Raw genomic sequence first — 55,975 nt, 5'->3', positions numbered from 1 at the left:
GGCGCTGGCCGTGTTGCCGCCGGTGCTGGTCGCCTGGTGGCTGGTGGCCGTCCTGCCGTTTTTCGCGGCCTGTGCCGTGCACGTCGCGCTGCTGTGGTTCGCGCTCGGCGCGCGCAGCCTGCACGACCATATCGAGCCGATCGCCAAAGCGCTCGGAAAGCGCGACCTCGCGCAGGCGCGCTTGCTGACCGCGCGGATCGTCTCGCGCGAAACCACGCATGCGGACGAAGCAGCGCTGTCGCGCGCCGCAGTCGAATCGGCATTGGAAAACGGCAACGACGCGATTTTCGGCGCGCTCTTCTGGTTCGCGATCGCGGGTGGTCCCGGCGCACTCGGCTTTCGCCTCGCCAATACGCTCGATGCCATGTGGGGCTACCGCACACCGCGTTATTTGCGCTTCGGCTGGGCGGCCGCGCGCCTCGACGACGTGCTCAACTGGATTCCCGCGCGCCTCACCGCCGCGAGTTACGCGCTGCTCGGCGACACGCGCACGGCCTGGCGCTGCTGGCGCGAGCAGGCGCCGCGCTGGGACAGCCCGAACGCCGGCCCGGTCATGGCCGCGGGGGCGGGCAGCCTGAATGTGCTGATCGGCGGCCCGGCGGTTTATAACGGCGCGCTCGAACACCGGCCCACGCTCGGCTTCGGCCATCCCGCCAAGACCGCTCACATCACAGCCGCGCTGATGCTGGTCGAGCGCACCATGATTCTGTGGCTCGCGGTGCTGATCGTGCTGGCCTTGCTGAGCGTGCCGCTGCATGTCTGAACGAATCGCCGACTCACGCCTTCCTCGCGATGCGCAGCGCGAGCAAGCCTCCCTGTCAGCCGATACTCTGGCGACGCCTCGCGCGCCGATCACGCACGGCGGCAATCTGCACGAAGCGGCCGAGCGCTATGGAATTCCGTACGATGAGTGGCTGGACCTGTCGACGGGGATCAATCCGCACGGCTATCCGGTGCCGCCCGTGCCCGCCGCGGCATGGCGCCGCCTGCCCGACGAAGGCGACGGCCTGGCCGACTGCGCCGCGCGCTATTACGGCGCGCCCGACGCCGCGCATGTGTTGCCCGTCGCCGGAAGCCAGGCGGCGATCCGCGCACTGCCGGCCTTGTTGCCGCGAGGCCAGACGGGCGTCGCGCCGCTCACTTACAGCGAATACGCACCGGCTTTCGAGCGCGCGGGTCATGGCGTCGTGCCGCTCGACATTTCCTGCGACAGCTTGCCTGCAGCGCTCACGCACGCAGTTGTCGTGAACCCGAACAATCCGACCGCTCACCATCTGAGCGCTGAAAAGCTGCTCGCCTGGCACGCGCAACTGAGTGCGCGCGGCGGCACGCTGCTCGTCGACGAAGCTTTTGCCGACACGATGCCCTCCGCCTCGCTCGCAGCGCACGCCAATCGCGAAGGTCTGATCGTGCTGCGCTCGCCGGGCAAGTTCTTTGGTCTCGCCGGTGTGCGCGCCGGTTTCGTGCTGGCATCGCCGGCCATGATCGAACGGCTGCGCCGCGCGCTCGGCGCCTGGACTGTCAGTGGCCCGGCGCGTCATGCCGTGAAGGCCGCGTTCGCGGATCGCGGCTGGCAACAGCAGATGCGCTCGCGACTCGCCGCGGACAGCACACGTCTCGTCGATCTGCTGCAAGCGCATGACATCCGCACTCGGGCCACGCCGCTCTTTGCATGGACCGACGACCCACGCGCCGCGGCCTTGCATGAAGCTCTCGCCACACGCGGCGTGTGGACACGGCTTTTCGCGTCGTCGGCTAGTGTGCGCTTCGGCTTGCCTGGCAGCGAAGAGGAATGGACGCGCCTGCAAGACAGCTTGCGCGAGGCGATGGCGGTGGTGACGGTGGCGGCGAAGGCGACCGCGACGGCAACAGTCGGCGCCCAGGCGCCGCGATCAAGCTGATCTGGTTGCCAACGCAACACTCCTGCGCCTCGCCGCACCGTTCATGCGTTCAACGCACATTTCGACATTCGAATCGATGACACCCTTCGCGCGCCTCGCCCGTTTGATCCTCGCCACCGCCTTGGTTGCCGCCGCGTTGCCCGCGCGTGCCAGCATCAGCGTGACCGACGACACGGGCGCCATCGTCACCTTGCCCGTTGCGGCTCAACGCGTGATCAGTCTCGCGCCGCACGTCACCGAGCTGCTGTACGCGGCAGGCGGCGCGTCGAAGATGGTGGGCGCCGTGTCATACAGCGACTATCCGCCTGAGGCAAAACAACTGCCGCGCGTCGGCGACAACAAGTCGCTCGACCTCGAACGCATCGTTGCGCTCAAGCCCGATCTGATCGTGGTGTGGCGGCACGGCAATGCGCAACGTCAGCTCGACCGACTGCGCGAACTGCACATACCGTTGTTCTTCAGCGAGCCGCATCGTCTGGACGATGTGGCCGTCTCCGTGACGAAGCTGGGCCAGTTGCTGGGCACGTCGTCCACGGCGGATTCAGCGGCGGCCGCGTATCGTCGCGAGATTGCGCAACTGCGCGCCCAGTACGCGAAACGGCCGGCCGTCAACGTGTTCTATCAGGTGTGGGATCAACCGTTGATGACGCTCAACGGCGAGCATATGGTCAGCGACGTCATCGAGTTATGCGGCGGCCGGAACGTGTTCGCAGCGCTGCAACCGCTCGTGCCCACGGTTTCGACGGAAGCCGTGCTCGCCGTGAATCCGGAGGCGATCGTCACCGCTGCGCCCGGCGCGACCAGACCGGACACACCGTTGCCGCAACTCGGCGCATGGCGCGCATGGCCGCGGCTACTGGCGGTGGAGAACAACAACCTGTTCGCGATCGACGGCGATCTGATCAATCGGCCCGCGCCACGCATCGTAGAGGGCGCGAGGCAGATGTGCGCGGACCTGGAGCTTGCGCGCTCGCGCAGGAAGTAGAGCGGGACGTGAAGGCGCAGCGGCGAGAAAAGATGCGCCGCGACGCTCCAGTCACCTGGTCTGACGGCTGTGATGCTGAGAAATGCTGCGCGCCACTCGGGCGATGCGGACAGACGCGCAGTGGCAGTCAGTCACGCCCGGCAAAGTCGGCAACGGTGACAGCACGCAGCGCGACCTCGCGCCCGCTAACTCCCGCGCGCCTCACAACGCTCACCCTCAAGCGTTCCATTTCACAAGCGACCACGGCTGCCCCTCATCGCCGCGACGCAACCAGACCATGCCGCCCGTTTCAAGCGACCATCGCAAGCAGCATTCGAGCGGCACGCCGAGCGCGAGTGAAGCGATCGCGCGCATCACGCCCGCGTGCGTCACCACATAGGCAGGTGAAAGCTCACGAGTCTGCGTATAGGCATCGAACCACGCCCGCACGCGCATGACGAACTGCGCGACACTCTCGCCGCCATGCGCTCGCGCGTGTTCGAAGTTGGCCGCCCAGTCGTCGAGCAGTTCGCGATCTATCGCGTCCCAGCGACGCTCTTCCCAGTCGCCGAAATTCATTTCCTTCAGACGGTCGTCGTGGCTCAGCACGCAGCCGAAATCGTTCGCCATTTCGACGGCGAGTGCCGAGCAGCGCGTCAACGGACTCGACATCACGACGCGCGGCGCGGGCACCTGCAAGCCCGCAAGCCGTAGCGCGAGCGCGGCGGACGACACGTCCGCGGCCTCGGCGAGCGCCACATCGCTGTGGCCGTAGCACACGCCCGCGTCGAGCGCGACCGCGGGATGGCGAATCAGGACGATATCCATGCGAGCCCTGCCAGATAGATGCTCAGTTCGAAAATCTGCTGGGCGAAGCCGAGGCAGTCGCCGGTGTAGCCGCCTATGCGTCTGACGAAATAACGGCCCATAGCAAAACGCAGCATCGCAAGCATCACCAGCGTCACAGCGGCAAAGCGCCAGTCGGCCGAGGCGAACCCGCGCAAGCCGTCCGGCCATAACAGCCACGGCAAGCCGAAGAGCGCCGCCCACGCCAGCGCCGGTCCGCTCAGACGTTGCGCAACCGGCTTCGCCTTGCCTTCGGCACGCACGTAGTCGAGCGAGGCGAGGTAGCTGATTGCACAGGCGCGGCTTGCAGCATGCGCGGCGATCATCAGTCCGGCAGCACGCAGCGGCGGCAACGCAGCAAGCGTCTGCCACTTGAGCGCGAGCGCGATGACGAGTGCAATCGCGCCAAACGCGCCGATGCGCGAGTCATGCATGATGCGCAACACATCGTCGCGCGTATAGGCGCCACCGAACGCATCGACGCAATCGGCGAGACCGTCTTCGTGAAACGCGCCGGTAATCAGCAGCGACGCGGCCATCGACAGCAACACCGCAACGCCCGCCGGAAACACGCGCAACGCTGCCAGATAGACAAGCGCACTGACGGCGCCGATCAGCACGCCGACAAGCGGAAAATAACGCGCCGCCGCGTTCAGATAGTGCGGTTCGTAACCGACCCAGCGCGGCACGGGCACACGCGTGAAGTACCCGAGCGCGGTGAAAAAGTAGCGCAATTCCGCCAGCGGATTCATAGGTGCGTGCTCGCGTGCGTGTGGTGGGAGGAACCGCTGCGCCGTTCAGGCTTCGCGATTCGCGACGCCGGCCGATTCAAAGCTCGCCATCTCGTTGATGAACGCGCAGGCCGCGCGCAGCAGCGGCACGGCGAGCGCGGCGCCGGTGCCCTCGCCTAGCCGCATGTCGAGCGACAACAGCGGCCGCGCGCCGACATGCTCGAGCATGCGCTGGTGCCCAGCTTCGTTCGACGCATGAGCGAACACGCAGTAGTCGCGCACGTTCGGTGCAATTGCATTGGCCGCGAGCAGCGCGGACCCGGCAATGAAGCCGTCGACGACAATCGTCATGCGCGCTTGCGCTGCCGCAAGGTAAGCGCCCGCCATCATCGCGATTTCGAAACCGCCGAAGGTTGCAAGGACATCGAGCGGTTCACGCGACGCCTCGTGATGCGCGAGCGCTGCTGCGAGCACGTTGCGCTTTTTCGCGAGCCCGGCGTTGTCCAGACCGGTGCCGCGGCCCACGCACTCGTCGATAGGCAGGCCGCACAGGCGGCTCATCAGGCACGCCGCCGCCGATGTATTCGCAATGCCCATTTCGCCGAAGCCGATCACGTTGCTGCCGAGCGCCGCATGATGCCTCACGCGCGCGGCGCCGGCCTGCATCGCCGCGAGCGCCTGTTCGCCCGTCATCGCCGGTTCATGTGCGAAGTTGCGCGTGCCCGCGGCGACCGGAATGTCGATTAGCCCGTCGGTGCGCGACAGGGGTGTTGCAATGCCCGCGTTCACCACCTCTAGTTCGATGCCGGCGACGCGGCTCAGCGCATTCACCGCCGCGCCGCCCGCGAGGAAATTCGCCACCATCTGCGCGGTCACTGCTTGCGGATACGGGCTCACGCCTTCGGCGGCAATGCCGTGATCGCCGGCAAACACGATCAGCGTGGGGCGTTGCACAACGGGATGCGTGCTGCGCTGGATCAACCCCATTTGACACGCGAGCGCTTCGAGCAGGCCGAGACTGCCAGGCGGCTTCGTCTTCGTATCGATGATGTGCTGAAGCTCCGCGCGCAAGCTTTGATCGAGCGGTTCAACTTCGGGCAATGCGGACGGACCTGGCAGAGAAGTCATGAGTTGGTCGAGATAGATGATGTTATGGTCTGGCTAGCGGCGTGCCGCCGCGTCATGAACCGGAGGCGATTCATGACGCGAACGCGGCGCGGGAATCAGCGCCTCGTGGTCGCCGTCGCGAATCAGAATCAGCGGGTAGCCGAACACGCGGCTCGTCAGTGCGGGCGTCAGGACGTCGCGCACGGGGCCCGCATATGCGGCGCCGTTGCCATCGAGCAGCAGCGCGTGAGTTGCGAAGCGGCGCGCGAGGTTCAGGTCGTGACAAGAAAACAGCACGCTACGCCCTGGCTCCCGCGTCCATTCGCCAAGCGCTTCCAGGCACTCGATCTGATGGTGCAGGTCCAGATGCGAAAGCGGTTCGTCGAGCAGGAGAAGCGGCGCTTGCTGGCATAACACCGCGGCGAGCGCGACGCGCTGACGCTCGCCGCCGGAGAGCGAGAGCACGTCGCGCGCGGCGAGGCCGGTCAGGCCCAGCAGGTCGAGCGCGGCGCGCGCAGCAGCGCGGTCGGCCTCGCGCTCCCAGCCCCAACCGGTCAGAAGCGGGAAGCGGTTGAGCATGACGATGTCGAGCACACTTGCGCTGAACGTGTCGGGCGCGCTTTGCGGCATCAGCGCACGACGCTGTGCGAGTTGCTGAGCGTGCCAGTCGGCAAGACGTATGCCGTCGAGTTCGACGTGGCCCGCGAACGCTTGCCGCAAACCTGCGAGCGTCGATAGAAGCGTCGTCTTGCCGGCGCCGTTCGGACCCGCGACACACCAGATCTCACCCGCGTAGAAAGTATGTGTGAATGCGTCGAGCAAGGTACGCGAGCCCGCTCGCAACGTCACGCGTTGGGCGCTGAGGGCGGGCTCGGCCTGGTTGGCTGTGTGCATCATCGGGGAGCGCGCAGCAGCATCCACAGGAACACCGGCACGCCGATAATCGCCGTGATTACGCCGACCGGCAATTGCGCCGGCGCGATGACAAGGCGCGCGATCAGGTCGGCGCCCATCACCGCGACGCCGCCACCGAGCGCCGCGGCGGGCAGCAGCATGCGTTGATCGTTGCCGAATGCAAGCCGCAACACATGCGGCACCACCAGCCCGATAAAGCCGATGGTGCCTGCGGTCGTCACGGCGGCCGCTGCGGCGAGCGAAGCCGCCAGATAGACGCGCAGCCGCAGCGGCACCACCGCCACGCCCAGCGCTTGTGCGACTGCATCGCCTCGTAGCAGCACATTCAGGCGCGGCGCAGCGGGCACGATCGCAAGCAGCACGACGACGAGCGCGGCCAGCGCCGTCCACGGCATCGCATTGCCGTTGAGGTCGCCGGTGAGCCAGAACAGCATGCCGCGCAAACGGTTGTCGGGCGCCACATTCAGCAGCAACGTGATCAGCGCGCCCCAACCGGCGGCGATCACCGCGCCCGTCAGCAGCAGACGCGGCGACGTGTCCTGCGTTTCGCCACGCCACAGCTCGCGGCGCGCGAGGCCGAGCACGAGAAGAATCGACACGAACGCGCCCGCGAACGCCGAGACGTCGACGAGCCACCACGCACAGCCGGCGATCATTGCGACCAGCGCGAAGCTCGCGGCCCCGCCAGATACGCCGAGCACATAGGGCTCGGCGAGCGGATTGCGCAACAGCACTTGCAGCAGCGCGCCGGCCACCGCGAGCAACGCGCCGCACGCAAAACCGGCCAATGCACGCGGCAAACGCAGCGTGCGGACAATTTCTGCTGCGAGATCCGCAGACGTGCCTTGCGAAGACGACGCATGCAACGGCGAAAGCGCCTCGATCACGCTCGACGGCGCGACCGACACGCTGCCCAACGCGAGCGACGCCATCAACACGATCAGCGCGGCGAGCGCGAGCACGAGCCAGATCGCGGCGGCGCGCTTCGCGCTCATCGCGTGGAGCGTGGCGGGCAGCGAAGCCGGGTAACGGTTCATCGGGGCGCTCCCGGCATGGCGCGCCTATTACTGCTGCTGCCAGCCGACCGTGAGATACGCACCGCGCCGCGGCGAGTTATACGAGTAGGCCGTTTCATAGTCCTTGTTCAACAGATTCTGGATTTGCGCCGCCACGTACCACGCTTTCGTGACGTTGTACCGCGCAGACAGATTCACGATGCCGTAGCCGCCCAGCTTGCCGCTGCTGTCTTCACGCGGACCGCTCACGATCCACTCGCCGCCCACGCGCCACCCTGCGATGCTGCGATTCACCGCGAGCGACGCGAAACGGCGCGCGCGCCGCACGAGGTCCACGTCGTTGTCGAGATCGACCGGATTTTGCAGCGTCACCGCTGCGCGCACGTCGGTTCTGCCGACATGTCCGCTCCACGATCCTTCGATGCCCTGCACTTTCGCATGCCCCACGTTCTCGGCCAGATAGATGCCCGGTGTGACCTGCCGATAATTGATCAGGTTCGAATAGCGCGTCTGGAAAGCGCTCAGCCGCATCACGCCGAGCGCGTTCGACGCGTATTGCAGTGCAGCTTCGAGCGAGTGGCTGCGCTCGGGCTGGATCGACGGATTGCCGCTTAACGGATAGTACAGATCGTCGAAGCTCGGCGCGCGAAACGAATCGGCATAGCTTGCGCTTACCTTCCAGTGCGACGTGATGTCGAACCCATAGCCGAGATAGTAACTGTTCGCTCCGCCGAAACCCGAGTACTGATCGCGCCGCACGTTCGCCTGAATCTGGCTGCGTCCCAGGCGCGCCGTATAGCCCGCGAAAGCCGAATCCACGCGACGGGTGGGCGCGGCAAACGTATCGGAGTCGAGGCTCTGGTCCAGATGCTCGTAGCCCACGCGCAGTTTCTGCTGCGCGGCGAGCGCGAAATCGTTCTGCCACGTGTACTGCCGGTTGTCGGTATCGAAGCGGCCGCTGTACAGGCCGTTGGTGTTCGACACGCTGCGATCGTCGCCTTCGGAGACGATCAGGTGCGTGGTCCACCAGTCGGTCAGCTTGCCGTTCGCAAACGCGGACACCTGGCGCACCTTCGTGTACAGATTGTTCAGATCGGTCGGCGTGCCGTACGCGTTGTCGTAGCTGATGTTGCCGTTCGACTGGAAGTAGCTCACGCCCGCGTCCCACTTGTCGCTGAACTTGTGGCGCAGCGAAGCCGAAACGCTCTCGTTCAGATAGCCGTTTGCATTGGGGTTGGCATTGGGCGCCTCGCGCGGATTGAGCGCGGAAAAACCGTCGTCTTTCGAGCGCGCGAGCGAAATACTGAAGGTCGTGCGGCCGTCCTTGTCCAATGCGCCGTTGGCGCCGAGCTGTTGTGTCTGCGTGTGATAACTCCCGTAGCCCACCGAGAAATTGAAGCGCGGCGGATGATCGCCGCCGTCTTTGGTGAACACCTGGACTACGCCGCCTATCGCGCCAGAGCCGTATAACGCGGACACATTGCCGTTCACGACTTCGACGTGATCGATCTGGTCGAGCGGAATCTGGGCGATCTGCGCGGCGCCGAGACTCACTGAATCGACGCGCACGCCGTCGATCAACACCAGCGATTGCGTGGTCGACGCGCCGCGCAAATAGAGGCTTGCCGTCGAGCCTGGGCCGCCTGTACGCGTGATTTGAGCGCCGGGGGCGAGTTGCAGCAGGCCTGGCAGATCGGTCGCGGCGGTGTCGGCAATATCCTGCTGATCGAAGAGCGCCGTTTGCGGAATGGCATCGGCGAGCGGTTGCGCTCCGCGCTCGGCAGTGACCACTACGGGCGATAACACGTTGAACGAGGAATCAGCGCTTGCAGGCGCCGTGGCCTGAGCATGCGCGAGAGGCGGCAGCCCTGCAAAAGCGAGCAGCGCCGCGCGGGCGATGGGGGACAGCATGAAATGAGAGTTCCCGTGGATGGCGTGCGCGGCCCGCTTCCCCGCAGGCCGTCGCGTAACGGGGCACGTGCGTTTTCGACATCTCGCAGATTGCGCCCCTCCCTCTGGCCGGTATCCGGGCTAACGACTTTCGATCCCGCCTTCCCACGCGTGACGCGCAGTGGCACACTCGCGAGTTGAACCGGAACTCGCGATGGAGATCGAACTGCAAAGCGCGAACTGCTGGCCGGAACTGCTAGCCAGTTGTCACCCGGTTGTCACCCGGTTGTCACACCCCCGGTTGTCACCCGTATGGCAGTACTGAACTGCAATACGGGCGCAACAGGAGCGCAATACGAGCGCGCCAATGCGGTCGCTTACCGTTGCGGGGGCAGCGCAGGTTAGCGCGTTCAGATGAGCCGCGCGCCCTGCTTCCCGTTTAACTGCGCGCACAGTGACATGCGCGCGCGCACCAGAGTGCGGCCAGTGTATGAGCGGCGTCGGGGTCAGTCAAGAATCAGGGCTGTGCGACGATTCATTCGGACAGGGTCGAACTTCTGTCCGACGCGATCTCCGGCATGCGAGTAGTTTTTCTTCTTCAGTTGAAAAAAGCCTGCAAAAAGCGGTGTTGTTACGTCTCGAAACGAGACAATTGTCGGAACGTGCGACATTCCGCGCTAAAATGCGAGGTCTTTAGAGGACGCAGCACATGCTCACCGAACTCGAAACACTTTCACAGAATATCGGCAAGCTGATCGCGATCAGCCAGCGCCACAATGAAGCGCGTATCGCGCTCGAAGAGCAACTCGCGCAGTCGCGCGCCGAAGCAGAAGCCACGCGCACGGAACTTGCGCTGCTGCGCGAGGAACGCGACGCACTGCAGGCGGAGCGCGACGCGCTGTCGGCCAAGATCGACGACGCCCAGGTGCGCTTGAACGCGATCCTCGAGAAATTGCCGCGTGCGCGCGCGCACAACGAGCCGGACAATCAGCTCGATCTGCTCGAGCCCGTTCAGCACGAAGTGCAAGCGGAGAGCGACGCCACACGCCACGGAGAAAATGCATGACCACCAAGCAGATCGAAGTATCGATTCTCGGCGTGCCCTATCGCCTCGCCTGCTCGCCGGAAACGGAAGGCGCGCTGCTCGAAGCAGTGGCGCGGGTCGACGCCGAAATGTCGAAGATCCGCAATAACAGCAACGTGCGCGGCACGGATCGCATTGCTGTCATGGCCGCGCTGTCGCTGGCATCCGAACTGCTTAAGCTGCAACAGAGCGTGCGTCACGGAGAAGCATTTCCTGCTGAGGAAATCCGGCGTACAATGCATCAAATGAACGAGCAACTGGGTACTGTCATCGAGCAGTACAGCGTGCAGTAAGCTGGCAGTTGCCAGCCGTACTTCGAGCTGGCAATTCAAATAGTACGGGCTGCTCGCAACATTGGCTCTAGACTCAAACGGTAACTGCGCGTAGTGTGAGCGGGTACGCAAGCAAAGTTCGTGAAGATGCACGAACAACGCGTAGCAAACGTTTGATTCAATCGTTTCGGCTTTATTGTTTTGGCTTCATCGGTTTAGCTTCCCTGCCTGGTTCGCCAAGGTCATATATTCCTTGAACCAATGCCATGTGCACGGTTGCGGAAATTTGTAGCACGGGCGTGCGCGTCACTCTGTCTGATGTACCCGAAGTGCTGCTAACTGCGACCAATTCTGAACCCCCGGTTCAGGATGCCGGCCTAGCGGCTAAGGCGGGGACCTTATGTGGAACGGCATCGGACTTACGTCCGGTGCCGTTTTTGTTTGTGCCTCGCGTTCTGCATCTCTTTCCCTGCTTCTTCAAACCCTTAAAGTTCAATTCGATTCATGCGCTACTGGCTAATGAAGTCCGAACCGGACGAAGCAAGCATCGACCATCTCGCCAATGCCCCGCACCGCACGCTGCCGTGGACCGGCGTGCGCAACTATCAGGCGCGCAACTTCATGCGGGACGCCATGCAAGTGGGCGACGGCGTGCTGTTCTATCACTCGAGCTGCCCGGAGCCAGGCATCGCGGGGCTCGCTGAAGTGGCGTCTACTGCGTATCCGGACCCCACGCAGTTCGACAGCAAGAGCCCGTATTACGATCCCAAGTCGTCGCAGGAAACGCCGCGCTGGCTGCTGGTCGACGTCGTGTTCAAGAAGAAGATTCCGCTGATTCCGCTCGCGGCCTTGCGCGAGCACGAAGAGTTGAAAGACATGCGGGTGCTTGCAAGAGGCAACCGTCTGTCGATCACGCCGGTGACTGACGCGGAGTGGCGCTTCATCACGACGCGGCTTGCCTGAACCGGCCCGCGTTGGCTGGAGGCTGGCCTGCGCCGCGGCGAGCGATGCGGCGCACATCACGCGCGCAACACGCCAGCCGGGGTGCGTGCAAGTGTCGCGCGTCAAGCACTCTATCGAAGAGTCAGTCAACTTCAAGCAAGGTCAAATTAGGGAACCAAGCTCAGGTGACGAGCGCCTAACGGACTCGCAACGGCACATGCAAGCACCATGCCGCTGCACTGCGCGCCCTCGCTGCGCGCCATTCTGTTCAAGCAAGGAGTCCAACAATGACGAAACACACCGCACGTGCACTCGCTTTCGCGCTCGTTTGCGCGGCGCCTGCTGCGCTCGCCCTTTCTCCGGCCGTCGCCCGCGCGCAGACTGTCGCACCCTATCAACCGGCCGGCGTGCTCTCGCTGAATGCACAGGCAAGCTCGGAGGTGCCGCAAGACGTCGTCGACATCACACTGTTTTACGAGCAGGAAGCAAGCGACCCGTCGTCGCTCACTTCCACACTGAACCAGCGCGCCGATTCGGCGCTGCAAAAAGCCAAGGGCGTCAGCGGCGTGACCGCGCGCACCGGTTCGTTCTCGATTTATCCGTCCACCGATCGCGACGGCCGCATCTCCGCATGGCGCGGCCGTACGGAGGTCGTGCTCGAATCGCACGACTTCGCCGCGGCGTCGAAGCTCGCGGGGCAACTGGCATCTGTCATGCAGGTCGGCAACGTGCAGTTCTCGCTGTCGCCAGCAGCGCAGCGCGCGGCCGAGCAGAAGCTCACCGCCGAGGCAATCAGATCGTTCCGCGAGCAGGCGGCTTCGTCTGCCCAGGCGTTCGGCTACAGCGGCTATTCGATCCGCGAGGTCAACGTCGGGCACAACGGCGTAATGCCGCGCCCCGTCATGATGATGAGCGCGCGCGCCATGGGTGCCGAAGCCAAAATGGCCTCGCCGGTGCCGATAGAAGGCGGCACGTCCACGGTGACAGTCAATGTCTCGGGCTCCGTCCAGATGAAGTGACGCTGCGCGGCCCCGCTCGCTGCCGAAAACGAGCGGGCACGCGCAAACAGAAACGCCACGGCATGCCGTGGCGTTTTGCTATCCATCTACATTGATTGCCTGTCGCGCGGCAAATCGCACACTCACGGCAACGCGTGTGCCGTTTCGCTGCGGCCACGCCGATACGACCACACGAGCATCGCAACGCCCACGAGGATCATCGGCAGCGAAAGCCATTGGCCCATCGAGAAGCCCATTGCGAGCAGCCCGAGGAAGTCGTCGGGCTCGCGGGCGAATTCAACCGTGAAGCGCGCAAGGCCGTAGCCGATCAGGAACACGGCGGAAATCGCACCGAGCGGCTTGGGCTTGCGCGAGAAGAAGAACAGCACGAAGAAGAGCGCGACGCCTTCGAGCGCGATCTCGTACAGCTCCGAAGGATGGCGCGGAAGCATGTGATATTGCGCAAACACCTCAGTCAGATGCCATTGCGCGGCCAGTTGCGGATGCGCGGCGAGCCACGCGGCGTCGTCGGGCGCGGCGCCGGGAAAGAGCATGGCCCACGGCGCCGAAGGATCGGTCACGCGCCCCCACAGCTCGCCGTTGATGAAGTTGCCAAGCCGCCCCGCCGCAAGGCCGGTCGGCACCATCGGCGCGACGAAGTCGGTGACCTGCAGCCACGAGCGTTTGCGCTGATAGGCGAACAGCACCATCGCGAAGGTCACGCCGAGAAAGCCGCCGTGGAACGACATGCCGCCCTCCCACACCTTGAAAATGTCGAGCGGATGCGCGAAGTAAAAGCTCGCCTTGTAGAACAGCACATAGCCGAGCCGGCCGCCGAGAATCGTGCCGAGCACGCCGTAAAACAGCATGTCGTCGATATCTTTCGGCGTCCAGCCTTGGGCGGCGACATACGGCAAACGCAGCCGCAGCCTGCCGACCACGATTGCCGCGATGAACGCGACCAGGTACATCAGTCCGTACCAACGCACGGCAAGCGGCCCCAGGTGAATGGCAACGGGGTCGAAGTTCGGGTGAATGAGCATCGTGTTGTTATGGGCGGTTCGTTCAGAAGCTGGTTGGTATGGAAGGCGCGCGGCGTGTGCCGCCTGCGTTGGACGGCTGCGCGCGCCATGCGTTCGCCGCCGTTTCGCTAACCGGGGGACGCGGCCTGCTGCACCTCGCCGGCGGCGGCATGTGCGCGCACGATGTCGATGAAGCCCGCAAGTACCGGACTCACCTCGGCGCTGCGCCAGACCAGGCCTGTCTCGATAGCGGGCACGGACTCGGACAACGGCCGGTACACGACGCCGGTGCGGCGCAGGTTACGCAGCGATTGCGGCACCAGTGCGACACCCATGCCGGCCGATACCAGGCTCACGATGGTCTGCATCTGTATCGCTTCCTGGCCGACCCGCGGCGCGAGGCCCGCGACGCCGTAGCAATCCATAATGATGTCATAAAAGCCGGGGGCCAAACGTCGCGGGAAGATGACGAGCGGCGCCTCGGCCACCTCGCGCAGGCTGACCGGCGTGTCGAGCCATTCGGCGCCCGGGTCGCCGGCGCTGCCCGAGGCAGCCGCCAGGCGCGCCGCCGTCTGCGTCGACATCGCGATGACGAGCGGCTCGCGCTCGATCGCCAGCCACGAAAGCTGGGTGGCATGCCGCGACGGCAGCGGCGCGATCAGGAGGCCCGCGTCGATGCGCCCGGCCACGAGTTCGTCCAGTTGCACGTCGCTCGTGGCCTCGGTCAGTTCGAGCCGCACGCGCGGATGGCGCGCGCCGAAGTCGCGCAAGAGGCGCGGCAGCAGGCCGTAGTCGGCCGTCGACACGAACGCGAGCGACAGCACCCCCGCCTCCCCGCGCGCAAGGCTTTGCGCGAGCGGCCGCAGCCCTTCCGCACCGGCCAGCAGCCGTTGCACTTCAGGCAACAGGTCGGCGCCCACCCGCGTGAGCTCCACCGAGCGCTTGGTACGCGCGAACAGCTCGACGCCGAGCGTCTCTTCGAGCGCACGAATTGCCTGCGACAGCGGCGGCTGCGTCATCGAAAGGCGCGCGGCCGCGCGGCCGAAGTGCTTTTCTTCGGCGACGGTCACGAAATAGCGCAACTGACGCAGGTCGGGAACAGAAGGCAGCATGATTAATACATTTTACGACCTAATAGGCCGCCAATAATATATTGGACACTCGTATCGCAAAATAGCATTCTTGCCCGACGCGTCCGAACTACACTGGACCGGCCAGCAAAACAGACAGACTGGAGCTCCCCATGCCATACAACCGTCGTTCACAGAACATCACGCAGGGCGTGGCCCGTTCGCCGAACCGCTCGATGTACTACGCGCTCGGCTATCAGAAGGAAGACTTCGACAAGCCGATGATCGGTGTCGCCAACGGCCACTCCACCATCACGCCGTGCAACGCCGGCCTGCAACGGCTGGCCGACGCGGCCGTCGCCGCGGTCAAGGGTGCAGACGCGAATCCGCAGATCTTCGGCACGCCGACCATCTCGGACGGCATGTCGATGGGCACCGAAGGCATGAAGTACTCGCTGGTCTCGCGCGAAGTGATTGCCGACTGCATCGAGACCTGCGTGCAGGGTCAGTGGATGGACGGCGTGGTCGTGATCGGCGGCTGCGACAAGAACATGCCGGGCGGCATGATCGGCCTCGCGCGCATGAACGTGCCGGGCATCTACGTGTACGGCGGCACGATCCGCCCCGGCAACTGGAAGGGCACTGACCTCACCATCGTGTCCTCGTTCGAGGCGGTCGGCGAATTCACGGCAGGCCGCATGTCGCAGGAGGATTTCGAAGGCGTCGAACGTAACGCATGTCCGTCGACCGGTTCGTGCGGCGGCATGTACACGGCCAACACGATGAGCTCGTCGTTCGAGGCGCTGGGCATGTCGCTGCTGTATTCGTCGACGATGGCCAATCCGGATCAGGAAAAGGTCGACTCCGCCGCCGAGTCGGCGCGCGTGCTCGTCGAAGCGGTCAAGAAAGACCTGAAGCCTCGCGACATCATCACGAAGAAGTCGATTGAAAACGCCGTGGCGCTGATCATGGCGACCGGCGGCTCGACCAACGCGGTGCTGCACTATCTGGCCATCGCGCATGCCGCTGAGGTGGAGTGGACCATCGAGGACTTCGAGCGCATGCGCAAGAAGGTGCCGGTGATCTGCAATCTGAAGCCCTCGGGCCAGTACGTCGCGACCGACCTGCACAAGGCGGGCGGCATTCCGCAGGTCATGAAGATTCTGCTCGACGCGGGTCTTTTGCACGGCGACTGCATCACCATCACCGGCAAGACGCTTGCCGAGGAACTGAAGGATGTGCCGGGCAAGCCGCGCGCCGATCAGCAGGTGATCTTTCCGATCGAGCAGGCGCTCTACAAGGAAGGCCACCTCGCGATCCTGAAGGGCAATCTCGCGGAAGACGGCGCCGTCGCGAAGATCACCGGGCTCAAGAACCCGGTCATTACCGGCCCCGCGCGCGTGTTCGACGACGAGCAGAGCGCGCTCGAAGCGATTCTCGCGAACAGGATCGTTGCCGGCGACGTCGTCGTGCTGCGCTACCTCGGACCGAAGGGGGGACCTGGCATGCCGGAAATGCTCGCGCCGACTTCCGCGATCATCGGCAAGGGACTCGGCGAAAGCGTCGGCCTCATCACCGACGGGCGCTTTTCGGGCGGCACGTGGGGCATGGTGGTCGGCCATGTCGCGCCGGAAGCGTTCGTGGGCGGCACGATCGCGCTGGTGCAGGAAGGCGACTCGATCACCATCGACGCTCATAAGCTGCTGCTGCAACTGAATGTCGACGACGCCGAACTGCAACGCCGCCGCGCCGCGTGGCAACAGCCGAAGCCGCGTTACACGCGCGGCGTGCTGGCGAAATACTCGGCGCTCGCGTTGCCAGCCAACAAGGGCGCGGTCACCGGGTGAGGACGCGCGCCGTCTGGTGAACGAACCGCCGGCACGGCCGGCCGGCATGGGCGACTGGCACGTGCGACCAGCACGGGCGCTGGCGCACGGCTGGCTCGCCGCGTGGCATCAAGCCGGGCGCGGGCTGCTGGGCGACAAGCTCTACGTAAAAGCGAAAGGGACGCACGAAAAACCGTGCGTCCCTTTCCTTTTATAATGCCTGCACCACAAGTCGGGCAACTGCACCGGCGGAGACCAGAATGAAACCAATGTCGTATGCGGTGCCTGCAGCGGCTGCCATGTTCGCCGCCATATCCAGCGTCGCCAGCTCGAATGCGCACGCCGAAGCGGCGACCGGGCTCGCGCTTGCGCAGCAGCAGAACTGCATGAGTTGCCACTCGGTGGCGCGGCCTTTCATGGGGCCGGCGCTGCACGACGTCGCCGCGAAATACTCGGGCCGCGACGATGCCGCCACCTACCTGAAGCACAAGATTCTGGATGGCAGCAGCGGCGTGTGGGGCCAGGTGCCGATGCCCGCGAACACGCAACTCACGCCCGATCAGGCGGCCACTCTGGCAAGCTGGGTGTTGACGTTGAAGTAGCGCGGGTGAGCCGGCGTGCGCTCCTCGCGGTCATCGCGCTGATCGTGCGTAAGGTTCGGTCGTTTGTAAACGGTGCTTGCAACGGCGCGAGTCTCAACTCGCCATTTGACGATTTCCGGTTTCTCCACTTCCCCACTTCCTCACTTCGATACGCGACGTTCTCCGTCGTCATGCGCCAGGCGTCCGGCGGGCAATCTCGGCTGCAACGGCTTCGCGTACCCAGCTGGTCATTTCTTTTTCCAACGTCAACGCGACTTCGCGCGTGATCTGCTCGACGAGCCGTGTCGTGTGCTCCTGCACGGCGCTGCGGCAGCGTGCTTCGACGACGGCGCGTCCGTCCCCCGCGAGGAAAGCCGCAAAGCGTTCGCGCAGACGCCCGGCGATGAGATCGGCATCGACGCCTGAAGCCGCCTGCTCACCTGCCTCCTGTGCGATGTCCGGCGGCACCGTGGCGCCAGCTTCCAGCGGCGGCGGCGGCTCGGTACGATCGAACACGCCTGCCGATGCAGCGAGTACCTCGTCATGCGCGTGCTCGGCTTCGGCTGCGCGATGGGCGTCGTCGGCATGGACTGCCGGCCGAGCGGGCGCGGCTGCAGGCTGCGGTGCAAGCACGGGTTCCGGAGCGAGCGTTTCTTCGGGCGAGAGAACCGGCTGGGGCGCGAGTTCGGGCTCTGCCTGGTCGCTGAACTCGCGAAGCTGTTCGGATTCGCGCAGCGGCATGTCGGCTGGGGCGGCGGCAGGTATAGCCACTCCTGTTGCAGCACCAGCAGCACCAGCAGCGGGCGCAGCGGCCGCCGTTGCAGGCTGGGCCGTACCGGCCGCAGGCGCGCCGGCCGCAGTTGCAGGCTGTGCACTGCCAGGCGCAGCGACACCAGCCGATGACGGTTGCGCCGCAGCTCCGGTTGAAGGCTGCGCAGCGGCAGGCGCAACACGTGCGGCCGCTGGTTGCGCTACAGCCGGAGCCGCCCCGTCAGTCTGCGGCTCGCGACGTTGGCCCGCATGGCCCGGCACGAGCACTTCTTGCAGAATGGGGATCGAGTTATCGTTGGGATCGGACACGTGCGCCCTCCGTGTTTGAGTCGAAGCGAAAGCAGGCCGCGCGTGCGCCGAAGCGTCTGAACCTGACGCGATGCAACGCACCACGCGACGCGGGCCGTAGGCCTAAGCGCCCTGCTTGTAGTTGTTCAAAGCATAGCCGCGATCGCGATAGAAGCGATAGCGCTCGCGCCCGGCAATGAGTTCGTCGTGTGCGTTACCCACCACTTCGAGCAATCTTTCGAAGCGCGCGAATTGCGCGGGCACGCTCGCGCCCAGATTGAGCAGCACCTGGTGATGCGGGACGTCGTCGAGATTCGTGGCCAGCACAATGGGCGTTTGCGCGGCGAGCGGCGTGCCGGCCATGCAGTGCGGCACGAAGTCGAGCGCCGAGAAGGTCCACAACTGTTCGTCGAACGCGCGCAGACGCTCGGGCTCCGCCACGACGATGGTGGGCTGCCCCGCCTGATAGGCCTTGCGCGCGAGGCGGCACGCATACAGCAGCGAGTCGCCGACGTTCGAATGGAAGTCGATTCGAGTCATCGGCGGCTTCACCTCGCGCTGGGTGCCGGCGCTGCGGCACGTGCGACGTTACTGCAATGCGTCATTGTGGGAGGCGACCGTCCACGGCCCGACCGTCCGCGGCCCGATCGATCAGGAACTGCGCGAGCAGGGGCACCGGACGACCCGTCGCCCCCTTCGCGGCGCCGCTCTTCCAGGCCGTGCCGGCGATGTCCAGATGCGCCCACGGATACGCGTCGGTAAAGCGCGACAGGAAGCACGCTGCCGTGACGCTGCCCGCCGGACGCCCGCCGATGTTGGCCAGATCCGCGAAGTTGGACTTCAACTGTTCCTGATACTCGTCGTCAAGCGGCAGGCGCCAGGCCGGGTCCGACGCCTCGCGCGAGGCGTCGAGCAACTCGCCCGCGAGCGCGTCGTCTTTCGAGAACAGACCGCTGTTGTGATGGCCGAGCGCAATGATGCACGCGCCCGTGAGCGTGGCAATGTCGATCACCGCGGCCGGCTTGAAGCGCTCGGCATAAGTGAGCGCGTCGCACAGAATCAGGCGGCCTTCGGCGTCCGTGTTCAGCACTTCGATCGTCAAGCCCTTCATGCTCGTGACGATGTCGCCCGGCTTGGTAGCCGTGCCCGAGGGCATGTTCTCCACGGCCGGAATGATGCCGACCACGTTGATCTTCAGGCCCATTTCGGCGACGGCGCGCAGCGTGCCCAGCACCGAGCCGGCACCGCACATGTCGTACTTCATTTCGTCCATGCCTTCGCCCGGCTTGAGCGAAATGCCGCCCGTGTCGAACGTCACGCCCTTGCCGACCAGCACGACGGGCGCGGCTTTCGCTGCGCCGCCCTGATATTGCAGCACGATGAACTGCGCCGGCTCCACCGAACCCGCCGTAACCGACAGGAAAGAGCCCATCTTGAGCGCTTCGCACTGCTTCTCGCCAAGCACCTCGACCTTCAGCTTCCAGTCTTTCGCGAGCTTCTTTGCGGTGTTCGCGAGATAGGTGGGCGTGCATACGTTGCTCGGCAGATTGCCGAGGTCGCGCGTGAGGTCCATGCCGTTGGCAAGCGCGGCGCCCTGCTTTGCAGCGAGCTTGGCGGCTTTCTCGTCGCCGGTGTTCACGCTGAACACGATGCGCTTCAAGGCGCGTGCCGAGTTGTCGGGCTTGCTCTTCATCTGCGTGAACTTGTAGGTCAGTTCGCGCAACGCGAGAATTGCGGCGCGCACGCCCCAGTCGGCCAAACGCTCGAGCACGGGCAGTTGCGCCAGTGTGAAGGTGACCTGCACGACCTTGGTGGCGAGCAGCGCGCGCCATGCAGCGCGCACCGCTTCGCCGTAGGCTTTCTGGCTGAAAGCGTCCTGTTTGCCGAGCCCGACGAGCAGCACGCGCGATGCGCCGATACCCGAGACTTCATGCAGGAACAGCGTGGTGCCTGCTTTGCCGTCCATGTCGCCCGCCTTGATGATGCGGGTCAGGAGGCCCTTGGTGGCCGCGTCGATTTCAAGTGCCGCGCCCGAGAGCGTTTGCGACTCGAACACGCCGATTACGATGCAATCCGATTTCCCGGTGAGGAAACCGTTTGACGAGCCTTTGGTCCAATCACAGGCTTTTATGCTAAAGTCCATCGCGCTTGTCCTCGGATAAAATCTGGGCTTAGGATGAAAGCCGCAATTATCCGCTATTTTTCCCGCGGCGGCTGCACCGGAGGCGTGACGGAAAGCAACCCGCGCGTCGCTGAGAGCGCCCCCTCTCGTCATCAATAATGATCTTCGAACGCTCCCTCCAGCGCGAACTCGCGTATACGGCTGGTGCCGTGTTCATGGTTCTGCTCACGCTCGTGCTGACCACGATGATGATCCGCATCGTCGGCTTCGCGGCGCAAGGCGAGATCGACCCGCGCGACGTGCTGGTCCTGATCGGCCTGACCGTGATCGGCTATCTCGCCATCATGCTCGTCGCCACGCTGTTCGTCTCGATCCTGTTCGTGCTGACGCGCTGGTACAAAGACTCCGAGATGGTCGTGTGGCTGTCCTCGGGGGTGAGCCTCACGCAATTCATCAAGCCCATCGGCATGTTCGCCACGCCGATCATTATTCTCATCATGTTCTTCGTGTTCGTCGGCTGGCCGTGGTCGAACCAGCAAAGCAAGCTGATTCGCGCGCGTTTCCAGCAGCGCGACGAAGTTTCGCTGCTCGCGCCCGGCCAGTTCCGCGAATCGGCGGCGAGCCACCGCGTGTTCTTCATCGAGAAGATGTCACCCGACCAGGGCCATGTCGAAAACGTGTTCGTGACGAGCACGGAAAACGGCAAGGTCAACGTGGTGGTGTCGAAAAACGGCCATACCGAAACGCACAAGAACGGCGACCGTTTCGTCGTGCTCGAAAACGGCCGGCGTTATGAAGGCGAACCGGGGCATCCGGATTTCCGCATCATGGAATTCGAGCGTTACGGCGTCAAAATCGAGAGCCAGCCAGTGGTCAACACGCCTACCACTACCGGCACCCCTACGCTCACGCTGCTGCGCAATCCCACCAAGGAAAATCTCGCCGAATTCGCGTGGCGCGCGGGGCTGCCGCTCATCGCCATCAATCTGATGCTGCTCGCCATTCCGCTGGCGCATCAAAACCCGCGGCGCAGCCGCACCATCAATCTCGTGATGGCCGTGCTGATCTATCTGACGTATTCGAACCTGTTGAATGTCGTGCAGTCGTGGATCGAGCAAGGCAAGATGTCGTTCGGCGTGGGGCTGGTCAGCCTGCATGTGATCGTGGCCGGCATTGTCGCGTTCATCTTCTGGCTGCGCGTGCGCAACCGGCCGCTCTTCACGCGGGCCATGTTCAGCCGTTCGCAGGGGGCCTGAGCGATGCGCATCTACGAAAGGTACTTCGCGCGTCAGATCTATCTCACGTTCATCTTCATTCTGTTCGCGTTTTCGGGCCTGTTCTTTTTCTTCGACCTGATCAACGAACTGAATTCGGTCGGCCACGGCAACTACAAATTCCAGTACGCGGTGCTGCGCGTCGCGCTGCAAACGCCGTCGCGCTTCTACGAGATCATTCCGGTCGCCGCGCTGATCAGCGCGATCTACGTGTTTGCGCAGATGGCCGCGAATTCCGAATACACGATTTTTCGCGTGTCGGGGCTCGCCACCAATCAGGCGCTGCGCTCGCTGCTGAAAATCGGCATTCCACTGGTGTTTCTCACGTATCTGATCGGCGAAGTGATCGGCCCGTACACCGACCAACTGTCCGAACGTGTGCGGCTCGAGGCGATGGGTTCGTCGGTGTCGAGCAACTTCAAGTCGGGCGTGTGGGTAAAAGACACGCTCACCGCGCGCGCGGACGGCGAGCAGGTCACGCGCTTTGTCAACGTCGGCGAACTGAAGCCGGACGCCACGATCAGCAACGTGCGGATTTACGAGTTCGATTCGAAGTTCCGGCTTTCGAACGTGCGCATCGCGCAGAGCGGCGTCTATCAGCCGCCCGGTCATTGGCGATTGACGGGCGTGACGGATACGCAGCTGATCGACGTGCCGCCACCCGCGGGTACGCCGGCCGATGCGCTGAACCCGGTGTATCGCGCGAAGCAGGTTGCGCTGCCTGAGTATTCGCTGCGCTCGGAGTTGACGCCGCAGATTCTGTCAGTGCTGCTGGTGTCGCCCGATCGCATGTCGATGTTCAACCTGTTCCGCTACATTCAGCATTTGACCGAGAACCATCAGGACACGCAGCGCTATGAGATCGCGCTGTGGCGCAAGCTGCTGTATCCGTTTGCGGTGTTCGTGATGCTGGTGCTCTCGTTGCCGTTTGCGTATCTGCACACGCGGGCCGGCGTGGTCGGCATGAAGGTGTTCGGCGGGATCATGCTCGGCATGAGCTTCCAGTTGTTCAATACGCTCTTCTCGCATATCGGCACCTTGAACACGTGGCCCGCACCGTTGACGGCGGCAACACCAGGACTCGTTTATCTGGTGCTCGGTCTGGTCGGGCTGAAGTGGGTAGATCGGCATTAGGAGCCTTCGCGATGGCTACGCATGGGTTGGTCCTGTTCGGGCACGGCGCGCGAGATGTGCGCTGGCGCGAGCCCTTCGAGCGGCTCGGGGCGAAGCTGCGCGCCGCGCGCGCGTCAGCCGGCGGCGACGGGCGCGTCCGCCTCGCTTTTCTCGAGTTGATGGAGCCGGATTTGCCCACCGCGGTCGGCGAACTGGTTGCCGATGGCTGCGATGAGATTACCGTCGTGCCGGTGTTTTTTGGGCAAGGCGGGCATATCAGGAAGGACTTGCCGGAGCTGATTCAACGGTGCCAGGAGGCGCAGCCTGCGGTGGAAATCCGCTGCGCTGGTGCTGTGGGTGAGGATGACGCTGTGCTCGAGGCTGTCGCGGCTTATTGCTTGCGGCAGGGCTGAGGGCGGGGGTTCTTGATTTTTTGGTTTTAAGCGCGGGGCGAGTCGTCTTTGCGAGTCCCGCTGCTGCATTTTTTCTCTTCGCCTGAGCCGCGTCTTTGTCTTGCGGCCAGCGCGCCGTAGCTCTCTCACCAGTTCGCCGCCAACTACTTCGAATTGCGCCTCGGCGCGCTCGGTCTTCAAAGTCGGTCCGTAACGGCATGCGTTTTCCGCAATTCGCATGCACTCCGCATCGATCGCGCATCTTCAGATTGTCCTCACACCTATTTAAGCCCTCTCCTCTTCTCCGCCAGCGGAAATCCGATTTCGCCGTCTCGCCTCATCGACTAGTCTGAGCGACGAGCTTGCCGCTCCGCGCGGACTGCTTTTTGGAACGAGATGGTTGGTTCCCATGCGTCGCAGGACTGAGCGCTGCAGTCGGCCAAGCTCACGCCTTTAAGACCAACGAATGCATGGAAGGGCCGAACAGAAGAACGCGTTCTATTCCGACAGCAACAGCGAAGCAGCTGCCGGACAATCGCCACCGGCTCGTACCTTCGACCAACAATCTACGCTATGGGACAGCGACGGACAGCCGCTCGCGAACGTGCCTTTTCGCGTGTGCCTTGGTTCGAACATCATAGCAAGTGGCATGACCGAGTCCAGGGTTCGCACCCAGCGAATTGCGACGGCAGATGCGAGGCGGCTAATACTCGAAATTGTTGACGCTATCTGACGCGTATTCGTGCAGTCCGTTTTGGCGATCTCAACACGCCTCGATGACATAGACTCGGCATGACCAAACGAATGCAATCTATTGCAACTCATGCAGCACTGATACTTTGCACCCTATGGTCGGTAGCCAATGCGCACGCCTGCACAATCTCTGAAGATATGGAAGACAGTTTACCTCTCAATTCCGTAGAGATTCCCAATACCGACCGGCTGAAAATTGCGGACCTGGTTCTTGCCGCACGTCAATGGCCCGACGTTGAAATCAGAGGGATCGTGTATGCCGGTGGATACGTGCAAGAGGATGAGCCAGCAGCACTAGCAACTCAACGGGCGTCAGCACTGCGAGCCTATTTGATTCAGCTTGGAACCAAAGAGAAGAACATCTGGGTGGATAAGAGGATTACTAAAAACGCTGATACAGACGACAATGGCAATAAGGCATTAAATCAAATCGGCGTGACGCTGGTTCCTATCTGTCAGGGTGGATGCGAGCGGCTTTGCAACGATCCACGACCCCCGCTCCCCTAAGCCGCCACCAAAACCCCACCACCCACACGCCGCGCCGCATCCTGCACGCGCTCGCGCGCGGCAAACGCCTCGCCAATCATCAACAGACTAGGCTGAGAAACATCCACCCATCGCTGAGCCTCCCCAGCGGCGAGCTCATCAAGCGTCAACGTCAGCATGCGCTCGCGCTCGGTGCTGCAAGCCTCGACAATCGCCACAGACGTCGACGCCGGCTTGCCCGCGGCGATCAACTGCTGCGCAATCTCGACACCGCTGTCACGGCCCATGTAAAACACGAGCGAATCGGCGTTCACCTGCTCGCGAATTTCGTCCGATCCGGGCGCGCGGCTGAACGTTGCCAATGCCACGCTGCGCGATACGCCGCGCAGCGTCAACGACCGCTTCAACGAAGCTGCGCTGGCAAGCGCAGCCGTAATGCCAGGCACCACTTCATAGTGGATGCCGGCCGCCTCGAGCGCGCGCATCTCCTCGTCGGCGCGACCGAACAGCATCGGGTCGCCGCCCTTCAGGCGCACCACCACTTCGTGTTCGAGAGCCGCGTCCACGATCTGCTTGTTGATGAACTGCTGCGCCGTGGACAGCCGTCCGCAGCGCTTGCCCACCGCAATGCGCCGCGCGTGGGACGGCGCGTAGTCGAGCATCGCGGGCTCGACCAGCGCGTCGTGCAAGACCACATCGGCGGTCGCGAGAAGCCGTGCGCCGCGCACCGTGATCAGGTCGGCGGCACCCGGTCCCGCGCCGATCAGATAAACCTTACCCATTTGCCTCAGCCTGTTCGTCAGTACGCCAGCAGTGCGCGGCAGCGCAAACCGCTTACGCCGAAAACGCGCGAATCATGCCGGCCGCGACCGTATGATGCGTCGCTTCGTCGATCAGCACGAACGCGCCCGTGCCCTGATGCGAGTCGTACACGTCGCACACCAGCGGCTTCTGCAGCGTCAGCGCCACGCGTCCAATGTCGTTCATCGCCAGTTCGCGGCGATCGGTCGACTGCGACAGCGTATGCACGTCGAGCACTTCCTTGATGGAGCCGATGCGCGCAAACACGGTGTTGGTGGTCTGCTTCAGCAAGTACTTGCGCTGCGTCGAGAGCGGCGTGTCGTCGAACCAGCACAGATCGGCTTCGAGCTTTTTCGCTGGCTCCGGCGCCGCTTCGCGCAGCACGAACGTATCGCCGCGCGACACGTCAACGTCCTCGGCGAGACGAATGGTCACCGTCTGGCCGGCGAACGCGCGGTCCACCGCGGCCGTGCCGCCCACCACTGGCGCGATGATCTCGGCAACCGTGGCTTCGCGATTGGCCGGCAGCACGACAATCGTGTCGCCCACCTTCACTTCGCCCGCCTCGACACGGCCCATGTAGCCACGGAAGTCGTCGGCCTGGCTGCCGTCCTGGCGCGCCACCCACTGCACCGGAAAGCGCAGCGCCTGGCCCGTCGCCACTTCCACCGGCAATGCTTCGAGCAGATCCAGCAACGGCTCGCCCGCATACCACGGCATGCGCTCGCTCGCGGTCACGATGTTGTCGCCCTTGAGCGCCGACACCGGCACGAAGCGCACGTCGGAGAGGCCGAGTTGACGCGCGAGCTCGACATACGCGTCGCGAATCTCGTTGAAGCGCGTCTCGCTGTAATCGACCAGGTCCATCTTGTTGATCGCGACAATCGCATGCTGCAAGCCGAGCAGCTTGACGATTGCGCTATGACGCTTGGTCTGCGGCAACAGTTGCGCGACGCCGTCCACGAAGGTCACCCGCGTCGCGTCGACCAGAATGATCGCGGCGTGCGCGGTCGACGCGCCCGTCACCATGTTGCGCGTGTACTGCTCGTGACCCGGCGTATCGGCAATGATGAACTTGCGCTTGGCGGTCGCGAAGTAGCGATACGCGACGTCGATCGTGATGCCCTGCTCGCGTTCGGCTTCGAGGCCGTCGGTCAACAGCGCGAGGTCGATTTCGTCGCCCACGGTGCGCTTGTTCTTCGCGCGCGACAACGCCGATAACTGGTCGGACAGCACAGCCTTGCTGTCGTACAGCAGGCGGCCGATCAACGTGCTCTTGCCGTCGTCCACGCTGCCCGCGGTAATGAAGCGAAGCACGCCGAGGTCTTCTGGTTGGTGAATGCTGCTCATGATGTTCTGTCCTTGTCGGCGTGCTTAGAAATAACCTTGCTTCTTGCGCTGTTCCATCGCGGCTTCGGAGACCTGATCGTCCATCCGCGTCGCGCCGCGCTCCGTGATTTCGGTCACGGCCGTTTCGGCGATGATCTTCTCGAGATCGTCGGCATCGCTTTCCACCGGGCAGGTGCAGCTGATGTCCCCGACCGTGCGGAAGCGCACCACTGCGGTTTCGCTGACTTCGCCTTCGCGCATCGGCGTGAGCGGCGTGACCGGCACCAGCAGGCCGTTGCGGCGCACGATCTCGCGCTGGTGCGCGTAGTAGATCGACGGCAGTTCGAGCTTTTCGCGCGCAATGTATTGCCACACGTCGAGTTCGGTCCAGTTCGAAATCGGGAACACGCGCAGATGTTCGCCGTTGTGCAGACGCGCGTTGTAGATGCTCCACAGTTCCGGGCGCTGCGCTTTCGGGTCCCATTGGCCGAACTCGTCGCGAAACGAGAAGATGCGCTCTTTCGCGCGGGCCTTTTCTTCGTCGCGGCGCGCGCCGCCGATCAGCGCGGTATAGCCGTGCTGTTCGATGGTTTCGAGCAGCGTCACGGCCTGCGCGGCGTTGCGCGAATCCGTTTCGCGGCGCAGGCGCACGGTGCCGCGCTTGATCGAGTCTTCAACGTGCCCGACCACCAGTTCGGCGCCGATTTCTTTCGCGCGACGATCGCGGAAGTCGATCACTTCGTCGTAGTTGTGGCCGGTGTCGATATGCACGAGCGGGAACGGCAGCACGGTCTTGCGATTCGCGCCAATGCCGAACGCCTTCAGCGCAAGCGCGAGCACGACGACCGAATCCTTGCCGCCCGAAAACAGCAGCGCCGGTTTGCTGCACTCGGCGACCAGTTCGCGCAGGATATGAATCGACTCGGCTTCGAGCCAATCGAGGTGATCCATCCGGTTCGCCGTGTTGGCAAGCGGAGCGTTGACAGTGGAATCGAGCGTGGTGCTCATGTTTGGGTCCTTCGTTGATTCGCCCCGACGAGGTTGCTCGTCAGAGCTCAGTGATTCAATTCGCTCAGTGATTCGGTATGTGCGGGGTGAAGTCGCAAAGGCAAGTCGCCAACCGGAACCTTCTGCACTCGACGCCGCACAAACCGGACCTGCATCAAGCCGGCGCGTTCTCGCTGCGGTCCACGGCAATCGGCGTGATCGTCGTGATATGCAGCCCGCATTCCTTCGTATCGCGCGACTCCCACCACCAGCGGCCCGCACGGCTGTCTTCGCCGGGGCGAACCGCGCGTGTGCAAGGCTCGCAGCCGATGCTCGGATAACCGCGCGCATGCAGCGGATTGACCGGCACCTCGAACGCTTTCAGGTAATCCCACACTTCGGCTTCGGTCCAGTCCGTGAGCGGATTGAACTTCGCGATGTTGCGTGCGGCGTCGTGTTCTTCCTCGTGCAGTTCGGCACGCGTCACCGACTGCTCGCGGCGCTGCCCCGTCACCCACGCGCTCACATCCGACAAAGCGCGGTTGAGCGGCTCGACCTTGCGGATCTCGCAGCAGCGCTTGCGTAGATCGACACTTTCGTAAAACGCATTCAGACCGTGCGAAGCGACGTATTCGTCGACAGCGGCAGCCTGCGGATGAAACTGCTCGATCTCGTAGCCATAACGCTCTTTCACGCGCTCGAACATGCCAAGAGTTTCGGCATGCAAACGGCCCGTGTTCAGCGAGAAGATGCCGATCTTCACATCACGCGACAGGATTGCGTGCGTGAGCAGCATGTCTTCGGCCGCGAGGCTGCTTGCGAGCTTCACGTTCGCGTGGCGTGCAGCGATCGAGTCGAGCAGCGCGTTCAGGCGCTCGACCTTCGCGGCGAGTTCCGGCGTAAGCCTTTGCGACAGGGCGGCGCTCATGCCGTGGCCTTAACGGAAGCCGACGACGCCGACAGAGCCGCGCGACGGCGAAACAGCGGCGACGGTTCGTCGAATGCGCCCTGGTACTGCACGGTGAAATCGTCGAATGCCTTGATTGCGTCGGCGATGTCCTTGTCGGCGCGCACTGCGAATGCGTCGAAGCCACAGCGCAGCATCAGGCGCACCTGGTCGCGCAGCACGTCGCCGATGGCGCGCAGTTCGCCCTTGTAGCCGTAACGCTCACGCAGCAGGCGGGCAATGCTGTAGCCGCGGCCGTCGCGAAACACCGGGAAGTCCACGGCGATCAGCGCGAGCTTGTCGAAATCGCCGGCAATCTCCGCCGGCTCGCTGTCCGGCGCGAGCCACACGCCCAGGTCGGCCGCGCCGCGCGAAGCAGCGAGCGCGTCGCGCTCTGCTTGCCACAACGCGAGCGGCACCAGCACCTTGCCGGCCGGCAGTTCGTTGAGCGCGGGCAGAGAGCCGTCTTCGGCCGGGCGCACGAGCGTCCAGTCGTCGTTGACGATCGCGCGGTTCTTGATGATAGAAGCCATCTGGTCTGTATCCTTTGCGCGCTTACGCGTGAGCCGGTTGACGCGACGCGTACACGCGTTCCTTGAACGGGGCAATGCCGATGCGGCTGTACGTATCGATGAAACGCTCGCCTTCCTCGCGGTGCTCGACGAACGTGTCGATCACCTTGCTGATCACGTCCGGCATTTCTTCCGCCGAAAACGACGGTCCGATCACGCGGCCCAGGTGAGCGCCCGTCGCGCCCGTGCCCTGCTCGCCGCCAAGCGTCACCTGATACCACTCCGAGCCGTCCTTATCGACGCCCAGAATGCCGATGTTGCCGACATGGTGATGACCGCAGGCGTTGATGCAGCCCGAGATATTCAGCGACACGTCGCCGAGGTCATACACGAAGTCGAGGTCTTCGAAGCGTTGCTGGATGGCGAGCGCAATCGGAATCGACTTGGCATTCGCAAGCGAGCAGAAATCGCCGCCCGGGCACGCGATGATGTCGGTCAGCAAGCCGATGTTCGGCGTCGCGAAGCCTTGGGTCTTAGCCTTTTCCCACAGCGCGAACAGATCGCGCTTCTTGACGTTCGCGAGAATCAGGTTCTGTTCGTGCGACACGCGAATCTCGCCGAACGAATACTCATCGGCCCAATCCGCGACGGCTTCCATTTGCGCGTCCGTTGCGTCGCCCGGCGCCACGATGCCGTTCTTCAGCGACAGCGTGACCGCTGCGTAGCCCGACACCTTGTGCGGACGCACGTTGCGCTCCACCCAGCGCGCGAACCCGCGGTTTTCCAGCAGATGCTTTTCGAACGAAGCGTCCGTGTCGGCGAGCTTCTCGTACACCGGCGGCTGGAAATACTGCGACACGCGGTCGAGTTCGGCCTGCGTCAGCGTCGAAGGTCCGTCCTTCAGGTGTTGCCATTCTTCTTCGACCTGCGCGGCGAACTTCTCCGGCGACAGCGCCTTCACGAGAATCTTGATGCGCGCCTTGTACATGTTGTCGCGGCGGCCGTAGCGGTTATACACGCGCAGCACGGCTTCGCTGTAGGTCAGCAGGTGTTGCCACGGCAGATCGCGGCGGATCACCGCGCCCACGATCGGCGTGCGGCCTAGACCCCCGCCCGCCAGAATGTCGACCACCAGTTCGCCTTGCGCGTTGCGCTTCACATACACGCCCATGTCGTGGATCTGCACGGCGGCACGGTCTTCCTGCGAGCCGGATACGGCGATTTTGAACTTGCGCGGCAGCCACAGGAATTCGGGGTGGAACGTCGACCATTGACGCAGAATTTCGGCCCACGGACGCGGATCGACGAATTCGTCAGGCGCGACGCCCGCGAACTGATCGGCGGTAATGTTGCGGATGCAATTGCCCGAGGTCTGAATGGCGTGCATCTGCACCGACGCGAGCTTGCGCAGAATCTCCGGCGTTTCCTCGAGCTTGATCCAGTTGTACTGGATGTTCGAGCGGGTGGAGAAATGGCCGTAGCCGCGGTCGTGCTCGCGCGCGATGGTCGCGAGCATGCGCAACTGGTCGCTGCGCAGGTTGCCGTAGGGAATCGCAATGCGGTGCATGTACGCATGGCGCTGGTAGTACAGGCCATTCTGCAGGCGCAGCGGACGGAACTCCTCTTCGCTCAATTCGCCCGACAAGCGGCGGCGAACCTGATCGGCGTACTGCGCGACCCGTTCATCGACGATGGTCTGGTCGTACTGATCGTATTGGTACATTCGGGGACCCCAATTTTTTTGCGTTACCCACGACGGTCCGGACCCGCCGCGCTCTGAACGTCCGTGTTTGTCAGCATCTGCGAGTCAGGGTTTAGACCTATCTCTCATTTGCTTATAACAAATACAGATATCCATATTGAAAAAGATGGACAGATCGTAATAAACTCGCCTTATATTTCAAACGACTAAAAAATTCTTTTGATATGCGGAGAGGTTATATATGAACCTGCATCAGTTCCGCTTCGTGCGCGAGGCTGTGCGGCAGAACTTCAATCTGACCGAAGCGGCCAAGGCGCTGTATACAAGCCAGCCGGGCGTTTCGAAGGCCATCATCGAGCTCGAGGACGAGCTGGGCGTGGAAATCTTCACCCGGCACGGCAAGCGCGTGCGCTCGCTCACTGAACCGGGGCGGATCATTCTGCAGTCGGTCGAGCGTATTCTGCAGGAAGTGGAGAGCCTCAAGCGGGTCGGCAAGGACTACGCGGCGCAAGACCAGGGCAACCTCGTGATCGCCGCCACCCACACGCAGGCGCGCTATTCGCTGCCGGCCGCCATCGCCGAGTTCAAGAAGCGCTTTCCCAAGGTGCACCTTTCGATCCTGCAAGGCAGCCCCACGCAAGTGGCCGAGATGGTGCTGCACGACCAGGCGGACCTGGCCATCGCGACCGAAGCCATCTCCAACTATAAGGAGCTGGTCTCGCTGCCCTGCTTTCAGTGGCACCACGTCGCGGTGATGCAGCCGGATCATCCACTGCTCGAACGCAAGCTGCTCTCGTTGGACGATCTGACCCAATATCCGCTGATCACCTACGATAACGCTTTCGCCGGCCGCAGCAAGATCAACGAAGCGTTCCGGCTGCGCGGCCTGCACCCGGACATCGTGCTGGAGGCAATCGACGCGGACGTGATCAAGACCTACGTCGAGCTGGGCCTCGGCGTCGGCATCATGGCGGATATCGCTTTTAACGCCGAACGCGACCGCCACCTGCGCGCCATGCCCGTCGGCCACCTGTTCGGCAGCAACGTCACGCGAATCGCCCTCAAACAGGGCGCGTATCTGCGCGGCTATGTGTACACGCTCGTCGAGCTGCTCTCGCCGGGCCTGAACCGCAAGCTGATCGAACAGGCGCTCAAGGGCGAACACGAAACATACGAACTTTGATTCACTACCGCTTCGCATTTTCCGCTACGGAGACCCACACGATGACGTCGCATAAGAACAGACTTCGCGGCCTTGCCGCTCTCGGCGCGCTATTGCTCGCCACGGCAGCGCACGCCGACATCAAGGTCGGCATCGACCTGTCGAGCACCGGCCCGGCCGCCGTGATCGGCATTACCAGCAAGAACGCAATGCTGATGTGGCCGGCCACGATTGCCGGCCAGAAAGCCGACTATATCTTCCTCGACGACGCGTCCGACCCTGGCGCCGCCGTGCGCAACATCCGCAAGCTGATCAACGAGGACCACGTGGATGTGATCGTCGGCCCCAACATCACGCCGGCTGCAATGGCCGCGCTCGATCCGGTGGCCGAAAGCCAGACGCCGATGATCACGCTGATCGGCTCGGCAAGCGTGGTCGAGCCGCAGGAAGGCAAGAAGGTGTGGGCCTACAAGATGGCGCAGACCGACAGCGCAATGGCCGACGTGATGACGCGCTACATGTCGAACCACAACGTGAAGACGGTGGGCTTCATCGGTTTCGCGGACGGCTATGGCGAAAGCTGGCTCAACGAGTTCAGCAAGTTCGCGGCGCTGCGCCACATCCAGTTGGTCGCGACCGAGCGCTATAACCGCACGGACGCGAGCGTGACCGGCCAGGTTCTGAAGCTGATGGCCGCGAAGCCCGACGCGATCCTGATTGCCGGCGCCGGCACGCCGACGGTGCTGCCGCAACGCACGCTAATCGAACGAGGTTTCAAAGGCCCGATCTACCAGACGCACGGCATCGCGACGCCCGAGTTCATCAAGCTCGGTGGCAAGGACGTGGAAGGCACGCTGTTCCCGACGCAGCCGGTGGTAGTGGCGCGCACGCTGCCGGCGGATCATCCGGCGAAAAAGGCGGCGCTCGCGTTTGCGAACGACTATGAAGCGAAGTACGGCGCAGGCAGCGTCACGCAGTTTGCGGGCGATGCAGCCGGCGTGTATCCGCGTCTGCAGGACGCCGTGACGCGCGCGCTGAAAACCGCGCAGCCGGGTACGCAGGCTTTCCGCGTCGCGTTGCGCAACGAACTCGAACACGCGCATGAACTGGTCGTGCCGAACGGCGTCGTCAACACGAGCGCCAAGGATCACGTGGGGCTGGATCAGCGCGCAAGCGTGATGGGCGTCATCAAGAATGGCAAGTTCGTGTATCTGAGTCAGTGAGTGGCTTGCAGCTGTGGGGCGGGCGCGGCGCGCCTGCCCCGATGCTTCAAGCGCGCTGCGCTGGCTAAGTTGTTAAAGTTATAGTCTCCAACCCAACGGCGGTCCCACACCATGCGCACCACACGAGCCATTCATGCTGTCGAGCGGCTGAAAACGCGCAGCGGCAATCCGCAGTTCGCGGCCATCAGTCTCTCGGGCGGCCTCTTTTATCTCGTCGACAAATCGGGCGGCACGGACAAGAAGGTCTCCGACCCGCTGACACTCGACGACTTCGTCAAGTTCGTCGACGCGTACGGTCCGCCCAAGCCTCGCAAGGCGAGCAAGCTCGATGTTGCGTTCGAAGCGCAGATCAGGAAGAGCAAAGGCGGCTAGAACCGTTATGGCGCGATCTCGCGCCACTGGCCATCTGCCGCGCTGCTCGCCAGCATGGCGTCGATGAAACGCAGCCCCGCAACGCCGTCTTCCACGGTAGTGAGCAACAGACTCTCGGCAGGCAGCGCGCGGCCCTCGTTCAGCGCCTCGATCTGCAAGGCGGCGTCTTTATACAACTGCGCAAACGCCTCCAGATAACCTTCGGGATGACCGGCGGGCACACGCGTCGCGTGCGCCGCGCTCGCGCCGCTCACGCGGGCCCGCGTCAAACGCTGCGCGGCCCCGCCAAGCGGTGTGAACCACAATTCGTTCGGCTGCTCCTGATCGAACGCAAGGCTCGCCCGGGTGCCGTACACGCGCAGGCGCAACGCGTTTTCCGCGCCGCTCGCCACCTGGCTCGCCCACAGCATGCCGCGCGCGCCATTTGCATAGCGCAGCATGGCTTGCGCATGATCGTCGATGCGCCGTCCCGGCACGAACGTATGCAACTCAGCGGAGAGCGCCACAGGCGTCATGGCCGTGACGAACGACGCGAGATGATACGCATGCGTGCCAATGTCGCCGAGACAACCCGCCGGGCCCGCGAGAGCCGGGTCCGTGCGCCAGCCGGCCTGCTTGTTCAGGCCACCGTTTTCGACCGGTTCGGCGAGCCAGTCCTGAGCATATTCGACCTGTACGACACGAATCTGGCCGATCTCGCCCGCTTCGATCATCTCGCGCGCATGGCGCACGAGCGGATAGCCGGAATACGTATGCGTGAGCGCAAACAGCCGGTTTTTCTCGCGCGCGAGTTTTGCGAGCGCCTCCCCTTCGGCAAGCGACACGGCAAGCGGCTTGTCGCACACCACATGAATGCCGGCCTCGAGAAACGCGGTTGCCACCGGCGCATGCAGATGATTAGGTGTCACGATGGCCACGGCGTCAATGCCGTCCTCGCGCGCCGCTTCCGCGCGCGCCATCTCGCGCCAGTCGTCGTAGCTGCGCGCGACGCCCGCCTCGGCGGCGCTCGACCGCGCGCGTTGCGGATCGGACGACAGCGCGCCCGCCACCAGTTCGAAACGGTCGTCGAGCCGCGCCGCGAGGCGATGCACCGCGCCGATGAATGCGCCCTGCCCGCCGCCGACCATGCCGAGCCTGAGTCTTCTGTATGGCATTGCGCCCGCTCCTTTCGCCTTTTACCTGCCTGGTGCTCAGATGCCGAGCACGCGCTTGAGTTGCACCGCATCGACACCGCTGCCCGCGAAGTCGTCGAATGCATGTTCGGCCACGCGGATAATGTGCTCGCGAATGAACTGCGCGCCTTCGCGCGCGCCGTCATGCGGATGCTTGAGCGCGCACTCCCATTCGAGCACCGCCCAGCCGGGAAAATCGTATTGCGCCATCTTCGAGAAGATCGCCCCAAAGTCGATCTGCCCGTCGCCGAGCGAGCGGAAGCGCCCCGCGCGCTCCAGCCAGCCGCTATAGCCGCCGTATACGCCCTGCTTGCCGTTCGGCCGGAACTCGGCGTCTTTCACATGAAACGCCTTGATGCGCTCGTGATAGATGTCGATGAACGCAAGGTAGTCGAGCTGCTGCAACACGAAATGGCTCGGGTCGTAGAGGATGTTCGCGCGCGGATGATGCTTCACGCCCGCGAGAAAACGCTCGAAGCTCACGCCGTCGTGCAGATCCTCGCCCGGATGCAGTTCGTAGCACACGTTCACGCCGGCCGCGTCGAACGCGTCGAGAATCGGCGTCCAGCGGCGCGCCAGTTCGTCGAATGCGGCTTCGACCAGACCAGCGGGGCGCTGCGGCCAGGGGTATAGATACGGCCACGCGAGCGCGCCCGAAAACGACACATGCGTGTCGAGCCCCAGACGTTGCGACGCTTGCGCCGCGAGCTTCATTTGCTCGACGGCCCACTGCGTGCGCGCCGCCGGATTACCTCGCACGTGCGGCGCCGCGAAGCCGTCGAACAGCGTGTCGTACGCGGGGTGCACGGCCACGAGCTGCCCTTGCAGATGGGTCGACAGTTCGGTGATCGTCACGCCCGCGTCGTCCACGGTTTCGCGCAGTTCGTCGCAATACGCGTCGCTCGACGCGGCCCGCTCGAGATCGATCAGGCGCGCGTCGCACGGCACCTGGATGCCCTTGAAGCCGAGACTCGCTGCCCAGTTGGCCAGATGCGCAAGGTTGTCGAACGGCGCCTCGTCGCCCATGAACTGGGCGAGGAAAACCGCCGGACCTTTGATGGTTCTCATCGTATGATTCCTTTAATCAGGGCGTGCGCCGCGCGGCTCATGATCAGAACGGCGAGTCCGGAAAATAGAAGTCTTTCGCGTTTTCCTTCGTGATGAGCACCGACGGAATGATCGTGGTGGCCGGCAGCTTCTCGCCTTTGAGGCGCGCTTCGGCTGTCAGCTTGATCGCGTCGTAGATGAACTTCGGCGAATACGACACGTCGGCCTTGATGAGCGGCGCGCCGTCCATCACGTTCTTCACCATGCCCTTCGAGCCCGCGCCGCCGAACACGATCTTGATGTCGCTGCGCCTGGCCTGGTCGATGGCCTTGAGTACGCCGACCGCCATGTCGTCGTCGGCGGCCCACACGGCGTCGATGTGCTTGAAGCGCGTAAGGTAGTCCTGCATCACCTTGAACGCGTCGTCGCGGTTCCAGTTCGCGTACTTGGCGTCGAGAATCTTGATGTTCGGGTAAGCCTTCAGCGCGCCGGTGAAAGCGCTCCAGCGTTCGTTGTCGAGCGTGGTCGGAATGCCGCGCAGCGCGACGATGTCGCCCTTGCCGTCGAGGGCTTTGGCCAGATACTCGGCGGGGATTCTGCCGAACGCGGTGTTGTCGCCGGCCACGTAGGCGTCTTGTGCGCTGGTGTCGGTCAGGCCGCGATCCACCACCGTCACATACACGCCCTTCTTCTTGACCTGCGCAACCGGCTGCGTGAGCGACGCCGACTCGAACGGAAAGATCACGAGCGCATTGATCTTGTTGACGGTGACGAGGTCCTGCAACTGGTTTGCCTGCTCGGGCGAGCCAGCCGCGGTCTTCACGATCACCTTGAGGTTCGGGTGCGCTTTCTCCAGATCGGCCTTCGCCTTGTTGGCCCACCAGACAATGCCGCCGGTGAAGCCGTGATCCGCAGTGGGAATCGCGACGCCCAGCGTGACCTTGTCGTCGGCGCGGGCAATGCCTGCGCTGCTCAATATGCCCAACGCCAGCATGCTGGCGCCGATCGCTCGAATGACCTGCTTCATGGTTGCGTCTCCTATCTGCTGTTATGAGGCGCTTGTGCGCCCCTTCCGTTGTTTCACCTCGAACCGCTGCCGCTACCGCCGTCCGCGCTGCACGAACGCGACGAAGATAATCACCACGCCCTGCACCGCAGCGTTCAGATACACGCTGATAATGCTGGTGAGATTCAGGATATTGGCGATTACCGACAACAGAATGGCGCCGATCACCGTGCCTATCACACGTCCCTCGCCGCCCTTCAGTGCCGTGCCGCCCACCACCACCGACGCAATCGCCTCGAGCTCCCACAGCAGGCCGGTGGTCGGCGTCGCCGAACCGAGACGCGGCACGTACAGCACGGTGGCGACGCCAACGCAGATGCCGAGCAGCACATACGTCACGATCTTCACGCTGTCCACGCGAATCGCCGCGTAACGCGCGACCTGTTCATTCGAGCCGATGGCCTGCACGTGCCGCCCGAAAGCCGTGCGGTTGAGAATCAGCGCGCCGCCCGCCGCCGTCACCAGAAACACCCAGATCGGCACGGGCACGCCAAAGAGGCTCGCGTAATAGACCGGCCCATAAAGATCGGATAACGAATTATCGAGCGTCAGCGCGCCGCCGTCGGCGAGCCAGGTGAGCACCGCGCGAAAGATGCCCAGCGTACCCAGCGTGACGATGAACGGCTCGATGCGCCCCTTCGTGATGAGCAGACCATGCGCGCAACCGAACAGGCCGCCCAGCACGAGCGCAAAGACAATGCCGAGCGTGACGATCGTCAGAGGCGCGAACGTATGGCCGCCCACGCCCGCCGCAAGCGCATTCATCAGCCAGATCATGCTGCCCGCGATCAGCGCGGCCATCGAGCCGACCGACAGGTCGATGCCGCCCGAAATGATCACGAACGTCATGCCCACGGCAATGATGCCGATGAACGAGGTGCGCGTGAGCACGTTCATCATGTTGTCGAGCGTGGCGAAATCGGGGTTCAGCAGCGTGCCGACGATACACAGCGCGATCAGCCCGGCGAACGGCCCGAGCGCATACAGACGATGAGCGAAGCGCAACGCGCGGCCGGATTGCACGGCTTCAGTGGGTGCCGGTCGCATGGGCGATCAACTCCTCTTCGGTCAGATGTTCGAGCGTGAGCGTGGCCTGCAGGCGTCCCGCGCGCAATACAGCGACGCGATGACACAAGCCGATCAGCTCGATGAGTTCGGATGAAATGACGATCACCGCGCGGCCTTGCGCGGCGAGGCGATGAATCAGGAAGTAGATATCGCGTTTCGCGCCGACGTCCACGCCGCGCGTCGGTTCGTCGAGCACGATCACGTCCGGCTCCGGCTGCAGGAACTTGGCGAGTGCGAGCTTTTGCTGATTGCCGCCCGAGAGCATGCGCGCGCGGCTCGACAGGTCGCCGGTACGAATACCGAATTCGTTCACCGCACTCTTCAATGCTTCGCGGCCCGCCTTCAGATCGAGCAGCGGACGCGCGTAGCGTTCGAGCGTCATTAGCGTGAGGTTGTCCTGCAGGTTCAGGTTCACGTGCAGACCTTTGCCTTTGCGGTCTTCGCTCAGGTAGGTCAGACCGTGACGCATGGCGTCGCGCGGACTTTTGAGATCGACGCTGCGGCCCGCTATTTCGATGCGCCCCGCCGTGCGTTTGCGCAAGCCGATGATCGCTTCGAACGCCTCGGTGCGGCCCGCGCCGACGAGTCCCGCGAAACCCAGCACTTCGCCGGCGCGCACCTCGAAGCTCAGGTCTTCCACCCAATCCGGCACGCTCAGCCCTGCCACTTTGAGCGCGACCGGCGCGCTCGCGGACACGGTGATCTTGGCTGGAAACATGTCGGACACGTCGCGGCCGACCATCAGGTTCGCCATCTGCTGCCGCGCGAGCGCGGCCGTTTCGTTGCGCGCGACAAAGCGGCCGTCGCGCATCACGATCACCTCGTCGGTGATGCGCTCCACTTCATCGAGCTTGTGCGAGATGTACACGATCGTCACGCCGTCCGCCTTCAGCTTCGCCATCAGCGTGAAGAGACGCTCGGTTTCGGACGGCGTGAGCGTGGCCGTCGGCTCGTCCATGATGAGCAGCCGCGCGCGGCGCGACAGCGCCTTGGCAATCTCCACCATCTGTTTTTCGGCGACGATCAGCTCGCGCACCTTCGTGTCGGGGGCCCTGTCGAGGCCCACCTGCGCGAGATAGCGCGCGGCTTCGGCGCGCATCGCGGCATCGTCGACGAACCAGCCGCGCCGCTTCTCGTGGCCGAGGTACATGTTCTGCGCAATCGTCAGATGCTCGGCGAGATTGAACTCCTGGTGAATCAGCACGATGCCTTGCGACTCGGCGTCGCGCGAACCGCTGAAATGCTGCGCGCGACCGTCCACGAGCAAGGTGCCCGAAGTCGCGGTTTCATAGCCGGCGAGAATTTTCATCAGCGTCGACTTGCCCGCGCCGTTCTCTCCCAGCAAACCGTAGACGCGCCCTGGCGCCAGGTCGAAGCTCACGCCGTGCAGCACGCGCACAGGGCCGAAATCTTTGCGGATGTCGTCGAAGCGGATCGCCAGACTCATGGTTCAGGTGCTCCCGCGAATCACGAGCCGGTGCGGCAGCAGCACGCCCGGCACGTTCGCCAGCGGATTCGCGAGCCGCTGCAGCAAGAGGCGCGCGGCTGTCTCGCCCAGTTCGCGCATTGGCTGCGCGATCGTGGTGAGCGGCGGGTCGACTTGCGCGGCGATGGAGATGTCGTCGAAGCCGATCACCGCCACGTCGTCGGGCACGCGTTTGCCGATGCTGCGCAAGCCGTGCAGCACGCCGGTGGCGAGCGTGTCGGATACGGCGAAGATCGCGGTGGGCGCGTCGGGCGGCAGCATCAGCGTGGCGGCGGCCGAGGCGCCTGCTTCGTAGTCGAGACTGTTGAGGTTCATACGCCAGCCCTCGAGCGGCGTGATGCCCGCTTCGGTGAGCGCGTCGAGATAGCCTTGCTGCCTCTGGCGTGCATACAGATAGTCGATGTCGGAATTGATGAGACCGATGCGCTTGTGCCCTCGCGCGAGCAGATGGCGCACGGCGTCGCCCGCGGCCCGATAGTTGTCGATGCCGACGTACGGCACGCCCATCGCCGGATCGAACTCGCAGCAGGCCACCCACGGCAGCGCGCTCGACGCTTCGCCAAGCGCCTGCTGGATCGTCGCGGGGTCCAGGCAGATCGCGCCGTCCGCGCGGCGGCGGCGCAGCAGGTCGAAGTAACTGCGCTCGCGGCCCGCGTCCGCGCCGGTATCGCACAACAGCATGAAGTAGCCGTGCTGACGCGCGACGCTGTCGATGCCGCGCACGATCTCCGCGTAAAACGGATTGCCGAAGTCGGGCACCATGGTCAGCAGCAGACGGCTTTCGGCCGTGCGCAGGTTTCGCGCGAGTTCGTTGACGCGGTAGCCGCTCGCGTCGATGGCGGCCAGCACCTTGTCGCGCGTGGCGGGACGAACGTTCTCGTGCGCGTTCAGCACGCGTGACACCGTGGCGACCGACACGCCCGCCTGCTTCGCGACGCCGGCGATGGACACGCCCTCGGTGCGCTGCCCGGCGTGCGCGAGCGGCTGCGGCGCCAGTTGCCGGTTCAGTTGCGGCTCCCGCTGCGGCTGTGCGGCCGGCTCGACCGGGGCCGCGCCCGGGGCGGCAGACTTCGCTTTTGACGTGGAACGGGACACGCGCTCGGCTTCCGGAAATGTAATCGATTACATTTTTGGGCGAAAAGGCGCCGGACTGCAAGGCCGGATCGCTAGGGATAAACACGGGGGCGACGCTGATAGGACAGCCGCGAGCGTGGCCAAAAGTGCGGCCAGGAGCGCAGCCAAACGGCGGCGAGAAGCGCGGCCACGAACATGGCCAGAAGCGCTTGCCGCCTCCCGCCCGGCCCCCCGGCGCCATTTGGTACAATCCCGCAGTTACGCTGCCGCGGCGTGCTCGCCCGCATTCTGCCGGGCCGCTCGCGCAGCAGGAAAATCGCCACACTCGCCAAACCAGAACCGCCAAACCCACCATGAACATCGAGCAAGCGCGTTTCAACATGATCGAACAGCAGATCCGCCCCTGGGAAGTGCTCGACCAGGACGTGCTGAATCTGCTGTCGATCGTCAAGCGTGAAAACTTCGTCCCCGCCGCTTACCGCGAACTGGCTTTCGCCGACTTCGAAGTGCCGCTGCCGGCCGGCCAGCACATGCTGGCGCCGCGAGTGGAAGCGCGCGCGCTGCAGGAACTGGCGGTGAAGAAACACGAAAGCGTGCTGGAGATCGGCGCCGGTTCCGGTTATATGGCGGCGCTGCTCGCACATCGAGCGCAACACGTGCTGACGGTCGACATCGAACCCGAGCTCGCTGAACTGGCCAAGACCAACCTGATCGCCAACGGTGTGCTGAACGTGGAAGTTGCAACCGGCGACGCCGCGCGCGGCTGGGCCGCCGCCGCTCCGTACGACGTGATCTGCGTGTCGGGCGGGCTGCCGGTGCTGCCGCAGGAACTGCTCGAGCAGCTGAAGGTAGGCGGCCGTTTGGCCGCGTTCGTCGGCACGGCGCCGGTCATGAAGGCGCAGGTCATCACGCGTATCGACGAAAAGCAGTACCGCATTGCCGACGTGTTCGAGACGTATGTCGAGCCGCTCGTCAACGCTGTGCAACCGCCTCGCTTCAAGTTCTGATCTGCCTTTTTTCACGGAACGGCCGGCGCGCCCGCGCCGTCCATTGAACGGAAGTCCCGCTGATGCAAAACCTGACCGCTCCCGCGCTCGCCGAATGGCTCGCCGACACCTCGCGCCCGGCTCCCGTGCTGCTCGACGTGCGCGAACCGTGGGAACTCCAGACGGCTTCGATGCCCGGCATCGTGTCAATCCCGATGCGCGAGATTCCCGCGCGCAGCGAAGAACTGGATGACGACGCGCAGATCGTCTGCATCTGCCATCACGGCGCGCGCAGCGCCCAGGTCGCGATGTTCCTCGAGTCGCGCGGCCACTCCAACGTCTTCAATCTGCAAGGCGGTATTGATGCGTGGTCGCGTCAGGTGGACCCGTCGGTTCCGACGTACTGATTTCGCGGGCGGCCAGGCGTTGGCAGGCGCCATGGGTAGCGTCTGCTGCGGGGCTCGCTTGCAGGCTTGCAGCCGTCTTTGGCGCGCACGTCGCTGGACGCGAACGTGCGCGGCTATCAGGCCGAGGTACCCAGCAACATCAACGCAATATCAACGTTCTGAGCGTGCATGTCGGCAACCATTCGGTGAGACTGACGCTTTGATTGCTCGCTTGCAGTCATGATCGGCCACAGACCTTCAAAGAGCCCGCACACCGCGGGCTCTTTCTTATGCGCTTACCCCCGGACGAACGCCAGCAGATCTGCATTCAGCACGTCCGCGTTCACGGTCAACATGCCGTGCGGGAAACCCGGATACGTTTTGAGCGTGCCGTTCTTCAGCAGCTTGACCGACTTCAGCGCCGAGTCCGCAATCGGCACAATCTGATCGTCTTCGCCATGCAGCACGAGCGTCGGCACGCCAATCGCACGAAGATCCTCTGTCTGGTCCGTTTCCGAAAACGCCTTGATGCCTTCGTAGTGCGCCTTCGCACTGCCCATCATGCCCTGGCGCCACCAGTTCTGGATCACGCCCTGATACACCGTTGCGCCCGGCCGGTTGAAACCGTAGAACGGGCCAGCCGGAACGTCGACGAAAAACTGCGCGCGATTGTCCGCTAGCGCTTTGCGAAAGCCGTCGAAAACCTCTAGCGGCAGACCTTCGGGATTCGCCTCGGTCTTGAGCATGAGCGGCGGCACGGCGCTCACCAGCACCGCCTTCGCGACGCGGCCGGCAGGTTCACCGTGCTTTGCCACATAACGCGCCACCTCGCCGCCGCCCGTCGAATGGCCGATGTGCACGGCGTTGCGCAGATCCAGCGCCTCAGCGACCGCAAACGCGTCGGCCGCGTAGTGGTCCATGTCGTGTCCGTCCGATACCTGCGACGAGCGGCCGTGGCCGCGCCGGTCGTGCGCGATCACGCGATAACCGTTCTGCACGAAGAACAGCATCTGCGCGTCCCAGTCGTCGGAAGACAACGGCCAGCCATGATGGAAGACGATGGGCTGCGCGTCTTTCGGGCCCCAGTCCTTGTAGAAAATCTCGACGTTGTCCTTCGTGGTCACATACGGCATGGTCGTTTCTCCTGTTTCGGGTTGTCGGGCATGGCCGGGTACATGATCCGGCGCCAATGTTACGAAAGCCACCGCGGCGGCTGCAAACGCTCAAAAGCAACTGCGAAAACGCTGAATGAAGAATACGGAGGTGCTGCGCTTTAGGGAAGAGCGCCGTTTGGGAACCATCGTTGCCCATTCGCCATCAATCGCCCTCCGCCGTTGATCCTGCGTCGCAATTTTTTGCGACATTTCTCTTCTTCGATTGCGAAATTTCCCGGTTTTTCCCGAATACCACACGGGCACCATGCTCGGTCCATTCTGGGAGCCGTGTGATGAGACTTTTCAAGATCGCGATGTTGGCCGCGAGCCTGTTGCCGCTGTTGCCGCTGTCGTCCTATGCGGCGCTAGGCGGCGCGCCGACCGCGGCCGCTTTTGCGCCGCTCATGCTGCGCGCCGCCGCCGTGCAGTCAGGTTCCGGCGTGGCCGCTGCTGCGGCGCCCGCCGCCGCGAACCAGCCTGCCAGCGCGGCTGCCGGCACCGCGCCTTACTCGGTACGCGAGTCCGTGGACTCGAACGGCGTCACCGTCCGCGAATACGTACTGCCTTCCAACGTCGTATTCGCCGTCGCGTGGGCGGGACCGGTTCGCCCGAACATGCGCACTCTGCTTGGCAGCTACTTCGGCAATTACGTGGCGGCCGGGCAATCCGGCGTGCACGGCTCGGGACCGCTGGTCGAAGGCAACGGCGAATTCCGCATCGAGTCCACAGGCCGCCTCGGCAACTTTTCCGGCATGGCATGGCTGCCGCGTCTAGTGCCTGCAGGCGTGCGTCCCGGCGACCTCGACTAAACCGGCGCTCAGCGCGAAGAGAACAGCTATGAACACATTGAAGAAGACGCTTTCGCTCGTGGCCGCCGTCGCGGTCTTTACATTGTCCGCGTGCGGCGGCGGCGGAAACGGCAATCAGGGCAGCAATTCAGCCAACTGGAACGCCACGCCGGACTGGACGCCACACGGCTCGGGGACGTCGGACAATGCGTCGCTGCCCAATACCGGCGACAACACGGTGCAAATCACCGTGGACAATTCGCCTGGCAGCGTCAACGTGCTGAAGGCATCCATCAAGGTCTGCGTGCCCGGTACGCAGGCCGCGCCGCAGTGCGTGACCGTGGACAACATGCTGGTCGACACCGGTTCCACCGGCGTGCGTATCGCTGCGCGCGCCATCCCCACGCTCGCGCCGTTGCTGCTGACGCAGGTCGGCGCGGTCGACGACACGACCGGCGCCGCACCCATTGCCGAGTGCATGCCGTTTGCGGCGGGCTATACATGGGGCTCGGTCAAGCGCGCGGACATCACGATCGGCAGCAAGACCGCGAGCAACCTTCCCATCCAGGTTTATTCCGACGGTATCTATCCGACACCCGACGACTGCTCGAACTACGGCGCCGACATGGGCGGCAGCGGCTTTGCGGGCGTGAACGGCATTCTCGGCATCGACAATTTCGCCACCGATTCTGCCGACGCGGTAACCACCGCGATCCCCGGCAACTACTACTATTGCCCGTCGCAGAACTCGTGCGTCAGCACCCGCATGCTGGCGAGCAAGGAGGTGAAGAATCCGGTCGTTGCGTTCGCCACGGACAACAACGGCGCGATCATCCGCCTGCCCGCCGTGCCGGCCGGCGGCCAGGCGAGTGTGACAGGGCAACTGGTGTTCGGCATCGGCACGCAGCAGAACAATGTAATGCCGTCGGGTCTCAATGTTCTTGCCGTCGACAAATACGGCAATTTCACGACGCAGTACAAAGGCCAGGTCTACACGCACAGCGCAATCGACAGCGGCACGAATGCGTACGCCTTTCCGGACGACACGATCCCCGCCACGCCGGACAACTGGTACACGCCCGCCGCGCCGCTCAGTCTGAGCGCAATTATGGAGTCCACCAACGGCGCGGGCACGCCGGTCAACATGCCGTTTTCCGTCGGCAACGCGCTTGCCTTGCGCTCAGCGGGCAGCTATGCGCTCAATAATGCCGGCTCGTACTTCGCGAATCGCAAGATCAGCATGTTCCTGTGGGGACTGCCGTTTTTCTATGGACGGGATGTGTACACGGCCATCGGCAACGTGAAGATCGGCACTCAGAGCGGACCGTTCGTCGCGTTCTAGGCATCTGCCGCGACACCAGAGGCGCGCTTGTACCCGCGCCTCCTTCGTCCATTTCCGCGAACACATTCAGCCTTGTCCGCATATTCCGGTATGGCTGCGCTGGCAACATGCTCCGACCTTTTTGCCGGAGCATTCCAATGAAGTTTCTAAAGGCGGCGCCCGTCGCCGCGCTCATTTTGCCGCTGGCTTCTTATGCGGCGTTGGGCGGCGCGCCAAACACCGGTGCGCCGTCGCAAGCGTCGCTGCGCTCGGCGGCAGTGGCCGTACCCAACAGTTCGGCATCCTACAGACTGCATGAAACACGCGACGCAAGCGGTGTCACGGTTCGCGAATACACGCTTCCCAGTAACGTCGTGTTTGCCGTCGCCTGGCAGGGGCCGGTGCGCCCCGATATGAACGCGCTACTCGGCAACTATTTTCATCGCGCGGCGTCGGCGGGGGCGGGTAAGCCACGCGGCACCGGTCCGTCCATCGAGCGCAGCGACGACTTTCAGATCGAGTCGATGGGCCGGCCCGGCAACTTTTTCGGCAAGGCCATCCTGCCGCGGCTTCTGCCCGCGAATGTCCGCGCCGAAGACATCCGGTGACGGCATACGTGGCACACGTTCAATCACGAACAACAAAAATGAATACTTTCAGCAAGACAATCTGCTTCGCTTTGCTTACTGCTACCGTCGGGCTGGCCGGTTGCGGTGGTGGCGGCGGCGACGACGCGGACGGTACGAACGCCGCTACGCAGAACAACAGTAAAACGGATTCTTCGGCTCCGGCTTCCGGGGCTTCGGCGAGCTCGAGCCCGACGCCCGCTTCCGCTACTAGTCCTACACCGGCTCCGACTCCGGCTCCGGCTCCGGCTCCTGCTCCGGCTCCGGCTCCGGCTCCTGCTCCTGCTCCTGCTCCTGCTCCTGCTCCTGCTCCTGCTCCTGCTCCTGCTCCTGCTCCTGCTCCTGCTCCGACTCCGACTCCGACTCCGACTCCAGCCCCAGCCCCGGCCCCAGCACCAACGCCAACACCGGCTCAAAACACCGCCCCCATCACAGTAGAACGATGGACAGGCGGCTACGCCAACACGCCCTATGTCACCGTGAAGATCTGCATTCCGGGCGTGCAAGGCACGAACCAATGCGCGACCATCGATCACATGTTGCTCGACACAGGCTCCGCAGGCGTGCGTGTGCTGGCAAGTGCGCTCGGCTCCGCGCTCGCAGGCAGCCTGCCGGCGCAGACAGGCGCCACAGACGACCCCACGCATGACGCGCCCATCTCCCAATGCGCGATCTTCGCGTCGGGTTACACATGGGGTTCGGTCAAGCGCGCGGACGTGACCATCGGCACCAAGCTGGCCGGCAATTTGCCGGTGCAGGTCATCAGCGACGGTGCGAATCCCACGCCAACGGATTGTGCGTCGCGCGGCATCGTCGACATCGGCAACGTGACGCAGCTCGGCGCGAACGGTGTGATCGGCATTGGCTCAGCGGTGCGCGACTTTCCACTCGCCGCGCAGTTCGTGCTGCCGGCAGCCTACTATTACTGTCCGTCCACGGGGCCGTGTACCAACACGCGCGTGCCGCTGGATACGCAGATCATGAATCCGGTAGCGGACTTCACGACCGATAACAACGGCACCGTGATTCGTTTGCCCTCGCTGCAGCCGGGTGGTCAGGCAAGCGCGACGGGCGAACTCGTGTTCGGCATCGGAACGCAGCAGAACAACGCGCTACCTTCTACCGCCAACATCATCGCGCTCGACGGCAACGGCTTTTTCACGACCACGTACAAGGGCGGCACGTTCGGCAGCGGCGCTATCGACAGCGGCTCGAACACCACCATCTTCGGCGACACGGCCATTCCGTTCGACGCATGGGGCCGCTATACACCCGCAACTACGTTGAGCCTTTCGGCGCTCCTCAAGTCAACGAGCGGCGCGGGTAGCGCAGCAACCGTGCCCTTCCAGGTGGCCAATACCGCGAACCTCCTCTCGGGTACCTATGCTGCCTTCGACAACGTCGCGTCGTACACGTCGGTCTCGGGGTACTTCATCTGGGGCTTGCCGTTCTTCTTCGGCCGTAGTGTGTACACCGCGCTGAACGGCTCGCAAGCAGGAGCGCAAAGCGGGCCGTTCATCGCCTTCTGACACAGACGCGAGCAACGCTTCACAAAATAGGCCGGCGTAACGCGACGCCGGCCTCGCACCGCGGCGCTTCTGCCTCGACGTTCATGCGTCAGCGTTCACACCTCTGCGCGCAAACCCCTGCGTTCAAACCTCAGCGTCCAAACCTCAGCGCCCAAACCTTAGCGCCCAAACCTTAGCGTTCACACGTCAGCGTTCACACTCATCGATCCACCTCAACGCTGATACCTCAACGCCCACACCTCCGCGTTCACACCTCAGCATTCACACCTCCATCGTCCTCTTCGACGCTTCCGCCGCCCCACGGGTCGATCACGCAGACATCCCCGGCCATGCACAAAGCCGCTGCGCGCGTGCACCGTCAACGCCCGCTCCTGTTTTCTCACGCCTCGTCGCGGCGCGCGCCGCACCTGAACGAGGCGCATCCCATCTCCATGCACCAGCTTTGTACGCCACCGCGCATAGGCTCGCGCGTGTCCGGCCGCGCCACAGCGCGCAAGTCAGCGCGAATGCGCGCAGATCATCAACATGGCATATGCCTTGCAGTACACGAGCGGCAAGTCATGCGGGGCAAGCCCTGCGGCTGAGATCGACGCCCATAAACATTCATCATCAATGGCAAGGGGATATACATGAAACGTCGCAGTCTGTTGAAGTTCGGCTCCATGTCTGGCGCGCTCGCGCTCGCAGGTCGCGCGCCGTTTGCGCATGCGCAGTCCGCGAGCGGTCCCATCAAGGTCGGCATTCTGCATTCGCTGTCGGGCACGATGGCCATCTCCGAGACATCGCTGAAAGACACCGCCCTCATGACGATCGCGGACATCAACAAGAACGGCGGGGTGATGGGCCGTCAGATTCAGCCGGTCGTGGTCGACCCGGCGTCGAACTGGCCGCTCTTCGCCGAAAAGGCGCGTCAACTGATCACGCAGGAAAAGTGCGCCGTGGTTTTCGGCTGCTGGACCTCTGTGTCGCGCAAGTCGGTGCTGCCGGTGTTCGAGGAACTCAACGGCCTGCTCTTCTACCCGGTGCAGTACGAAGGCGAAGAAATGTCGCGCAACGTGTTCTATACGGGCGCGGCGCCGAACCAGCAGGCAATTCCGGCCACCGAGTATCTGATGAGCGCGGAAGGCGGCGGCGCAAAGCGCTTCTTCCTGCTCGGCACCGACTACGTGTACCCGCGCACGACCAACAAGATCCTGCGCGCGTTCCTGAAGTCGAAGGGCGTGCAGGAGGCCGACATCCAGGAGGTCTACACGCCGTTTGGCCACAGCGACTACCAGACCATCGTCGCCAATATCAAGACGTTCTCCCAAGGCGGCAAGACGGCTGTGATCTCGACGGTGAACGGCGACTCGAACGTGCCGTTCTACAAGGAGCTCGGCAACCAGGGGCTGAAGGCGTCGGACGTGCCCGTGGTGGCCTTTTCGGTCGGCGAGGAAGAACTGCGCGGCATCGACACCAAGCCGCTCGTCGGCAATCTCGCGGCATGGAACTACTTCATGTCGGTGCGCAATCCGGCCAACGAGAAGTTCAAGAAACAATGGGCCGCATGGGTCAAGGATAACAACCTGCCGGGCGGCGCGAAGCGCGTGACCAACGACCCGATGGAAGCGACCTTCGTCGGCATTCACATGTGGAAGCAGGCGGTCGAGAAGGCAAAGAGCACGGACGTCGACAAGGTCCGCGTGGCGATGATCGGCCAGCAGTTCGCGGCGCCTTCGGGCTTCACGCTGCAGATGGACGGCAATCACCATCTGCACAAGCCGGTGATGATCGGCGAAGTTCGCGCGGACGGTCAGTTCAACGTGGTCTGGCGCACCAAGACCGCGGTTCGTGCGCAGCCGTGGAGCCCGTTCATTGCCGGCAACGCGGGCAAGCCGGATGTCGTGAGTTCGATTCCCGCGTTCCTCAAGCGCTCCCGCTCGCGAATCGCGTGACGGTGCGAAGCTGCTTGATGTTGCGTGACATTGCCTGATGACGTGGCGCGCCGCGGCGGCTCGCTTTGCCGCCGGGGCGGCCGCGCCGCTGCCGGGTGCTTCCACGCACCGTCACGCGCCTGAAGGCGCTGCCGCGATGCAGTTCGGCGATTTGGCGGCTCGGCGATTTGGCGGCTCGGCGATTTGGCGGCTCGGCAGCGCGGCAGCTCGGCAGCTCGGCAGCTCGGCAACCCGGCAACCCGGCAGATCGGCAACCCGGCAGATCGGAAACCCGGCAGCTCGGAAACCCGGCAGCTCGGCAGCTCGGCAGCTCGGCAGCTCGGCAACCCAGCGGCCAAACGAGCCGGCACGTCACCACAAAGCACGGCGCGCACCAGCATGCAATCAGCCGTCGCGCACGGCCCCTCGCGCGACGCGCCGTCAGTCATTCTTCAAAGGCCATCATGGCGTTTTCAATTCTCACTTCTGCACGGCGAATCGCGCGACGCAGCGCAAGCAGCGCGGCGCTTGTGCTGCTCGCGTTCGGCGGGCTCGCACCCCATAGCGCATTCGCCCTGAGCGCGGCCGATGTTGCGCCGCTCGCCGGCGACGACTTCGACGCGAAGTCCGCCGCCATCGACAAGCTCATCGCCCATCACGACAAGGAGTCGCTAACGGTGCTGAAGGCACTGTCCGAAGACGGCGTGCTCGCCACCGACTCCGGCGCGGTTCTACTGCAGGACGGCGACACCACGCGCGACGCCGTCACCGGCAAGACGGTCGAAGCCGGCGACGCGCAACCGGTCACACTGAACAATCTGCTGCGCGCGAAAGTTGCGGGCGCGCTCTCGGGCCTGCAACTCGACTCGCCGGACAAGACGACACGCGCACAAGCCATCGACGCGCTGCTGAAGAACCCCGACGCCTCGATGAAGCCGCTCATCGACACGGCCCGCGCGAAGGAAACCGACCCCGCGCTGAAAAAGCGCCTCGACACGCTGTGGGCGATGACCGCATTGCACGACGCCGACGCCGCGAAGCGACTCGAGGCCGTGCAGCTCGTCGCCGCACGGCACGACCTCGAAATGAACGAGCTGCTGCGCCCGCTCGTCGCGAAGAAAGCGGACGGCAGCTTCGCCGAAAGCGACGCGCGCGTGCGCGCCGCGGCGCAAAGCGGCATCGACGAACTCGATGCGATCCGCCGCCGCAGCGAAATCGCCGGCACGCTGTTCGCCGGTCTGTCGCTGGGCAGCGTGCTGCTGCTCGCGGCGCTCGGCCTTGCCATCACCTACGGCCTGATCGGCGTCATCAACATGGCGCACGGCGAGTTCCTGATGATCGGCGCGTACGCCACTTATGTCGTGCAGAACCTCTTTCAGCGCATGGCGCCGGGCGCCGTGGACTGGTATCCGCTCGTCGCCGTACCTGCGTCGTTCGCGGCGGCCGCGCTGGTGGGCATCGTCATCGAGCGGCTGGTGCTCAAGCATCTGTATGGCCGCCCGCTCGAAACGCTGCTCACCACGTTCGGCATCAGCCTGATCCTGATTCAGGCAACGCGCATGCTGTTCGGCGCGCAGAACGTGCAGGTGGTCAACCCTTCGTGGATGAGCGGCGGCGTGACCGTGCTGCCGGGCCTGATTCTCCCGTACAACCGGCTTGCGATCCTGGCGTTTGCGCTGATCGTGGTCGGCATTGCGTGGGCCGTGCTGACAAAAACGCGCCTTGGTCTCTTCGTGCGCGCCGTCACGCAGAACCGGCGCATGGCGGCGTGCGTCGGCGTGAAAACCGCGCGGGTGGACTCGTACGCGTTTGCTTTCGGCGCGGGCATCGCGGGTCTCGGCGGCTGCGCGCTCTCGCAGATCGGCAACGTCGGCCCCGACCTCGGGCAAAGCTACATCATCGATTCGTTCATGGCCGTCGTGCTGGGCGGCGTCGGACAACTGGCGGGCACGGTGATCGGCGGCTTCGGCCTCGGGCTCGTCAGCAAGGCGATCGAACCGTTCTGGGGCGCGGTGCTCGCGAAGATCGCGGTGCTCGTGCTGATCGTGTTGTTCATCCAGAAGCGTCCGCAGGGCATGTTCGCCCTCAAGGGCCGTAGCGCGGAGGCATGACATGACGTCTGCAACTTCTCCCTCGACCGCACAGAGCCACCTGGGCGCACACGGCGCCACGGTTGGCGGCCGCGACGCGCAGACCGGTTTCGCACTCGGCTTGCCGCCGCGTCCCGCGCTTCTGTCGCGGCGCGCGTGGCTCGCGCTGATCGTATTGATCGCCGTGGTCGGGCTCGGCGTGCCGTTCGCCACGCTCGTGGTGCCGCAAACCAGTCCCCTGCACCTCTCCGCTTACGCGACGACGCTTGCCGGCAAGTTCATGTGCTATGCGATTGCCGCGCTCGCGCTCGATCTCGTGTGGGGCTACTGCGGCATTCTGAGCCTCGGCCATGCGCTCTTCTTCGCGCTCGGCGGCTACGCGATCGGCATGTACCTGATGCGTGCCATCGGTCACGACGGCAAGTACGGCAGCGATCTGCCCGACTTCATGGTGTTTCTCGACTGGCACCAACTGCCCTGGTACTGGCAAGGCACGCAGCATCTCGGCTACGCGCTCATGCTCGTGGTGCTGGTGCCGGCCGTGGTCGCGTGGGTGTTCGGCTTTTTCACGTTCCGCTCGCGCGTGAAAGGCGTGTATCTGTCGATCATCACGCAGGCCATGACGTTTGCCGCCATGCTGCTGTTCTACCGTAACGAGACGGGCTTCGGCGGCAATAACGGCTTTACGGACTTCAAGCGCATCGGCGGCTTTCCGATCACGCATGCGGGCACGCGCACCGCGCTGCTGCTCATTACGTTCGCCGTGCTGATCGCCGCGTTCATCGGCGCGCGGGCAATCGTCACGTCGAAGCTCGGCCGCGTCGTCACCGCCGTGCGCGACGGCGAAACCCGCCTGATGTTCCTCGGCTACAGTCCGCTCGCCTACAAGCTTTTTGTGTGGACCCTGTCAGCGGTGCTGTGCGGCATTGCCGGCGCGTTGTATGTGCCGCAGGTCGGCATCATCAATCCGGGCGAGATGTCGCCTGGCAATTCAATCGAAATGGCGATCTGGGTGGCCGTGGGCGGTCGCGGCACGCTGATCGGGCCGATTGTCGGCGCCTTCGCGGTCAACGGCGCGAAAAGCTTTTTCACCGCGAACTTTCCCGAATACTGGCTGTTCTTCCTCGGTCTGATTTTCGTGCTGGTTCCGCTTTTCCTGCCGAACGGCATCATGGGAATCGTGGATCTCGCCAAGCGCAAGAGGAACCGCTCATGAACGAAAACCCGATGGTTCCCGACCTCGACCTGCCCGAACAACCTTCGCAACATGCGCTGAGCGGCGTCGCCAGCATGGGGCACGCGGTCGTGCCGGGGCAGATCGACGTGTCGCACGGCACGATCCTCTATCTCGAAGACGTGACCGTGAGCTTCGACGGCTTTCGCGCGTTGAACGCACTGACGCTTTCCATCGACGCCGGCGAACTGCGTTGCATCATCGGCCCGAACGGCGCGGGCAAGACGACCATGATGGACGTGATTACCGGCAAGACCGAGCCCGATTCGGGCAAGGTGTTTCTCGGCCAGTCAATCGACCTGACGCGAATGAACGAGCCGTCCATTGCGCGCGCCGGCATTGGACGCAAGTTTCAGAAGCCGACCGTTTTCGAGCAGCATCCCGTGTGGGAAAACCTCGAACTCGCGATGAAGACCGACAAGGGATGGCTCGCCTCGTTGCGGGCGCGGCTCGACCGCGCGGCGCAAGCGCGCATTGAAGAGACGCTCGTGCTGATCGGTCTGGAAAGCGAAGCGCGCCGTCTTGCAGGCGAGCTTTCGCATGGACAGAAACAGCGGCTCGAGATCGGCATGTTGCTGATGCAACAGCCCGCGCTGCTGCTGCTCGACGAACCGGCGGCCGGCATGACCGACGACGAAACAATGCAACTGGCCGACCTGCTCAATCACCTGCGCGGCACCTGCTCGATGATGGTGGTCGAACACGACATGGAATTCGTCGCGGCGCTGTCCGGTGCAAGCGGCAAAGTCACGGTCATGGCCGAAGGACGCGTGCTCGCGCACGGCACGCTCGACGAGGTGAAGCGCGACGAGACGGTGATCGAATCGTATCTCGGCCGCTGAGCGGGCGGGCGAATGCAAAGGTCTAAGAGGTCGGGAGGATCGAAACAAGATGCTGGAAGTCGAAAATCTGAATCAGTACTACGGCGGCAGCCACATTCTTCGCGATGTGAAGCTCACGGTGCCGGACGGCAAGCTCACGGTTCTGCTCGGCCGCAACGGCGTGGGCAAGACCACGCTGCTGCGTTGCCTGATGGGCGTCGTGCAGACGAAAAGCGGCTCCATCGCGTGGCGCGGCGCACCGATCACGAAGCTGCCCACCTATTCGCGTGTCGAGAAAGGACTCGCCTATGTGCCCCAGGGGCGCGATATTTTTCCGCGCCTCACCGTGGAAGAAAATCTGCTGGTGGGCGCGGCCAGCAAGAAAGCGCCGAAAAAGGTTCCCGAGCGCATCTATGAGTTGTTTCCCGTGCTCAAGGACATGCGCGGGCGCCGTGGCGGCGATCTGTCGGGCGGTCAGCAACAACAGCTCGCGATCGGCCGCGCGTTGATGAGCGATCCGCAACTGCTGATTCTGGATGAGCCCACCGAAGGCATACAGCCGTCCATCATCCAGGACATTGGCCGCACGCTGCGCCAACTGGTCGAGGAAATGGGCATGACCGTGCTGCTCGTCGAGCAGTATTACGACTTCGCGAAGGACATTGCCGACCGCTATTGGGTGATGAGCCGCGGCGAGATTGTCGCGGGCGGCGAAGGCGTCAATATGGATGCCGACGGCGTGCGCGCGCTGATCGCCGTGTGAGCCGTGCGCGTTGCGAAGGCGTGCTATGCTCGGCGCGTCCTGGCGTCCTGGCGTCCTGGCGTCCTCGCGTCCTGGCGTTCTGGCGTCCTAGGTCAAGCCCCCAACATTCCGGGGCATGGTATCGGCCTGCACGCGCCTCTGGTTGCACTTCCACTTACACGTCGATCGCACGTTCCTTCGCATGTCGCTTCACGAAAATCACGTCACGCTGGCCAATGCGCAAGGGCAAGCACACGCACATGCGCATGCGCAATGGCGCGCGCGGCTCGAGCTCGGCTTCGTCAGGCAGGGCGAGCGGACCACGCTCGCTCATCGGCTTCACGATGGGCCGTTGCGCGTGCAGCGGCCGCTTTATCCCGAAGGCGAATCAATCTGTCACGCGGTGATCGTGCATCCGCCAGGCGGCATTGCAGGCGGCGATGAGCTTTCCATTCACGTCGACGTGGGCGCCGGTGCCCATGCGGTCATCACGACGCCTGGCGCGACCAAGTGGTACAAGTCCAATGGCCGCGCAGCGCGGCAGCAGATCGCCGTGCGCGTCGGCGCACAGGCAAAGCTCGACTGGCTGCCGCAGAACAACATCGTGTTCGATCGGGCGAATGCGACACTCGATTTTTCGCTGACGCTCGCCGAAGGCGCCACCGCAATCGGCTGGGATGCGACGCAGCTTGGCCGTCAAGCGGCCGGCGAGCGGTGGTCGGAGGGCAGCTTGCAAGCGCTCTCGCGTATCGCGCGGACCAGTGGCGAATTGCTGTGGCTGGAACGCGCCCATCTTGCGGCGGACGATCCGCTGCGCGATGCCGCGCAAGGGCTCGGCGGATGTCCCGCGTATGGGACGCTGTGGGCCGTCGGACCCGCCTGCAACGACGCACTCGCCGAAGCGCTGAGCGCACAACTGCCCTTCGACGATTCATTGCGTGCGGCCGCTTCGTGTGTGACCGATGGCGTGCTGCTCGTGCGGGCGGTATCGAGGTCGATGGAGACGTTGCAGCGCGCGTTGACGCAATGCTGGTTGCAGTTGCGCCCCGTTGTGCATAAGGTCGAGGCCGTGCCGTTGAGGATATGGACCACCTAGGTCGGCGGCCCGCTTTCACCGCGTAAGACACGCACGCACCAACCCGGCGCAAAGCCGGGCCCACCCTTGGTGCACGCCGCGCTATTCTTCCTGCCAGCGCCCGCCGCACCACGATGGCACACACCTTGCATTCTCAGCCGCGATGCTGCCGCTCGAAACAGCGCAGCCACCCGCCACCGCTATCGCCACCATCACGCACGCCTACTACAAATGAACCGACCCACGCTTCGCTCCACGCGCCGCACGTTGCTGGCCTCTCTGCTCGTCTCGTCCATTCTCGCGATCACCGCTAATACAGCGCACGCCGACACGCTCGACAACATCGCCAAGGCCGGCGTACTGAAGGTCGCGGTGCCCGAAGACTATCCGCCGTTCGGCTCGGTCGGCCCCGACATGAAGCCGCAGGGCTACGACATCGACACCGCCGCGCTGCTCGCGAAGTCGATGAACGTGAAGCTGGAACTGGTGCCCGTGAATAGCGCGAACCGCATCCCGTATCTGCAAACCAACAAGGTGGATCTGGTGATCTCGTCACTCGGCAAGACGCCGGATCGCGAGAAAGTCATCGACTTCTCGACCGCTTACGCGCCGTATTACCAGGGCGTGTTCGGTCCCGCCGACGTCAAGGTCAGCGGCCCCGCCGATCTCACCGGCAAGACGGTGGGCGCGACGCGCGGCGCGCTCGAGGAACTCGGCCTCTCGCAAATGGCGCCCAACGCCACGATCAAGCGCTTCGAAGACAACAACGCAACCATCGCCGCGTTCCTCTCAGGCCAGGTTCAACTGATCGCCGCGGGCAACATCGTCGCCGCCGCGATCCTCGCGAAGAATCCGCCGCGCCGGCCGGAGCCGAAGTTCGTCATCAAGAACTCGCCGTGCTTCGTCGGCATGAACAAGAACGAACCGCGCCTGCAGCAAAAGGTCAACGCCGCTATCGCGCAGGCGCGGCAGGACGGCACGCTCAACACGATGTCGAAG

The 55,975-nt window shown here is 64.1% G+C and carries 53 protein-coding genes, 1 other RNA gene, 1 pseudogene and 1 riboswitch (2 of these 56 running past the window's edge); of the genes and pseudogenes, 30 read left to right on the top strand and 25 right to left on the bottom strand.

Annotated elements, in window-relative coordinates; genetic code table 11:
- From cbiB to F757_RS0103315, 3 genes are all read left to right on the top strand, one after another.
- Positions 1 to 763, top strand: partial view of an adenosylcobinamide-phosphate synthase CbiB gene (cbiB, locus tag F757_RS0103325; protein ID WP_027210162.1) — the 3' portion only. Its footprint begins 173 nt before the window's first position; 763 of the gene's 936 nt are visible here — the last part of the coding sequence; its start codon lies beyond the left edge, outside the window; its stop codon occupies positions 761 to 763.
- On the top strand, positions 756 to 1,901 hold the full coding sequence (gene cobD / locus F757_RS0103320; RefSeq protein ID WP_027210161.1) for a threonine-phosphate decarboxylase CobD: 1,146 nt from the start codon (positions 756 to 758) through the stop codon (positions 1,899 to 1,901). The genes cbiB and cobD overlap by 8 nt, the downstream gene beginning before the upstream one ends.
- A gap of 76 nt (positions 1,902 to 1,977) precedes the next feature.
- Positions 1,978 to 2,886 carry a cobalamin-binding protein gene (locus tag F757_RS0103315; protein ID WP_027210160.1) on the top strand — a complete coding sequence of 303 codons (909 nt, stop codon included), beginning with the start codon at positions 1,978 to 1,980 and terminating at the stop codon, positions 2,884 to 2,886.
- 216 nt (positions 2,887 to 3,102) lie between these two features.
- Here F757_RS0103315 and cobC read toward each other — a convergent pair whose 3' ends face one another.
- From cobC to F757_RS0103285, 6 genes are read right to left on the bottom strand one after another with little or no spacing between them, the layout of a single operon-like run.
- Complete coding sequence (cobC, locus tag F757_RS0103310) at positions 3,103 to 3,693, bottom strand: alpha-ribazole phosphatase (protein ID WP_027210159.1); 591 nt, start codon at positions 3,691 to 3,693, stop codon at positions 3,103 to 3,105.
- Complete coding sequence (locus F757_RS0103305; protein ID WP_027210158.1) at positions 3,678 to 4,463, bottom strand: adenosylcobinamide-GDP ribazoletransferase; 786 nt, start codon at positions 4,461 to 4,463, stop codon at positions 3,678 to 3,680. Before F757_RS0103305 ends, cobC begins: the two co-directional genes overlap by 16 nt.
- Before the next feature lie 45 nt (positions 4,464 to 4,508).
- Positions 4,509 to 5,570: a nicotinate-nucleotide--dimethylbenzimidazole phosphoribosyltransferase gene (gene cobT / locus F757_RS0103300; protein WP_027210157.1), complete on the bottom strand. Its 1,062-nt coding sequence runs from the start codon at positions 5,568 to 5,570 to the stop codon at positions 4,509 to 4,511.
- Between the two features lie 33 nt (positions 5,571 to 5,603).
- Complete coding sequence (locus F757_RS0103295; protein ID WP_027210156.1) at positions 5,604 to 6,446, bottom strand: ABC transporter ATP-binding protein; 843 nt, start codon at positions 6,444 to 6,446, stop codon at positions 5,604 to 5,606.
- Positions 6,443 to 7,501 carry a FecCD family ABC transporter permease gene (locus F757_RS0103290; RefSeq protein WP_027210155.1) on the bottom strand — a complete coding sequence of 353 codons (1,059 nt, stop codon included), beginning with the start codon at positions 7,499 to 7,501 and terminating at the stop codon, positions 6,443 to 6,445. The genes F757_RS0103295 and F757_RS0103290 overlap by 4 nt, the downstream gene beginning before the upstream one ends.
- Before the next feature lie 27 nt (positions 7,502 to 7,528).
- Positions 7,529 to 9,391, bottom strand: coding sequence for a TonB-dependent receptor domain-containing protein (locus tag F757_RS0103285; RefSeq protein WP_027210154.1), 1,863 nt, complete (start codon positions 9,389 to 9,391; stop codon positions 7,529 to 7,531).
- A gap of 89 nt (positions 9,392 to 9,480) precedes the next feature.
- Positions 9,481 to 9,862: riboswitch (cobalamin riboswitch) on the bottom strand.
- 217 nt (positions 9,863 to 10,079) lie between these two features.
- Between F757_RS0103285 and F757_RS0103280 the strand changes: the two genes are divergently transcribed.
- The 5 genes from F757_RS0103280 to F757_RS0103265 all read left to right on the top strand — a co-directional run bounded on the left by F757_RS0103280 (position 10,080) and on the right by F757_RS0103265 (position 12,687).
- A complete protein-coding gene (locus F757_RS0103280; RefSeq protein ID WP_013338466.1) occupies positions 10,080 to 10,436 on the top strand; it encodes an ATPase in 357 nt (118 codons plus the stop codon).
- A complete protein-coding gene (locus tag F757_RS0103275) occupies positions 10,433 to 10,747 on the top strand; it encodes a cell division protein ZapA (protein WP_027210153.1) in 315 nt (104 codons plus the stop codon). Before F757_RS0103280 ends, F757_RS0103275 begins: the two co-directional genes overlap by 4 nt.
- A 197-nt stretch (positions 10,748 to 10,944) precedes the next feature.
- Positions 10,945 to 11,126, top strand: a non-coding RNA gene (gene ssrS, locus F757_RS34860) — 6S RNA.
- A 104-nt stretch (positions 11,127 to 11,230) separates the two neighbouring features.
- A complete protein-coding gene (locus tag F757_RS0103270) occupies positions 11,231 to 11,689 on the top strand; it encodes an EVE domain-containing protein (RefSeq protein ID WP_027210152.1) in 459 nt (152 codons plus the stop codon).
- Positions 11,690 to 11,955: 266 nt separating this feature from the next.
- Entirely contained in the window at positions 11,956 to 12,687 is a 732-nt protein-coding gene (locus tag F757_RS0103265; protein WP_027210151.1) for an SIMPL domain-containing protein, read from the top strand.
- Between the two features lie 122 nt (positions 12,688 to 12,809).
- Here F757_RS0103265 and lgt read toward each other — a convergent pair whose 3' ends face one another.
- Positions 12,810 to 13,709, bottom strand: coding sequence for a prolipoprotein diacylglyceryl transferase (gene lgt / locus F757_RS0103260; RefSeq protein WP_027210150.1), 900 nt, complete (start codon positions 13,707 to 13,709; stop codon positions 12,810 to 12,812).
- 107 nt (positions 13,710 to 13,816) lie between these two features.
- On the bottom strand, positions 13,817 to 14,800 hold the full coding sequence (locus F757_RS0103250) for a LysR family transcriptional regulator (RefSeq protein WP_027210149.1): 984 nt from the start codon (positions 14,798 to 14,800) through the stop codon (positions 13,817 to 13,819).
- A gap of 131 nt (positions 14,801 to 14,931) precedes the next feature.
- On the opposite strand from F757_RS0103250, the gene ilvD reads away from it, so the two are divergent.
- On the top strand, positions 14,932 to 16,605 hold the full coding sequence (ilvD, locus tag F757_RS0103245; protein ID WP_027210148.1) for a dihydroxy-acid dehydratase: 1,674 nt from the start codon (positions 14,932 to 14,934) through the stop codon (positions 16,603 to 16,605).
- Between the two features lie 239 nt (positions 16,606 to 16,844).
- Positions 16,845 to 17,186: a c-type cytochrome gene (locus tag F757_RS0103240; protein WP_027210147.1), complete on the top strand. Its 342-nt coding sequence runs from the start codon at positions 16,845 to 16,847 to the stop codon at positions 17,184 to 17,186.
- 168 nt (positions 17,187 to 17,354) lie between these two features.
- Here F757_RS0103240 and F757_RS0103235 read toward each other — a convergent pair whose 3' ends face one another.
- The 3 genes from F757_RS0103235 to F757_RS0103225 all read right to left on the bottom strand — a co-directional run bounded on the left by F757_RS0103235 (position 17,355) and on the right by F757_RS0103225 (position 20,367).
- Positions 17,355 to 18,245 (bottom strand): DUF2486 family protein, encoded by an 891-nt coding sequence (locus F757_RS0103235; RefSeq protein WP_027210146.1) that lies wholly within the window; start codon positions 18,243 to 18,245, stop codon positions 17,355 to 17,357.
- 102 nt (positions 18,246 to 18,347) lie between these two features.
- On the bottom strand, positions 18,348 to 18,764 hold the full coding sequence (locus tag F757_RS0103230; protein WP_027210145.1) for a DNA polymerase III subunit chi: 417 nt from the start codon (positions 18,762 to 18,764) through the stop codon (positions 18,348 to 18,350).
- A gap of 61 nt (positions 18,765 to 18,825) precedes the next feature.
- On the bottom strand, positions 18,826 to 20,367 hold the full coding sequence (locus tag F757_RS0103225) for a leucyl aminopeptidase (protein WP_027210144.1): 1,542 nt from the start codon (positions 20,365 to 20,367) through the stop codon (positions 18,826 to 18,828).
- A gap of 137 nt (positions 20,368 to 20,504) precedes the next feature.
- On the opposite strand from F757_RS0103225, the gene lptF reads away from it, so the two are divergent.
- The 4 genes from lptF to F757_RS35630 all read left to right on the top strand — a co-directional run bounded on the left by lptF (position 20,505) and on the right by F757_RS35630 (position 24,385).
- Positions 20,505 to 21,602, top strand: coding sequence for an LPS export ABC transporter permease LptF (gene lptF, locus F757_RS0103220; RefSeq protein ID WP_027210143.1), 1,098 nt, complete (start codon positions 20,505 to 20,507; stop codon positions 21,600 to 21,602).
- A gap of 3 nt (positions 21,603 to 21,605) precedes the next feature.
- Positions 21,606 to 22,754, top strand: coding sequence for an LPS export ABC transporter permease LptG (gene lptG, locus F757_RS0103215; protein ID WP_027210142.1), 1,149 nt, complete (start codon positions 21,606 to 21,608; stop codon positions 22,752 to 22,754).
- 11 nt (positions 22,755 to 22,765) lie between these two features.
- The gene (locus F757_RS0103210) at positions 22,766 to 23,146 is read left to right on the top strand and encodes a sirohydrochlorin chelatase (RefSeq protein ID WP_027210141.1); all 381 of its coding nucleotides are present in this window, start codon (positions 22,766 to 22,768) and stop codon (positions 23,144 to 23,146) included.
- A gap of 771 nt (positions 23,147 to 23,917) precedes the next feature.
- Positions 23,918 to 24,385, top strand: coding sequence for a hypothetical protein (locus F757_RS35630; RefSeq protein ID WP_156923500.1), 468 nt, complete (start codon positions 23,918 to 23,920; stop codon positions 24,383 to 24,385).
- On the opposite strand, the gene cobA is transcribed toward F757_RS35630, so the two are convergent.
- The 6 genes from cobA to F757_RS0103180 form a co-directional block, all read right to left on the bottom strand.
- Positions 24,382 to 25,146 (bottom strand): uroporphyrinogen-III C-methyltransferase, encoded by a 765-nt coding sequence (cobA, locus tag F757_RS0103205; RefSeq protein WP_027210140.1) that lies wholly within the window; start codon positions 25,144 to 25,146, stop codon positions 24,382 to 24,384. The two genes, F757_RS35630 and cobA, sit on opposite strands and share 4 nt — an antisense overlap.
- Positions 25,147 to 25,198: 52 nt before the next feature.
- The gene (locus F757_RS0103200; RefSeq protein WP_027210139.1) at positions 25,199 to 26,515 is read right to left on the bottom strand and encodes a sulfate adenylyltransferase subunit 1; all 1,317 of its coding nucleotides are present in this window, start codon (positions 26,513 to 26,515) and stop codon (positions 25,199 to 25,201) included.
- Between the two features lie 24 nt (positions 26,516 to 26,539).
- Positions 26,540 to 27,502, bottom strand: coding sequence for a sulfate adenylyltransferase subunit CysD (gene cysD / locus F757_RS0103195; protein WP_027210138.1), 963 nt, complete (start codon positions 27,500 to 27,502; stop codon positions 26,540 to 26,542).
- Between the two features lie 154 nt (positions 27,503 to 27,656).
- Positions 27,657 to 28,409, bottom strand: coding sequence for a phosphoadenylyl-sulfate reductase (locus F757_RS0103190; protein ID WP_027210137.1), 753 nt, complete (start codon positions 28,407 to 28,409; stop codon positions 27,657 to 27,659).
- Positions 28,406 to 28,960, bottom strand: coding sequence for a DUF934 domain-containing protein (locus F757_RS0103185; RefSeq protein ID WP_027210136.1), 555 nt, complete (start codon positions 28,958 to 28,960; stop codon positions 28,406 to 28,408). Before F757_RS0103185 ends, F757_RS0103190 begins: the two co-directional genes overlap by 4 nt.
- A 22-nt stretch (positions 28,961 to 28,982) precedes the next feature.
- Positions 28,983 to 30,662, bottom strand: a complete 1,680-nt coding sequence (locus F757_RS0103180) for a nitrite/sulfite reductase (RefSeq protein WP_027210135.1) — start codon at positions 30,660 to 30,662, stop codon at positions 28,983 to 28,985.
- 220 nt (positions 30,663 to 30,882) lie between these two features.
- Here F757_RS0103180 and F757_RS0103175 point away from each other — a divergent pair, with 220 nt between their 5' ends.
- The 3 genes from F757_RS0103175 (at position 30,883) to F757_RS0103165 (ending at position 33,398) form a co-directional block, all read left to right on the top strand.
- Positions 30,883 to 31,824: a CysB family HTH-type transcriptional regulator gene (locus F757_RS0103175; RefSeq protein WP_027210134.1), complete on the top strand. Its 942-nt coding sequence runs from the start codon at positions 30,883 to 30,885 to the stop codon at positions 31,822 to 31,824.
- Positions 31,825 to 31,865: 41 nt separating this feature from the next.
- The gene (locus F757_RS0103170; RefSeq protein WP_027210133.1) at positions 31,866 to 33,026 is read left to right on the top strand and encodes an ABC transporter substrate-binding protein; all 1,161 of its coding nucleotides are present in this window, start codon (positions 31,866 to 31,868) and stop codon (positions 33,024 to 33,026) included.
- A 111-nt stretch (positions 33,027 to 33,137) separates the two neighbouring features.
- Entirely contained in the window at positions 33,138 to 33,398 is a 261-nt protein-coding gene (locus tag F757_RS0103165) for a hypothetical protein (RefSeq protein WP_013338444.1), read from the top strand.
- Positions 33,399 to 33,403: 5 nt separating this feature from the next.
- On the opposite strand, the gene F757_RS0103160 is transcribed toward F757_RS0103165, so the two are convergent.
- From F757_RS0103160 to F757_RS0103135, 6 genes are all read right to left on the bottom strand, one after another.
- Positions 33,404 to 34,552, bottom strand: coding sequence for a Gfo/Idh/MocA family protein (locus tag F757_RS0103160; RefSeq protein ID WP_027210132.1), 1,149 nt, complete (start codon positions 34,550 to 34,552; stop codon positions 33,404 to 33,406).
- A 36-nt stretch (positions 34,553 to 34,588) separates the two neighbouring features.
- Positions 34,589 to 35,638 (bottom strand): sugar phosphate isomerase/epimerase family protein, encoded by a 1,050-nt coding sequence (locus F757_RS0103155; RefSeq protein ID WP_027210131.1) that lies wholly within the window; start codon positions 35,636 to 35,638, stop codon positions 34,589 to 34,591.
- 43 nt (positions 35,639 to 35,681) lie between these two features.
- Entirely contained in the window at positions 35,682 to 36,644 is a 963-nt protein-coding gene (locus F757_RS0103150) for a substrate-binding domain-containing protein (RefSeq protein WP_027210130.1), read from the bottom strand.
- A 72-nt stretch (positions 36,645 to 36,716) separates the two neighbouring features.
- On the bottom strand, positions 36,717 to 37,730 hold the full coding sequence (locus tag F757_RS0103145) for an ABC transporter permease (RefSeq protein ID WP_027210129.1): 1,014 nt from the start codon (positions 37,728 to 37,730) through the stop codon (positions 36,717 to 36,719).
- Entirely contained in the window at positions 37,711 to 39,198 is a 1,488-nt protein-coding gene (locus F757_RS0103140; RefSeq protein ID WP_027210128.1) for a sugar ABC transporter ATP-binding protein, read from the bottom strand. The genes F757_RS0103145 and F757_RS0103140 overlap by 20 nt, the downstream gene beginning before the upstream one ends.
- A 3-nt stretch (positions 39,199 to 39,201) precedes the next feature.
- On the bottom strand, positions 39,202 to 40,332 hold the full coding sequence (locus F757_RS0103135) for a LacI family DNA-binding transcriptional regulator (RefSeq protein ID WP_027210127.1): 1,131 nt from the start codon (positions 40,330 to 40,332) through the stop codon (positions 39,202 to 39,204).
- Between the two features lie 332 nt (positions 40,333 to 40,664).
- Here F757_RS0103135 and F757_RS0103130 point away from each other — a divergent pair, with 332 nt between their 5' ends.
- Positions 40,665 to 41,318 (top strand): protein-L-isoaspartate O-methyltransferase family protein, encoded by a 654-nt coding sequence (locus F757_RS0103130; RefSeq protein WP_027210126.1) that lies wholly within the window; start codon positions 40,665 to 40,667, stop codon positions 41,316 to 41,318.
- Between the two features lie 62 nt (positions 41,319 to 41,380).
- Positions 41,381 to 41,704, top strand: a complete 324-nt coding sequence (locus F757_RS0103125) for a rhodanese-like domain-containing protein (RefSeq protein WP_027210125.1) — start codon at positions 41,381 to 41,383, stop codon at positions 41,702 to 41,704.
- A gap of 275 nt (positions 41,705 to 41,979) precedes the next feature.
- Here F757_RS0103125 and F757_RS0103115 read toward each other — a convergent pair whose 3' ends face one another.
- Positions 41,980 to 42,816 (bottom strand): alpha/beta fold hydrolase, encoded by an 837-nt coding sequence (locus tag F757_RS0103115; protein ID WP_027210124.1) that lies wholly within the window; start codon positions 42,814 to 42,816, stop codon positions 41,980 to 41,982.
- A gap of 314 nt (positions 42,817 to 43,130) precedes the next feature.
- Here F757_RS0103115 and F757_RS0103110 point away from each other — a divergent pair, with 314 nt between their 5' ends.
- The 3 genes from F757_RS0103110 (at position 43,131) to F757_RS0103100 (ending at position 45,554) form a co-directional block, all read left to right on the top strand.
- On the top strand, positions 43,131 to 43,646 hold the full coding sequence (locus F757_RS0103110) for a DUF2844 domain-containing protein (protein WP_027210123.1): 516 nt from the start codon (positions 43,131 to 43,133) through the stop codon (positions 43,644 to 43,646).
- Between the two features lie 28 nt (positions 43,647 to 43,674).
- Positions 43,675 to 44,967, top strand: a complete 1,293-nt coding sequence (locus F757_RS0103105) for a DUF3443 domain-containing protein (protein WP_027210122.1) — start codon at positions 43,675 to 43,677, stop codon at positions 44,965 to 44,967.
- A 137-nt stretch (positions 44,968 to 45,104) separates the two neighbouring features.
- Positions 45,105 to 45,554 (top strand): DUF2844 domain-containing protein, encoded by a 450-nt coding sequence (locus F757_RS0103100; protein ID WP_027210121.1) that lies wholly within the window; start codon positions 45,105 to 45,107, stop codon positions 45,552 to 45,554.
- 234 nt (positions 45,555 to 45,788) lie between these two features.
- Here F757_RS0103100 and F757_RS36780 read toward each other — a convergent pair whose 3' ends face one another.
- Entirely contained in the window at positions 45,789 to 45,977 is a 189-nt protein-coding gene (locus F757_RS36780; RefSeq protein WP_269658296.1) for a hypothetical protein, read from the bottom strand.
- A gap of 17 nt (positions 45,978 to 45,994) precedes the next feature.
- Between F757_RS36780 and F757_RS0103090 the strand changes: the two are divergent.
- From F757_RS0103090 to F757_RS0103050, 8 genes and pseudogenes are all read left to right on the top strand, one after another.
- A pseudogene (locus F757_RS0103090) lies at positions 45,995 to 47,101 on the top strand (DUF3443 domain-containing protein); the annotation flags it as partial.
- A 629-nt stretch (positions 47,102 to 47,730) separates the two neighbouring features.
- Positions 47,731 to 49,035, top strand: a complete 1,305-nt coding sequence (gene urtA / locus F757_RS0103085; protein WP_027210119.1) for an urea ABC transporter substrate-binding protein — start codon at positions 47,731 to 47,733, stop codon at positions 49,033 to 49,035.
- 443 nt (positions 49,036 to 49,478) lie between these two features.
- Positions 49,479 to 51,125: an urea ABC transporter permease subunit UrtB gene (gene urtB, locus F757_RS0103075; protein WP_084530695.1), complete on the top strand. Its 1,647-nt coding sequence runs from the start codon at positions 49,479 to 49,481 to the stop codon at positions 51,123 to 51,125.
- Position 51,126: 1 nt separating this feature from the next.
- Entirely contained in the window at positions 51,127 to 52,320 is a 1,194-nt protein-coding gene (gene urtC, locus F757_RS0103070; protein WP_027210116.1) for an urea ABC transporter permease subunit UrtC, read from the top strand.
- On the top strand, positions 52,317 to 53,180 hold the full coding sequence (gene urtD / locus F757_RS0103065; protein ID WP_027210115.1) for an urea ABC transporter ATP-binding protein UrtD: 864 nt from the start codon (positions 52,317 to 52,319) through the stop codon (positions 53,178 to 53,180). The genes urtC and urtD overlap by 4 nt, the downstream gene beginning before the upstream one ends.
- Positions 53,181 to 53,229: 49 nt before the next feature.
- Complete coding sequence (urtE, locus tag F757_RS0103060) at positions 53,230 to 53,922, top strand: urea ABC transporter ATP-binding subunit UrtE (RefSeq protein WP_027210114.1); 693 nt, start codon at positions 53,230 to 53,232, stop codon at positions 53,920 to 53,922.
- Positions 53,923 to 54,103: 181 nt separating this feature from the next.
- Complete coding sequence (locus tag F757_RS0103055) at positions 54,104 to 54,997, top strand: urease accessory protein UreD (RefSeq protein WP_027210113.1); 894 nt, start codon at positions 54,104 to 54,106, stop codon at positions 54,995 to 54,997.
- A 210-nt stretch (positions 54,998 to 55,207) separates the two neighbouring features.
- Positions 55,208 to 55,975 carry the 5' portion of a transporter substrate-binding domain-containing protein gene (locus tag F757_RS0103050; RefSeq protein ID WP_027210112.1) on the top strand. The gene runs 36 nt beyond the window's last position, so 768 of the gene's 804 nt are visible here — the first part of the coding sequence; it begins with the start codon at positions 55,208 to 55,210; its stop codon lies off the right edge, out of view.

The sequence above is a fragment of the Burkholderia sp. WSM2232 genome, from assembly GCF_000472545.1.
Classification (GTDB): domain Bacteria; phylum Pseudomonadota; class Gammaproteobacteria; order Burkholderiales; family Burkholderiaceae; genus Paraburkholderia.
This window is presented reverse-complemented; position numbering and strand designations above follow the sequence as displayed.

Bases quoted from the DNA above. Each gene is read 5' to 3' on its own strand.
- cobD (WP_027210161.1), top strand. From the start codon at position 756: ATGTCTGAACGAATCGCCGACTCACGCCTTCCTCGCGATGCGCAGCGC.
- F757_RS0103315 (WP_027210160.1), top strand. From the start codon at position 1,978: ATGACACCCTTCGCGCGCCTCGCCCGTTTGATCCTCGCCACCGCCTTG.
- cobC (WP_027210159.1), bottom strand. From the start codon at position 3,693: ATGGATATCGTCCTGATTCGCCATCCCGCGGTCGCGCTCGACGCGGGC.
- F757_RS0103305 (WP_027210158.1), bottom strand. From the start codon at position 4,463: ATGAATCCGCTGGCGGAATTGCGCTACTTTTTCACCGCGCTCGGGTAC.
- cobT (WP_027210157.1), bottom strand. From the start codon at position 5,570: ATGACTTCTCTGCCAGGTCCGTCCGCATTGCCCGAAGTTGAACCGCTC.
- F757_RS0103295 (WP_027210156.1), bottom strand. From the start codon at position 6,446: ATGATGCACACAGCCAACCAGGCCGAGCCCGCCCTCAGCGCCCAACGC.
- F757_RS0103290 (WP_027210155.1), bottom strand. From the start codon at position 7,501: ATGAACCGTTACCCGGCTTCGCTGCCCGCCACGCTCCACGCGATGAGC.
- F757_RS0103285 (WP_027210154.1), bottom strand. From the start codon at position 9,391: ATGCTGTCCCCCATCGCCCGCGCGGCGCTGCTCGCTTTTGCAGGGCTG.
- F757_RS0103280 (WP_013338466.1), top strand. From the start codon at position 10,080: ATGCTCACCGAACTCGAAACACTTTCACAGAATATCGGCAAGCTGATC.
- F757_RS0103275 (WP_027210153.1), top strand. From the start codon at position 10,433: ATGACCACCAAGCAGATCGAAGTATCGATTCTCGGCGTGCCCTATCGC.
- F757_RS0103270 (WP_027210152.1), top strand. From the start codon at position 11,231: ATGCGCTACTGGCTAATGAAGTCCGAACCGGACGAAGCAAGCATCGAC.
- F757_RS0103265 (WP_027210151.1), top strand. From the start codon at position 11,956: ATGACGAAACACACCGCACGTGCACTCGCTTTCGCGCTCGTTTGCGCG.
- lgt (WP_027210150.1), bottom strand. From the start codon at position 13,709: ATGCTCATTCACCCGAACTTCGACCCCGTTGCCATTCACCTGGGGCCG.
- F757_RS0103250 (WP_027210149.1), bottom strand. From the start codon at position 14,800: ATGCTGCCTTCTGTTCCCGACCTGCGTCAGTTGCGCTATTTCGTGACC.
- ilvD (WP_027210148.1), top strand. From the start codon at position 14,932: ATGCCATACAACCGTCGTTCACAGAACATCACGCAGGGCGTGGCCCGT.
- F757_RS0103240 (WP_027210147.1), top strand. From the start codon at position 16,845: ATGAAACCAATGTCGTATGCGGTGCCTGCAGCGGCTGCCATGTTCGCC.
- F757_RS0103230 (WP_027210145.1), bottom strand. From the start codon at position 18,764: ATGACTCGAATCGACTTCCATTCGAACGTCGGCGACTCGCTGCTGTAT.
- F757_RS0103225 (WP_027210144.1), bottom strand. From the start codon at position 20,367: ATGGACTTTAGCATAAAAGCCTGTGATTGGACCAAAGGCTCGTCAAAC.
- lptF (WP_027210143.1), top strand. From the start codon at position 20,505: ATGATCTTCGAACGCTCCCTCCAGCGCGAACTCGCGTATACGGCTGGT.
- lptG (WP_027210142.1), top strand. From the start codon at position 21,606: ATGCGCATCTACGAAAGGTACTTCGCGCGTCAGATCTATCTCACGTTC.
- F757_RS0103210 (WP_027210141.1), top strand. From the start codon at position 22,766: ATGGCTACGCATGGGTTGGTCCTGTTCGGGCACGGCGCGCGAGATGTG.
- F757_RS35630 (WP_156923500.1), top strand. From the start codon at position 23,918: ATGACCAAACGAATGCAATCTATTGCAACTCATGCAGCACTGATACTT.
- cobA (WP_027210140.1), bottom strand. From the start codon at position 25,146: ATGGGTAAGGTTTATCTGATCGGCGCGGGACCGGGTGCCGCCGACCTG.
- F757_RS0103200 (WP_027210139.1), bottom strand. From the start codon at position 26,515: ATGAGCAGCATTCACCAACCAGAAGACCTCGGCGTGCTTCGCTTCATT.
- cysD (WP_027210138.1), bottom strand. From the start codon at position 27,502: ATGAGCACCACGCTCGATTCCACTGTCAACGCTCCGCTTGCCAACACG.
- F757_RS0103190 (WP_027210137.1), bottom strand. From the start codon at position 28,409: ATGAGCGCCGCCCTGTCGCAAAGGCTTACGCCGGAACTCGCCGCGAAG.
- F757_RS0103185 (WP_027210136.1), bottom strand. From the start codon at position 28,960: ATGGCTTCTATCATCAAGAACCGCGCGATCGTCAACGACGACTGGACG.
- F757_RS0103180 (WP_027210135.1), bottom strand. From the start codon at position 30,662: ATGTACCAATACGATCAGTACGACCAGACCATCGTCGATGAACGGGTC.
- F757_RS0103175 (WP_027210134.1), top strand. From the start codon at position 30,883: ATGAACCTGCATCAGTTCCGCTTCGTGCGCGAGGCTGTGCGGCAGAAC.
- F757_RS0103170 (WP_027210133.1), top strand. From the start codon at position 31,866: ATGACGTCGCATAAGAACAGACTTCGCGGCCTTGCCGCTCTCGGCGCG.
- F757_RS0103165 (WP_013338444.1), top strand. From the start codon at position 33,138: ATGCGCACCACACGAGCCATTCATGCTGTCGAGCGGCTGAAAACGCGC.
- F757_RS0103160 (WP_027210132.1), bottom strand. From the start codon at position 34,552: ATGCCATACAGAAGACTCAGGCTCGGCATGGTCGGCGGCGGGCAGGGC.
- F757_RS0103155 (WP_027210131.1), bottom strand. From the start codon at position 35,638: ATGAGAACCATCAAAGGTCCGGCGGTTTTCCTCGCCCAGTTCATGGGC.
- F757_RS0103150 (WP_027210130.1), bottom strand. From the start codon at position 36,644: ATGAAGCAGGTCATTCGAGCGATCGGCGCCAGCATGCTGGCGTTGGGC.
- F757_RS0103145 (WP_027210129.1), bottom strand. From the start codon at position 37,730: ATGCGACCGGCACCCACTGAAGCCGTGCAATCCGGCCGCGCGTTGCGC.
- F757_RS0103140 (WP_027210128.1), bottom strand. From the start codon at position 39,198: ATGAGTCTGGCGATCCGCTTCGACGACATCCGCAAAGATTTCGGCCCT.
- F757_RS0103130 (WP_027210126.1), top strand. From the start codon at position 40,665: ATGAACATCGAGCAAGCGCGTTTCAACATGATCGAACAGCAGATCCGC.
- F757_RS0103125 (WP_027210125.1), top strand. From the start codon at position 41,381: ATGCAAAACCTGACCGCTCCCGCGCTCGCCGAATGGCTCGCCGACACC.
- F757_RS0103115 (WP_027210124.1), bottom strand. From the start codon at position 42,816: ATGCCGTATGTGACCACGAAGGACAACGTCGAGATTTTCTACAAGGAC.
- F757_RS0103110 (WP_027210123.1), top strand. From the start codon at position 43,131: ATGAGACTTTTCAAGATCGCGATGTTGGCCGCGAGCCTGTTGCCGCTG.
- F757_RS0103105 (WP_027210122.1), top strand. From the start codon at position 43,675: ATGAACACATTGAAGAAGACGCTTTCGCTCGTGGCCGCCGTCGCGGTC.
- F757_RS0103100 (WP_027210121.1), top strand. From the start codon at position 45,105: ATGAAGTTTCTAAAGGCGGCGCCCGTCGCCGCGCTCATTTTGCCGCTG.
- urtA (WP_027210119.1), top strand. From the start codon at position 47,731: ATGAAACGTCGCAGTCTGTTGAAGTTCGGCTCCATGTCTGGCGCGCTC.
- urtB (WP_084530695.1), top strand. From the start codon at position 49,479: ATGGCGTTTTCAATTCTCACTTCTGCACGGCGAATCGCGCGACGCAGC.
- urtC (WP_027210116.1), top strand. From the start codon at position 51,127: ATGACGTCTGCAACTTCTCCCTCGACCGCACAGAGCCACCTGGGCGCA.
- urtD (WP_027210115.1), top strand. From the start codon at position 52,317: ATGAACGAAAACCCGATGGTTCCCGACCTCGACCTGCCCGAACAACCT.
- urtE (WP_027210114.1), top strand. From the start codon at position 53,230: ATGCTGGAAGTCGAAAATCTGAATCAGTACTACGGCGGCAGCCACATT.
- F757_RS0103055 (WP_027210113.1), top strand. From the start codon at position 54,104: ATGTCGCTTCACGAAAATCACGTCACGCTGGCCAATGCGCAAGGGCAA.